The organism is Saccharicrinis sp. 156 (assembly GCF_050589685.1).
Taxonomy (GTDB): Bacteria; Bacteroidota; Bacteroidia; order Bacteroidales; family Marinilabiliaceae; genus Saccharicrinis.
The window spans coordinates 1-57,671 of sequence record NZ_JBNGOS010000033.1 but is presented as its reverse complement, the minus strand read 5'-3'; the positions used below and the strand labels follow the sequence as shown (position 1 = coordinate 57,671).

50 protein-coding genes and 1 pseudogene (1 of these 51 running past the window's edge) are annotated in these 57,671 nt (G+C 38.4%); 29 read left to right on the top strand and 22 right to left on the bottom strand.

All coding sequences use genetic code 11. The annotated features are described in order from the left end of the window. Both ACRD64_RS18835 and ACRD64_RS18830 read right to left on the bottom strand, forming a co-directional pair. A protein-coding gene (locus ACRD64_RS18835; protein WP_430935014.1) for a hybrid sensor histidine kinase/response regulator crosses the window boundary here: on the bottom strand, positions 1 to 1,035 show its 5' portion. It extends 66 nt beyond the left edge of the window; the window shows 1,035 of its 1,101 coding nt (coding positions 1–1,035); it begins with the start codon at positions 1,033 to 1,035; its stop codon lies beyond the left edge, outside the window. A gap of 154 nt (positions 1,036 to 1,189) precedes the next feature. Continuing rightward, positions 1,190 to 1,504, bottom strand: a complete 315-nt coding sequence (locus ACRD64_RS18830) for a hypothetical protein (RefSeq protein ID WP_430935013.1) — start codon at positions 1,502 to 1,504, stop codon at positions 1,190 to 1,192. Between the two features lie 220 nt (positions 1,505 to 1,724). Here ACRD64_RS18830 and ACRD64_RS18825 point away from each other — a divergent pair, with 220 nt between their 5' ends. From ACRD64_RS18825 to ACRD64_RS18815, 3 genes are all read left to right on the top strand, one after another. Further along, positions 1,725 to 4,685, top strand: a complete 2,961-nt coding sequence (locus tag ACRD64_RS18825; RefSeq protein ID WP_430935012.1) for an ATP-binding cassette domain-containing protein — start codon at positions 1,725 to 1,727, stop codon at positions 4,683 to 4,685. A 232-nt stretch (positions 4,686 to 4,917) separates the two neighbouring features. Beyond that, positions 4,918 to 5,412: a hypothetical protein gene (locus ACRD64_RS18820; protein WP_430935011.1), complete on the top strand. Its 495-nt coding sequence runs from the start codon at positions 4,918 to 4,920 to the stop codon at positions 5,410 to 5,412. A gap of 82 nt (positions 5,413 to 5,494) precedes the next feature. Then, positions 5,495 to 6,739, top strand: a complete 1,245-nt coding sequence (locus ACRD64_RS18815) for a SpoIID/LytB domain-containing protein (protein WP_430935010.1) — start codon at positions 5,495 to 5,497, stop codon at positions 6,737 to 6,739. A gap of 295 nt (positions 6,740 to 7,034) precedes the next feature. Here the strand turns inward: ACRD64_RS18815 and ACRD64_RS18810 are convergent, their stop codons facing one another. Beyond that, positions 7,035 to 8,285 carry an aminotransferase class I/II-fold pyridoxal phosphate-dependent enzyme gene (locus tag ACRD64_RS18810; protein WP_430935009.1) on the bottom strand — a complete coding sequence of 417 codons (1,251 nt, stop codon included), beginning with the start codon at positions 8,283 to 8,285 and terminating at the stop codon, positions 7,035 to 7,037. Between the two features lie 342 nt (positions 8,286 to 8,627). Here ACRD64_RS18810 and ACRD64_RS18805 point away from each other — a divergent pair, with 342 nt between their 5' ends. The 8 genes from ACRD64_RS18805 (at position 8,628) to cysN (ending at position 17,128) form a co-directional block, all read left to right on the top strand. Beyond that, positions 8,628 to 9,440 (top strand): outer membrane protein assembly factor BamD, encoded by an 813-nt coding sequence (locus ACRD64_RS18805; RefSeq protein WP_430935008.1) that lies wholly within the window; start codon positions 8,628 to 8,630, stop codon positions 9,438 to 9,440. A 23-nt stretch (positions 9,441 to 9,463) separates the two neighbouring features. Continuing rightward, complete coding sequence (locus ACRD64_RS18800) at positions 9,464 to 9,787, top strand: DNA-directed RNA polymerase subunit omega (protein WP_430935007.1); 324 nt, start codon at positions 9,464 to 9,466, stop codon at positions 9,785 to 9,787. Between the two features lie 114 nt (positions 9,788 to 9,901). Beyond that, positions 9,902 to 11,113, top strand: a complete 1,212-nt coding sequence (gene coaBC / locus ACRD64_RS18795) for a bifunctional phosphopantothenoylcysteine decarboxylase/phosphopantothenate--cysteine ligase CoaBC (protein WP_430935006.1) — start codon at positions 9,902 to 9,904, stop codon at positions 11,111 to 11,113. Positions 11,114 to 11,129: 16 nt separating this feature from the next. Next, positions 11,130 to 12,032 (top strand): DUF4835 family protein, encoded by a 903-nt coding sequence (locus ACRD64_RS18790; RefSeq protein ID WP_430935005.1) that lies wholly within the window; start codon positions 11,130 to 11,132, stop codon positions 12,030 to 12,032. A gap of 14 nt (positions 12,033 to 12,046) precedes the next feature. Next, on the top strand, positions 12,047 to 13,708 hold the full coding sequence (gene recN, locus ACRD64_RS18785; RefSeq protein ID WP_430935004.1) for a DNA repair protein RecN: 1,662 nt from the start codon (positions 12,047 to 12,049) through the stop codon (positions 13,706 to 13,708). A 206-nt stretch (positions 13,709 to 13,914) separates the two neighbouring features. Further along, positions 13,915 to 14,760 (top strand): enoyl-ACP reductase FabI, encoded by an 846-nt coding sequence (locus ACRD64_RS18780; RefSeq protein ID WP_430935003.1) that lies wholly within the window; start codon positions 13,915 to 13,917, stop codon positions 14,758 to 14,760. A gap of 161 nt (positions 14,761 to 14,921) precedes the next feature. Continuing rightward, on the top strand, positions 14,922 to 15,827 hold the full coding sequence (gene cysD, locus ACRD64_RS18775; RefSeq protein ID WP_430935002.1) for a sulfate adenylyltransferase subunit CysD: 906 nt from the start codon (positions 14,922 to 14,924) through the stop codon (positions 15,825 to 15,827). Positions 15,828 to 15,856: 29 nt separating this feature from the next. Further along, positions 15,857 to 17,128: a sulfate adenylyltransferase subunit CysN gene (gene cysN, locus ACRD64_RS18770; protein WP_430935001.1), complete on the top strand. Its 1,272-nt coding sequence runs from the start codon at positions 15,857 to 15,859 to the stop codon at positions 17,126 to 17,128. 212 nt (positions 17,129 to 17,340) lie between these two features. On the opposite strand, the gene ACRD64_RS18765 is transcribed toward cysN, so the two are convergent. Next, positions 17,341 to 18,867, bottom strand: a complete 1,527-nt coding sequence (locus tag ACRD64_RS18765; RefSeq protein ID WP_430935000.1) for an OmpP1/FadL family transporter — start codon at positions 18,865 to 18,867, stop codon at positions 17,341 to 17,343. Between the two features lie 58 nt (positions 18,868 to 18,925). Beyond that, positions 18,926 to 20,350: a hypothetical protein gene (locus ACRD64_RS18760; protein WP_430934999.1), complete on the bottom strand. Its 1,425-nt coding sequence runs from the start codon at positions 20,348 to 20,350 to the stop codon at positions 18,926 to 18,928. A 594-nt stretch (positions 20,351 to 20,944) separates the two neighbouring features. Between ACRD64_RS18760 and proS the strand changes: the two genes are divergently transcribed. The 5 genes from proS (at position 20,945) to tilS (ending at position 27,468) form a co-directional block, all read left to right on the top strand. After that, positions 20,945 to 22,420, top strand: coding sequence for a proline--tRNA ligase (proS, locus tag ACRD64_RS18755; protein ID WP_430934998.1), 1,476 nt, complete (start codon positions 20,945 to 20,947; stop codon positions 22,418 to 22,420). A gap of 163 nt (positions 22,421 to 22,583) precedes the next feature. Beyond that, positions 22,584 to 23,807: a peptidase T gene (pepT, locus tag ACRD64_RS18750; protein ID WP_430934997.1), complete on the top strand. Its 1,224-nt coding sequence runs from the start codon at positions 22,584 to 22,586 to the stop codon at positions 23,805 to 23,807. 282 nt (positions 23,808 to 24,089) lie between these two features. Then, entirely contained in the window at positions 24,090 to 24,725 is a 636-nt protein-coding gene (locus ACRD64_RS18745; RefSeq protein ID WP_430934996.1) for a peroxiredoxin, read from the top strand. 99 nt (positions 24,726 to 24,824) lie between these two features. Continuing rightward, entirely contained in the window at positions 24,825 to 26,144 is a 1,320-nt protein-coding gene (locus ACRD64_RS18740; protein WP_430934995.1) for an anthranilate synthase component I family protein, read from the top strand. Then, entirely contained in the window at positions 26,137 to 27,468 is a 1,332-nt protein-coding gene (gene tilS / locus ACRD64_RS18735) for a tRNA lysidine(34) synthetase TilS (protein ID WP_430934994.1), read from the top strand. The genes ACRD64_RS18740 and tilS overlap by 8 nt, the downstream gene beginning before the upstream one ends. Here tilS and mnmA read toward each other — a convergent pair. Next, positions 27,446 to 28,540 (bottom strand): tRNA 2-thiouridine(34) synthase MnmA, encoded by a 1,095-nt coding sequence (mnmA, locus tag ACRD64_RS18730; protein WP_430934993.1) that lies wholly within the window; start codon positions 28,538 to 28,540, stop codon positions 27,446 to 27,448. The two genes, tilS and mnmA, sit on opposite strands and share 23 nt — an antisense overlap. A 474-nt stretch (positions 28,541 to 29,014) precedes the next feature. Here mnmA and ACRD64_RS18725 point away from each other — a divergent pair, with 474 nt between their 5' ends. Then, complete coding sequence (locus ACRD64_RS18725) at positions 29,015 to 29,803, top strand: Rossmann-like and DUF2520 domain-containing protein (protein ID WP_430934992.1); 789 nt, start codon at positions 29,015 to 29,017, stop codon at positions 29,801 to 29,803. Between the two features lie 261 nt (positions 29,804 to 30,064). Here ACRD64_RS18725 and ACRD64_RS18720 read toward each other — a convergent pair whose 3' ends face one another. Genes ACRD64_RS18720 through ACRD64_RS18705 form a run of 4 tightly spaced genes read right to left on the bottom strand, consistent with a single transcriptional unit; the run spans position 30,065 to position 34,320 of the window. After that, positions 30,065 to 32,215, bottom strand: coding sequence for a S46 family peptidase (locus tag ACRD64_RS18720; protein ID WP_430934991.1), 2,151 nt, complete (start codon positions 32,213 to 32,215; stop codon positions 30,065 to 30,067). Between the two features lie 36 nt (positions 32,216 to 32,251). Further along, positions 32,252 to 32,836, bottom strand: a complete 585-nt coding sequence (locus tag ACRD64_RS18715) for a Maf family nucleotide pyrophosphatase (RefSeq protein ID WP_430934990.1) — start codon at positions 32,834 to 32,836, stop codon at positions 32,252 to 32,254. Positions 32,837 to 32,849: 13 nt separating this feature from the next. Next, positions 32,850 to 33,794, bottom strand: coding sequence for a geranylgeranylglycerol-phosphate geranylgeranyltransferase (locus ACRD64_RS18710; RefSeq protein WP_430934989.1), 945 nt, complete (start codon positions 33,792 to 33,794; stop codon positions 32,850 to 32,852). Positions 33,795 to 33,804: 10 nt separating this feature from the next. Beyond that, positions 33,805 to 34,320 (bottom strand): KdsC family phosphatase, encoded by a 516-nt coding sequence (locus ACRD64_RS18705; RefSeq protein WP_430934988.1) that lies wholly within the window; start codon positions 34,318 to 34,320, stop codon positions 33,805 to 33,807. Between the two features lie 258 nt (positions 34,321 to 34,578). On the opposite strand from ACRD64_RS18705, the gene ACRD64_RS18700 reads away from it, so the two are divergent. Beyond that, a complete protein-coding gene (locus tag ACRD64_RS18700) occupies positions 34,579 to 35,475 on the top strand; it encodes an alpha/beta hydrolase (protein ID WP_430934987.1) in 897 nt (298 codons plus the stop codon). Between the two features lie 255 nt (positions 35,476 to 35,730). Further along, positions 35,731 to 37,224: an IMP dehydrogenase gene (locus tag ACRD64_RS18695; protein WP_430934986.1), complete on the top strand. Its 1,494-nt coding sequence runs from the start codon at positions 35,731 to 35,733 to the stop codon at positions 37,222 to 37,224. Positions 37,225 to 37,603: 379 nt separating this feature from the next. Here ACRD64_RS18695 and ACRD64_RS18690 read toward each other — a convergent pair whose 3' ends face one another. Further along, positions 37,604 to 38,065, bottom strand: a complete 462-nt coding sequence (locus tag ACRD64_RS18690; RefSeq protein ID WP_430934985.1) for a DUF4293 domain-containing protein — start codon at positions 38,063 to 38,065, stop codon at positions 37,604 to 37,606. Positions 38,066 to 38,416: 351 nt separating this feature from the next. Between ACRD64_RS18690 and ACRD64_RS18685 the strand changes: the two genes are divergently transcribed. From ACRD64_RS18685 to ACRD64_RS18675, 3 genes are all read left to right on the top strand, one after another. Next, positions 38,417 to 39,292 carry a nucleoside phosphorylase gene (locus tag ACRD64_RS18685; protein WP_430934984.1) on the top strand — a complete coding sequence of 292 codons (876 nt, stop codon included), beginning with the start codon at positions 38,417 to 38,419 and terminating at the stop codon, positions 39,290 to 39,292. Positions 39,293 to 39,312: 20 nt separating this feature from the next. Continuing rightward, complete coding sequence (locus ACRD64_RS18680; protein ID WP_430934983.1) at positions 39,313 to 40,179, top strand: transglutaminase-like domain-containing protein; 867 nt, start codon at positions 39,313 to 39,315, stop codon at positions 40,177 to 40,179. A gap of 265 nt (positions 40,180 to 40,444) precedes the next feature. After that, the gene (locus tag ACRD64_RS18675; RefSeq protein ID WP_430934982.1) at positions 40,445 to 41,902 is read left to right on the top strand and encodes an aminoacyl-histidine dipeptidase; all 1,458 of its coding nucleotides are present in this window, start codon (positions 40,445 to 40,447) and stop codon (positions 41,900 to 41,902) included. Between the two features lie 686 nt (positions 41,903 to 42,588). On the opposite strand, the gene ACRD64_RS18670 is transcribed toward ACRD64_RS18675, so the two are convergent. The 4 genes and pseudogenes from ACRD64_RS18670 to ACRD64_RS18655 all read right to left on the bottom strand — a co-directional run bounded on the left by ACRD64_RS18670 (position 42,589) and on the right by ACRD64_RS18655 (position 45,932). Then, positions 42,589 to 44,040 (bottom strand): alpha-L-fucosidase, encoded by a 1,452-nt coding sequence (locus tag ACRD64_RS18670; protein WP_430934981.1) that lies wholly within the window; start codon positions 44,038 to 44,040, stop codon positions 42,589 to 42,591. Positions 44,041 to 44,136: 96 nt separating this feature from the next. Then, entirely contained in the window at positions 44,137 to 44,433 is a 297-nt protein-coding gene (locus tag ACRD64_RS18665) for a hypothetical protein (protein WP_430934980.1), read from the bottom strand. Positions 44,434 to 44,535: 102 nt separating this feature from the next. After that, positions 44,536 to 44,802: pseudogene (locus tag ACRD64_RS18660) on the bottom strand (pyruvate formate lyase family protein); the annotation flags it as partial. 239 nt (positions 44,803 to 45,041) lie between these two features. Continuing rightward, positions 45,042 to 45,932, bottom strand: coding sequence for an AraC family transcriptional regulator (locus tag ACRD64_RS18655; RefSeq protein WP_430934979.1), 891 nt, complete (start codon positions 45,930 to 45,932; stop codon positions 45,042 to 45,044). Positions 45,933 to 46,076: 144 nt separating this feature from the next. Between ACRD64_RS18655 and ACRD64_RS18650 the strand changes: the two genes are divergently transcribed. From ACRD64_RS18650 to ACRD64_RS18635, 4 genes are all read left to right on the top strand, one after another. Beyond that, on the top strand, positions 46,077 to 47,333 hold the full coding sequence (locus ACRD64_RS18650) for a uroporphyrinogen decarboxylase family protein (RefSeq protein WP_430934978.1): 1,257 nt from the start codon (positions 46,077 to 46,079) through the stop codon (positions 47,331 to 47,333). 88 nt (positions 47,334 to 47,421) lie between these two features. Next, positions 47,422 to 47,799, top strand: coding sequence for an L-rhamnose mutarotase (locus ACRD64_RS18645; RefSeq protein WP_430934977.1), 378 nt, complete (start codon positions 47,422 to 47,424; stop codon positions 47,797 to 47,799). A gap of 428 nt (positions 47,800 to 48,227) precedes the next feature. After that, positions 48,228 to 48,353, top strand: a complete 126-nt coding sequence (locus tag ACRD64_RS18640) for a hypothetical protein (protein WP_430934976.1) — start codon at positions 48,228 to 48,230, stop codon at positions 48,351 to 48,353. A gap of 171 nt (positions 48,354 to 48,524) precedes the next feature. Further along, on the top strand, positions 48,525 to 48,710 hold the full coding sequence (locus ACRD64_RS18635) for a hypothetical protein (RefSeq protein WP_430934975.1): 186 nt from the start codon (positions 48,525 to 48,527) through the stop codon (positions 48,708 to 48,710). Positions 48,711 to 49,019: 309 nt separating this feature from the next. Here the strand turns inward: ACRD64_RS18635 and ACRD64_RS18630 are convergent, their stop codons facing one another. The 7 genes from ACRD64_RS18630 to ACRD64_RS18600 form a co-directional block, all read right to left on the bottom strand. Next, the gene (locus tag ACRD64_RS18630) at positions 49,020 to 50,042 is read right to left on the bottom strand and encodes a permease (RefSeq protein WP_430934974.1); all 1,023 of its coding nucleotides are present in this window, start codon (positions 50,040 to 50,042) and stop codon (positions 49,020 to 49,022) included. Then, complete coding sequence (locus ACRD64_RS18625) at positions 50,039 to 50,416, bottom strand: hypothetical protein (protein WP_430934973.1); 378 nt, start codon at positions 50,414 to 50,416, stop codon at positions 50,039 to 50,041. The genes ACRD64_RS18630 and ACRD64_RS18625 overlap by 4 nt, the downstream gene beginning before the upstream one ends. Positions 50,417 to 50,450: 34 nt before the next feature. Further along, positions 50,451 to 51,641 carry a 4Fe-4S binding protein gene (locus ACRD64_RS18620; protein ID WP_430934972.1) on the bottom strand — a complete coding sequence of 397 codons (1,191 nt, stop codon included), beginning with the start codon at positions 51,639 to 51,641 and terminating at the stop codon, positions 50,451 to 50,453. A 12-nt stretch (positions 51,642 to 51,653) separates the two neighbouring features. Then, positions 51,654 to 51,911, bottom strand: a complete 258-nt coding sequence (locus ACRD64_RS18615; RefSeq protein ID WP_430934971.1) for an indolepyruvate ferredoxin oxidoreductase subunit alpha — start codon at positions 51,909 to 51,911, stop codon at positions 51,654 to 51,656. Between the two features lie 9 nt (positions 51,912 to 51,920). Continuing rightward, on the bottom strand, positions 51,921 to 53,159 hold the full coding sequence (locus ACRD64_RS18610) for a hypothetical protein (protein WP_430934970.1): 1,239 nt from the start codon (positions 53,157 to 53,159) through the stop codon (positions 51,921 to 51,923). Positions 53,160 to 53,223: 64 nt separating this feature from the next. Then, a complete protein-coding gene (locus ACRD64_RS18605) occupies positions 53,224 to 54,624 on the bottom strand; it encodes a 4Fe-4S binding protein (RefSeq protein WP_430934969.1) in 1,401 nt (466 codons plus the stop codon). After that, positions 54,621 to 55,004 carry a hypothetical protein gene (locus tag ACRD64_RS18600; RefSeq protein ID WP_430934968.1) on the bottom strand — a complete coding sequence of 128 codons (384 nt, stop codon included), beginning with the start codon at positions 55,002 to 55,004 and terminating at the stop codon, positions 54,621 to 54,623. The genes ACRD64_RS18605 and ACRD64_RS18600 overlap by 4 nt, the downstream gene beginning before the upstream one ends. A 254-nt stretch (positions 55,005 to 55,258) precedes the next feature. Between ACRD64_RS18600 and bla the strand changes: the two genes are divergently transcribed. The 3 genes from bla to ACRD64_RS18585 are packed head-to-tail and all read left to right on the top strand — an operon-like array spanning position 55,259 to position 57,466. Beyond that, a complete protein-coding gene (gene bla, locus ACRD64_RS18595; protein ID WP_430934967.1) occupies positions 55,259 to 56,527 on the top strand; it encodes a subclass B1 metallo-beta-lactamase in 1,269 nt (422 codons plus the stop codon). After that, positions 56,514 to 56,897: a diacylglycerol kinase family protein gene (locus tag ACRD64_RS18590; protein WP_430934966.1), complete on the top strand. Its 384-nt coding sequence runs from the start codon at positions 56,514 to 56,516 to the stop codon at positions 56,895 to 56,897. Before bla ends, ACRD64_RS18590 begins: the two co-directional genes overlap by 14 nt. Continuing rightward, entirely contained in the window at positions 56,897 to 57,466 is a 570-nt protein-coding gene (locus ACRD64_RS18585; RefSeq protein ID WP_430934965.1) for a class I SAM-dependent methyltransferase, read from the top strand. Before ACRD64_RS18590 ends, ACRD64_RS18585 begins: the two co-directional genes overlap by 1 nt. Positions 57,467 to 57,671: the final 205 nt, after the last annotated feature.

The following is a 57,671-nucleotide window of genomic DNA, read 5'->3' as shown; positions in this document are numbered from 1 at the left end:
GTGAAAATCCATCACTATATCCGCATAAGAAAAATATAGAACCGTTTCGTCGGGCATAGTGTTAATGTTGTTGTAATCCCAATTGGGCGGATCAAATGAAATACTTAACTCATTTCTTTTGTCATAGCTGTCCAAATTAATATTGATAAAGGAGTTTTCCTCTGTATGTTTCAGTACCGTCTCCAAAATACCCAGTATGGAGTTTTTAATTAATTCCTTGTTTCCATTTATCATTATAGAATCGTCTACGTCACAATTCAACTCAAGGTTTTTATTTTCTATTAATTCGTCGTTGTGAATCAGCAAATGTTCCAAAATACCGTTTAGATAGAATTCCTGATAACCGAGTTCCTCCTTGTTGTTTATCTGGGTTATCTGACTGGCCAGCTTAGTGATAAAATCAAGGTTGTCGACAGATTCTTCCAATAACCTGACCATTTCGGATAGGCGAGAAGATTCTGCGGAATGTTTTATTAGGTTAACAGCCTTATTCAAAGAATTAAGGGGAGAAGTAATTTCCTTGCCAATAAATGATAGGAATTTATCTTTCGTTTGGGTTATAGATCTTAACTTTTCGTTGGAAGCTTCAAGTTCAAAGGTTCTCTGATGTACCTTTTCCTCCAACTGATTGTTAGCCGCTAAAATTTGTTCCTTGCTTTTTTTAAGCTCAATATGTGTGCTTACCCGGGCCAATAATTCGGCAGTATCGAAAGGTTTGGTAATAAAATCCTGACCCCCTGCCTTAAAACCGAGTACAGTGCTCTCTTTGTCGTTTTTTGCGGATAGGTAAATAATGGGCATGATGTCGTATTTGGGGTCTTTTCGTATGGTCTGACATACCTCAAAACCGTTGATCTCGGGCATCATAATATCCAGAAGCATTAAGTCAAAAGATTCTTCCTTGATCCATTCTATCGCTTCTTTTCCACCCAGTGCCACTTCGACATTATAATTGTTGTCGTTAAGAATATTTCCTAAAACTTGTATGTTTTTGGGATTGTCGTCGACAACTAATACTTTACCTTTTCTGTCCATTTTTTATGGTTACCTTATCAGTTTTAGGCTACCTTTATTCTCCAATTGTTTCATCGCCGTAAGTGGCCACTTTTACCACATAATTTTACGCGTCCGAAGCTTGAGGTTTGCCCTTCTAATTCCCGCTCCAACCGTGGCCTAAATCTGTTGATTCTTAAATCACATGACCCAATCGGTTAAACACCCTAAAGTAAATTAACTTTTTAATTCCCCATCCTCTTACGTGAATTGTGTCGTTTAGGTTATCCCTATTTGGGGTAAAAACGGGTGTTACATCTACCAAACACTTTTTAATAAAGGTTATTTTCGGTTGATATTCAGTACGAAAGCGGTCACGGGAGTCTGTTCCTGAAATTGAATAATTTGTTGTTTCTAACGGGAATAAAGTTGAACCCGGACAGGATGTACAGGAAATATTACCAATACCTACCCGGGAATGTTTTTTAATATCGTCCCTGGCAAGATTCATTTTTACCGATTCGCCGATAATCAGAGTTGTATCAGTCAGGTTCCCCGGAAGTAAAGGAGTTGGCCCCTATAAACAGAAACGGGTTGGATATGGCGGCTTTAAATCAATTGAACCCAACAAAAAAGCGGATGGTACGTATAACCCCAAAGTAGTGCAATAAACGCAAGTGCAAGGCGTTGACAGATAGATAGTAAGGGTATAAAAAAGGAAATGATTGAATATGGAGCAATATTTTAAATATGACACTTTAAAAAGTGCCGTGGAACTGTTTGGGCTTTTTATAAGCTATAAGAAGCAAGCCCACGAAATGGTGAACTATTCATATCTTGACCAGTATATGGGTTCTCGGTTTGCGCAAAGGGTACGTATGGAGATGCTTGATTATTACAAAGACTATGCTGCTACTTTAGGGGAGGGAACCCATGAAGATCAACAGAAAGCGACTTTCAATAAACATCTAAACTATTTGAGCGATGAACTTTCCAAAAACCAAAAAGTTGAGTTCTATATTGTTCTGCTAAATTATACCATCGATACAGAAAAGGTTTCCAACAGAAAGGAATACATAGGCATATTGTATGAACGATTGAAAATAGTTGCCAATATATTTAAACTCGAGGAAAGCAGGATGGAAAGTCTGGCCCACTTTATTGGGGACAACTTGTCCATGGAAAAAGATTCTAAACGGTTAATTGTAATTGGGAATTTTAACCGCGTAAAATTAAGATCCTTTAGAATGTATAACAAAAAGGATATAAAGGGGAAGATAGTTGCTTTGTATGTGCCATCCATTTCTTCTTTTTTAATCCGGTATAGCGGATCCCATGAACTTCACCTCAACAAGCAGATATTATTTCCCGAAAGAGTGTACCAGTTTGCATTGGGGGGGGTGATTGAAGCAAAAGGTATGTCGCCAATTTATTTTGCCGATTTATTCGCTGATTTTCGGAAGGAGGATACAGATCGCCTGGAATTGGTTGCGCAGGGGGTTGAAAAGAACTTTAGGGATACTAATTTAGGGGTTAAAAAACTATCTTTCAAAGTAAAATCGGGGCAATTGATGGCGGTAATGGGACGCAGTGGTACCGGCAAAACAACCCTGTTCAATATTTTAAGTGGTATTGCAAAGCCTAATAGTGGAAACGTATTTCTGAACGGACATAATCTGCACGAGAATATTGACAAACTTAAACGACATTTGGGTTATGTGCCGCAGGAGGATTTGTTGATAGAAGAGTTGACTGTTTTTCAGAACCTAAAATTTGGTGCTCAATTATGTAGGGACGATCTGTCGGAAAACGAAATCGAAGACCTGGTACTAAAAACTTTGTTCGATTTCGGATTGCACAATATCAAGAATCTTAGAGTAGGTAGCCCATTGGACAAAGTAATTAGTGGAGGTCAAAGAAAAAGGTTAAATATTGCCCTGGAACTTATCAGAAGGCCCGATGTGCTTTTTGTTGATGAACCAACATCGGGACTGTCTTCGTCGGATGCCTTACTGGTGATTAAATTACTCAAGCAAATTGCGGGAATGGGGAATATTGTCATTATCAATATTCATCAGCCACCTTCTGACTTGTTTATGCTTTTTGATAAGTTGTTGATTCTCGACGAAAACGGATATGCGGCATTTTACGGCAATCCTTTTTCTGCTTCGTCTTATTTTAAAAAGCACCTTGAGTTTGTTGATTCTATCAACGACGATAGTTTGAAATTTGGGCAATGCAACCCAGAACAGGTGATCAATCTTCTCGAATACAAGAATCTGTCGGATAACGGGGAACCAACCGGGGATAGAGTGTATGAAAGTACGCAATGGCACCGTTTGTTTACCCAAGAGGTACAGGATGATGCCAGTCTGAAATATAATGAATTGGATGTTTCGCTCACAACAATACCCAATAGAATAAAGCAGTTTTGGATTTATCTAAAACGAAATGTTCAAATCAGAAAATCAGACACACAGTACTTGGCCATGATATTTCTGGGCTCGCCGGTATTGGCATGCATAATGGCTTTCTTTCTTAAGTCAACTGATCTGGAAACCCATACATATCGTTTTATCGACAACGAGAATCTGCCGGTGTACCTGTTTATCAGTGTGGTGGTCTCTCTTTTTCTGGGATTAATTTTAAGTTCAGGCGAAATTTACCGGGATCTAAAAGTGATTAAACGGGAGGGTTTTCTCAATTTAAGCCCATCATCCTATTTAAACTCAAAAGTTGTGTATGTGGCTTTGGTAAATGCCGTACAAATATCATTGTATGTTTTGGCAGGTAACTCCATTATGGAAATTAAAGGGTTATATTTGCCCTATTTTGTTGTGCTGTGGTTAACTGCCTTTTCGTCCAGCATGATGGGGCTTTACATATCGGCCAAATTTAAATCCATTTTATCCATTTACATTACAATTCCGTTTTTGTTGATTCCCCAGATTTTATTGGCGGGCGCCATTTTAGATTTTGACAAAGTACATCACTCCCTGGCTTCCAAAAAATATGTTCCTGTTTACGCCAATATAAATATTTCAAGATGGGCATATGAGGCACTGGTTGTTCTTCAATTTACCGAAAATGAATATGACAAAGGACTGACAGACTTATTGGTTAAGCAGAGTAAAATGAGCTATCATGCCAACTTCTTCGTGCCTAAAATAGAAACATTGTTATCTCATTTTAATCAAACCGCAGATGTAAATGAGGAGGTGGAATTGATGTTAAAGGAACTAATGACACAGTTTCCGAAGCTTAAAAAAGAGGTGAGTAAAGTAAAGGTGGATCAGGATAATATAAAGGAGATACAACAGGTTGTTTCAAAGGTGAAAAAATGGTTGAGACTCAACTTGAATCACTTATATGAGAAGGTGGAAGAGCAAAGAAAAACAAAGCCGAACAATATTGTAAAAAAGGATTTCTTTAACCAAAAGCTGTCTGATTTTATATTAAAAAGTAGCGATTACGTAAAATATGTGTATTCCGATGGGGAAATGATCAGGAAATTTCAGCCCGGATATTATGTTTCGGACAATACTTTTGGAAGATCACATTACTATGCGCCAAGAAAAAGGATAGGGAAAATGCTTGTTGCAACATGGGTGTATAATTTAGCAATAATGGTAGTTTTTGCCTTGTTTTTTTATGCTGCCACTTATGTCCATCTTAAAAGAAATAAGTTCTGATGTAAATAGGATTGGATAATAAATAGATGCAGGAAATTTTTAGTGTTTTGATAGATAGGGCCCTCCATGCATTTTGTTTATGATCGTAAATCGTTCAGTTGTATAGATCCGGTCTTCATAAAAATAATCGACTCATAAAAAAGAAACTTTATTCCACGAAGTACGTAAGTTTAATAACTTTAGTAAAAAGGAATCATTACCTACCGAAAACTGGTTGTTTAATATGATATAGATGAAGAATATGATAAATTTTACTTCGAAAGTTATACTTGCCGTTATATTGCTATTTGTTGTTGCAAATAGTACCCGGGCTCAGTCGTGTGCCGATGTCCTTAAGTTATGTTCGCCTGTTGACAAGCTTTACAATAAAAAAGCCATGGCTCGAACTTATAAGGTGAAGCCGACCCAAAAGCTTAAGATCGTCCATGTATTTTATGGGAGTACGGCATATCAAATCAGTGTTTGTAAGCCTGATCGATTGGGGGATTTCCGCCTAAAAGTAATAGACTATGAAAACGGGAATGTTTTTTGGGATAATGGTGAAGATAACTTTACCGATAAAATCAACATCAGTTTTGGTTCAACAAAGCGTGTTTTTTTAGAGATAACAGCTGAGAATCCGGAAAAATTTAACGGGCAGGAGGGCTGTTTAGGTGTGGTAATAAATTATCACCGGGAAGAGAAAAGAGAAGAAATGGCTGCACCTTCAAATCTTCCGGGAATGTAATAAGTTACCCCAGTAACGAAAGCTCACTTTGGAGAGTGGGGTTCGGGGTGTTATGATAATATATTTTTCGATTTGAATAATAATGTTTACTAAACAAAACATAAAAGTCAAGCTGTTTGACGGTTCCAAGATAACTCTGAAGATGAAGGGTGATTATTTCATTGGGGAATCACAAAGACGGATTTCTGGAAAATGGGATATATACATTAGCGATGACAAAATTTTTCTCGAAGACGAGATTGAAATCGTAATGTCTTCGAGTGATGTTTATTTGTCTCCTGTAAATAAAGAGATGGGAGGATGTGTTTTTGAGTTGGATCAGGGAGACAGTAAGTACAGTAAACATTTGTTTAAAGGCATCATTCTCCTTAAACGAGAGGGGGAAGATGTAGTTGTTGTAAACGAGGTAGATGTTGAAAGTTTCGTAGCCAGTATACTGTGCAATAGGTTTCCCAATAACACACAAATAGAGTATCTAAAGGTTCAGGCTGTTGCACTGAGAAATTCCTCTATCATATTAGCCATAAATCAATACTCCGAGAGGAATGGTTCTGTTTTTGAAGAATCTGATTATTGTAAAATATTAAATTTACGACCGCAGCACCTTATAAAAAAGTATACAGGAGTTTCAAAAGTCTGCAATCAACTTGCACATGATGCCGTTAAAGAAACCGAGGGGCTGGCTTTGGTTTCTCATGATTCGTTGAGCTATATTCCGCAAACACTTTGTTGCGGTGGAGTCACCGAACAGGTGACCGGTTTGCTGGATCGTGTTTGTGATTCGGTGCAAAATAACAACATTGATTTAAGCAATAACGATAATATCGAACAATGGGTATTTTCCGGTTCCGACAGTTATTGTAAGCATGAAGATATAGCAGCAATGGACGATCTTGTTGCCGGAAGTGGGATTGATTTGTCTCAAGCCCACAGATGGAAAAGGAACGTTGAAGTCGTCTATTTCAACTCATTGCTCCGAAATAATTTCGATATCAATGTTGGAAACTTTAAAGGGGTTGAAATTACAGAACGAGGTACTTCCGGCGCTGTTAAAAGCATTTCGGTGTTTGGCGATGCCGATGAAGTGGTTTTAAAAGAAGGCGATTTGGATCGTTTGATTGTATTATTGGATTTGCCAAGCAGGTCTTTTGTGGTGGAAGAGAATCTGGAAGAGGAAGAGGCCACCCTCGAAATAAACGGGGCAGGTATGGGAACCGCGGAAGGAATTTGCAATGTTGGGGCAATGGCAATGTCGGTACAAGGCAAGTCTATGAAGGATATTTTAGACCATTATTTGCCCGGGTTTATTTTAGAGAAGCAATATTGACTGTTTTCATCCGAGAGCTGTCATTAGGAATTTGAAAAATTCCTTCATGTCAGCAGGCATCGGCTGTCCCGATAGCTATCGAGATAGAATTTATACCACTTTGGCTATGAAATTAGCACTGGGTATAATGCCGGTAGATTAATTATAGTGTTAAATGCGAAGCATTATTAACGCTAATGTTCGTCGAATTGGCATTTAGATGAAGTCAAATGACAATTTTGCGACAATTTTTTAAATCATAAAAAAGGCAGCCTTAATTCAATAGGGCTGCCTTTTAAGTTTATCGAATACCAATTTACAGAATATTGGCAATTTTATCGCTTTTATAGTTTCCGGCAACTAATTTTTCTTTTACCTCAGCAAAAGCTTTAATGGTATATTCAACATCCTCCAATGTGTGAACAGCGGTTGGTATAATTCTTAACATCAACTGATCCTTTGGAATAACAGGGTAAACCACGATAGAGCAGAAGATGTTGTAGTTTTCTCTCAAATCCATGGTCAGCTGGGTAGCCTCTGGAACCGAACCGTTCAAGAATACTGGAGTTACAGGCGATTGTGTATCACCTAAATCAAACCCTTCCGCTCTTAAACCTTTTTGCAACGCATGAACAACTTTCCAAAGATTATCCTTTAGCTCCGGCTGTGTTCTTAATAGCTCAAGTCTTTTTAAGGCACCAATAACCAATGGCATAGGAAGCGATTTTGCAAATATTTGAGAACGCATGTTATAACGAAGGTAGTTCACTACTTCCTCTTCACCCGCCACAAAAGCACCAATGCTTGCCATTGATTTGGCAAATGTGCTAAAATATACGTCAACACCATCGATTACATCAAAGTGCTCGGCAGTACCTGCTCCTGTTTTTCCCATGGTACCGAAACCGTGGGCATCATCAACCAGTAAACGGAAGTCGAATTTTTCTTTTAAAGCAACAATTTTATCCAACGCTCCAAGGTCTCCCGCCATACCGAAAACACCCTCGGTAATAACCAGGATACCACCACCTGATTCTTTGGCTCTTTTAGTTGCAGTAGTAAGCATTTTTTCGCAACGCTCAATATCATTGTGCGGAAAAACAAAACTTTTTCCTCCTTTGGCTTTATGTAAAAAAATACCATCCATGATACAAGCATGTGATTCGGAATCGTAAACGATTACATCATTTCTCGTACACAAGGTGTCAATAATGGAAACCATTCCCTGGTACCCAAAGTTGAGTAAATATGAATCTTCTTTTCCTACAAATTCAGCTAAGTTGGATTCCAGTTCTTCATGCATGCTGGTATGACCGGACATTGCACGCGCACCCATGGGGTATGCCAAACCGTACTCCGCGGCGGCATCTGCATCAGCTTTTCTAACCTCCGGGTGGTTAGCTAAACCTAAATAGTTATTCAAACTCCAGGTAAGAACTTCCTTGCCCCTAAATTTCATTTTAGGACCTATTTCGCCTTCCAATTTAGGGAATATGAAATAACCGTGAGCGGCTTTTCCATATTGACCAAGTGGTCCCATACTCTTTATCTTGTCAAAAATATCCACGTTGTATATCTTTTTATGAATTAACGGGGCAAAGGTAATATTTTTTAATAATCGTGATAGTTAATGAATACGAAAAAATGAAAATATAAAAATATGTTGTTCGGCTACTAATTTTTTTTTATTTGGCTTTAAAAGATTATCTTTGCACGTTATTATGAATAAGCCTATGGAACAACCATTTAAAAATCTTTGCCCCAGAAAGGATTGTTTTAAGCGGGTTTCATCAAATACTTATGGTTTCTAGTACGTGTTATGAGATGGTATTTGGTATGTTTGTTTTTGGTAGGCCTTTTATTTTTAGATGGTTATAAATTTTTGTACATATAAAACATCAATTCTTTAATGAGAAAAATTCTTGTTGTATTATCCATTCTCCCACTTTTATTTAGTTGTAGCCAGTACCAAAAAGTGTTAAAAAGCACCGATTATGAGCTCAAATATTCCAAAGCGATGGAATATTACGAGAAGGAAGACTTTATGCGGGCCGCAACACTATTAAACGAATTGCAAGGTGTTTACAGAGGTACCGATAAATCGGAAACCATTAGTTACACGTATGCAAGTTGTTTGTACGGACTTGATGATTATATGATGGCAGGCCATTATTATCGTCAGTTTCTTAAAACATTCCCTTCCAGTGAGCAGAACGAGGAATGTCAGTTTATGAGCGGATACTGTTATTACATGCTGTCCCCTAAGCCCAGATTGGATCAAACGGATACCTACAGCGCCATCAACGAATTTCAACTTTTCGTAAACTTATATCCTACCAGTTCAAGGGTGGAAGAAGCTAATCGGTTGATGGATGAGTTGAGAGACAAGTTAGTGTATAAATCATATTTAAGTGCCAAATTGTATTTCGATTTAGGTAACTATATGGGCAATAATTATTTGTCGGCAGTTATTGCGGCACAAAATAGCTTAAAGGATTTTCCGGATACCAAATACCGGGAAGAATTGTCCTACCTGATTTTAGAGGCTAAGTATATTCAAGCGGTAAACAGTGTGATTGAGAAGAAAGAGGACAGGATGAGGGACGCGATAGATGAATATTTCTCGTTTATTAACGAATTTCCTGAAAGTGATTACATGAAAAAGGCCGTTAAAATATATAATGACGCCTCTAAGAGTATTAATTTTGAAGAAACAAATTAGAAATAGATAACTATAAATTCATCATGGATTATAAAAAGACAAATGCTCCGGGCACCACAATTACCTGGGATACTCAAAAGCTTTCTGAGGATACCGTGAATATTTATGAGTCGGTAAATATTATTGCCAAAAGAGCGAATCAGATTAGTGTTGAGATGAAAGAGGAGTTAAATAAAAAACTTCAGGAGTTTGCATCTTATACCGATAATTTGGAAGAGGTATTTGAAAATCGTGAGCAAATAGAGATTTCAAGGTACTACGAAAGATTGCCAAAACCATCTTCTATTGCCACGCAAGAATTTGTGGAAAAAAAAGTGTATTACCGCAACGCGGACAAGGACGTTTAGCGCTTATTCAAAATTCGGCAGGAACCTTTTGTCGAATCGGCAATGACAGATACATTTATAAAAAGATAAAGGAGGTTTTGCATATTTCTTTTATCTTTTTTTATTTTCGGTATTATGATATTAAAGGACAAAAAAATCATTCTGGGGGTTTCGGCTGGTATTGCGGCCTATAAATCGGCTGTGTTGACCAGGCTTTTTGTGAAACAGGGCGCTGAGGTTAAGGTAGTGATGACGGAAAAAGCTAAGGAGTTTATTACTCCGCTGACCATGGCAACCTTATCCAAGAATCCCATTCTAGTCGATTTTTATAACCCTGAAAATGGCGACTGGAATAGTCATGTCGATTTAGGTTTATGGGCCGATGCCATGGTTATTGCCCCGGCAACAGCAAATACGATGGGTAAAATGGCCAACGCAATAGCAGATAATTTGTTGGTTACCACTTATTTGTCTGCCAGATGTCCTGTTTTTGTGGCACCTACCATGGATCTGGACATGTACCTTCATCCGGCCAATCAAAGGAATATGAAAACACTTCAGGGAGATGGTGTTCGTTTGATTGAAGCACAGACCGGAGAGTTAGCCAGCGGCTTAAGCGGTAAGGGCAGAATGGCAGAACCTGAAACGATTGTGGATGAACTGGAATCTTATTTTCAGGAAACATTAGAGCAGGAGAGGGGGGCACTGTCGGGACGAAAATTTCTGGTAAACGCAGGGCCTACGTACGAAAAAATTGACCCCGTTAGATATATCGGTAATTTTTCGAGCGGTAAAATGGGGTATCAGATTGCCGAGGTTCTAGCTGGGAAAGGTGCAGATGTCACTTTGGTTTCCGGCCCCGTATCGGTGAAAACGGAGCACCCAAAAGTGAAGGTGGTATCGGTAACTTCGGCAAAAGAAATGAGCGACGCATGCGTAAAGTACTTTCCCGAATGCGATGGTGCTGTTTTGTCCGCCGCAGTTGCGGATTATACGCCAAATATACAAGCCGACCAAAAGATAAAGAGCAAGGAGAAAGAAATGGTTCTGTCGTTAAAGGCTACCCAGGATATTGCCCGGCAACTGGGCGGAATGAAGAAAAAGGGACAGCTACTGGTTGGATTTGCTTTGGAAACGGAAAACGCCATAGAAAATGCAGGGAAAAAACTTGCCGAAAAAAATCTGGATTTTATTGTGTTAAACTCCCTGGAGAACGAAGGCGCGGGCTTTGGTGTGGATACCAATAAAATAACCCTTATAGACCGGGAAAATAATACAGAAGAGTTTACGTTAAAAAGTAAGCGTGAAGTGGCTGTCGATATTGTGGATAAGATAATGTCATTATAATTAAATCATCAAATCCGTGAAAAACCATATTGTATTATTCCTTTTGTTATTGCTGGCAAGAGTTTCTGTTTCCCAGGAACTACAGTGTTCGGTCTCTGTGGTTTCCCCTAGTGTTCAGGGTACCAATAAGCAGGTTTTTGAAACCATGCAAACTGCCATTATCGAGTTTATGAATGGACAAAAATGGACAGACAATGTTTTCAGTCCCGAGGAAAGGATAAAGTGCAGTATCATGATCAATATTAAGGAAATCAATTCTGTAGATGATTTTTCAGGCACTATTCAGGTGCAGGTGCGTCGTCCGATATACAATTCGGCTTACAGCTCTATGATCCTAAATTATCTCGATCAGGATTTTGATTTTCAGTATGTGGAATTTGAGCCCTTGATTTATAATCCCAATTCATTTAAATCGAATCTGGTAGGTGTTTTGGCATATTATGCCAACGTAATATTGGCTCTTGATTATGATTCATTTGCAAAAATGGGAGGTACAAAATATATGGAGAAAGCCGAGGATATCGTTAATCAGGCTCAAAATTCGGCACAAAAAGGTTGGCGTTCATACGAAAGTACCCGCAACCGTTATTGGTTGGTGGAGAATTATTTGAATGAGCATCACCGACCGTTGCGCGAATGTATGTATCAATATCATCGCCTGGGTTTGGATAAGATGAGCGATAAACCAGAGGACGGACGAAAAGAAGTGCTGTCGGCGATTGAAAGACTTCAGAAAGTGCACAGGAACAAACCGGGTTCTTTTGCCATGCAGGTATTTTTCGATGCTAAGTCGGAAGAATTGATCAACATTTTTTCGGAATCTTTCTCAATGGAGAAGGCCAGGGCAATTGAAGTTTTATCTGAGGTTGATCCTGCCAACGCATCAAATTACAGTAAATCATTATCGGGTAATCAATAATTATTGAATCGATTATGCTAAAATCGTTATTTGTTTCAAATTACGCATTAATAGATCAGGTAGAAATAGATTTCAGCAACGGTTTTTCGGTGATAACAGGAGAAACCGGGGCAGGAAAATCAATTATCTTAGGGGCACTTTCGTTAGTTCTCGGGCAGCGTAGTGATGTTTCCGTTCTAAAAGACAAAGAGAAAAAGAGTGTTGTAGAAGCAGTCTTTAATGTGTCGGGATATGGTTTTGAAAAATTGTTCAAGGAGGAGGATGTGGATTTTGAAGTAGAAACTACCATTAGAAGGGAAGTGTTATCTTCAGGAAAATCCAGGGCCTTTGTGAATGACACACCCGTAAACCTGGGATTTTTAAAAAGTGTCTCGTTGCGCTTAATCGATATACATTCGCAACATCAAAACTTGCTTCTAGGTGAAAGCGGTTTTCAGCTTAACGTAGTTGATACCGTGGCCAAGAATATGGCTCTAAAAGATAAATACCTCAACGATTACAGTACATATCATGTATTGGTAAAAAGAAAAAAAGAGCTGGAATCTCAAAATTCAAAGTTAGCTGAAGAGGCTGATTATATGCGGTTCCAGGTTGACGAGCTGGATCAAATGAAATTAATTGAAGGTGAGCAGGAGGAGTTGGAGCAGGAAAGGGAAATGCTTTCACATGCCGGGGAAATTAAAGGAAACCTTTTTGCGAATGTTGAAATTTTAAATGGTGAAGCCAGCCCGGTGCTGTCTGCCTTAAAAGAGGTAAGCAGGAACATGGATAAAATTGCTTCGTTTATTCCGGAAGGGGAGGAGTGGGTGAAAAGAACTGAATCCGCTTTTATCGACCTGGATGATCTGGTAAAAGAGCTCGAGGACAAGATGGAAGGCATAGATCATGACCCTTCACGTCTCGATTTTGTTTCTTCCAGATTGGATCAGATATATGCTCTTCAGCAGAAACACAGGGTGGATAATTTATCCGCACTCATCGAAATAAGGGATAACTTAGCCGCGAAGCTGCAAAAGATTTCCTCGTTCGACACCGATTTAATGGAGTTGAACAAAGAAATAGAAGCTGCGTTTAAGGTACTGAAACAATCGGGTAGTAGATTGTCAGCATCCCGTAAAAAGGTAATACCTGCTATCGAAAAACAAATTGTAGATCAGCTGGTGGAACTGGGAATGCCCAATGCCAGATTGGTGGTGGATTGCAAGTTGCTTAATGAATTTTCCGAAAACGGATTTGATGATATCAATTTCCTGTTTTCGGCCAACAAAAAGGGAGAACTTTCGGCTATTCCAAAGGTAGCATCAGGAGGTGAAATGTCGAGGGTGATGTTGTGCATAAAAGCATTGTTGTCTGTATCAAAAGGCTTGCCTACTATTATTTTTGATGAGATAGACTCAGGGGTTTCCGGTGAGGTGGCGGATAAAATGGGTCGTATAATGCAGGACATATCTAAAAACATACAAGTGATCAGTATAACCCATTTGCCGCAAATTGCAGTTAAAGGTAAGCATCATTATAAAGTATATAAAAAAGATAGCAAAACGGATACACGTTCGAGTATTGAAAAATTGGACTATGATCTGCGGGTAACGGAAATCGCAAAAATGTTGAGTGGTAGTAATCTTTCCGATGCTGCACTTTCCAATGCAAAAGAACTTTTGGGAGCATCGGCTTAGCTAATCCTGTATTAATATTTTTAATACTGGAAAGACCAATTTCGAATATTGATGTCAACAATTACTTGTCAGTTTTCTCTTTCAAATGATTAGGCATTTTATCGAATATGCAACCTGGATATTGTGAAATTTTAATTAATTGTACTATAAAGTATCGTCGAAAGGCTTAATCATATATATTTGTACGCTCAAAATAGAATATAACAATGGGATATAATTTATTAAAAGGAAAAAGAGGGATTATTTTCGGGGCATTGAATGATATGTCTATTGCATGGAAAGTTGCTGAAATGGCACATGCCGAAGGAGCCACTTTTACGTTGACCAACACTCCGGTCGCATGTAGAATGGGTACGTTAAACGAACTTTCGGAAAAATGTAATGCGGAGGTTATTCCCGCAGATGCTACCAGTGTAGAGGATTTAGAAAACGTTTTTGCTAAATCGATGGAAGTGCTTGGCGGAAAAATCGATTTTGTATTGCACTCTATCGGTATGTCGCTTAATGTTCGCAAAAAAAGAGTATATCACGACCTTAACTATAGTTATCTGAACAAAACTTTGGATATTTCTGCTATTTCGTTTCATAAACTCCTGCAAGTAGGTTTTAAAATGGATGCAATCAGCGAATGGGGTTCAGTTGTTGGATTGTCATATGTTGCAGCTCAGCGTTCTTTTTATGGATATAACGATATGGCCGATGCCAAATCACTGCTTGAGTCGATAGCCCGCAGTTTTGGTTATATCTATGGCCGAGAAAAGAAAGTTAGGGTAAACACTATATCACAGTCGCCTACCATGACAACCGCAGGAAGCGGTGTGAAGGGGTTTGATGGATTGATGGATTTCTCGGAAAGAATGTCGCCACTCGGAAACGCAACCGCTGACGAATGTGCCGGATATTGCCTTACCTTGTTCTCCGACCTTACCAAGAAGGTAACCATGCAGAACCTATTCCACGATGGAGGATTCTCTAATGTAGGAATGAGTTTAAGGGCAATGACGCAGTACAACAAGAGCTTTGATGTAGACGATATCAGTACCCTTGACTAGATAAAAAATGTTGGCATCTAAACTGGTGCTTTTTTTGTCCTACCAGTAATGGTAGGACTTTTTGTTTTTAGGCAACGTAGTATAGTTTTAAAGTATGATTAAAAACATTAACTTTGGCTGCGTTTTTAGTAACCTACTAGGTTAAAATCATTAAAGTAACTATGGATAAATACCAGATTAATCACCTGAGGGAGCTGGAGGCTGAATCTATTTACGTTATTCGTGAAGTGGCGGCACAGTTCGAAAAACCGGTGATGCTCTTTTCCGGAGGGAAAGATTCAATTGTAATGTTTCACTTAGCCCGTAAAGCCTTTTATCCGGCTAAAGTACCGTTTTCGCTATTACATATAGATACCGGACACAATTTTCAGGAAACATTGGATTACCGCGACAATCTAATGGCCAAGACGGGGACTAAATGTATTGTTAGATACGTGCAAGATTCAATTGATCAAGGAAAAGCGGTTGAGGAGAAAGGAGTGAATGCTTCCCGGAACAAGCTGCAGACTGTAACGCTACTTGATGCATTGGAGGAGTTGAAAACGGATGCTGCTATGGGTGGTGGTCGACGTGATGAGGAAAAAGCACGTGCCAAAGAACGTTTCTTTTCGCACAGGGACGAATTTGGTCAATGGGATCCTAAAAATCAGCGTCCCGAGCTTTGGAACATCTTCAACGGTCGCAAAAATATGGGCGAGCATTTTAGGGTATTCCCAATAAGTAACTGGACTGAGATGGATGTTTGGCAGTATATTTACATGGAAAACATCGATTTGCCAAACTTATATTTCACGCATAGGCGCGAGGTCTTCAACCGCGATGGGGTTTGGATGTTTAAGGCTCCGTTTATGCAGCTAAAACCAGGTGAAGAATTGGTTGAGATGGATGTAAGGTGCAGGACCATAGGTGATATTACCTGTACTGGTTTGACGCTTTCAAAAGCGGATAACCTGGAGGACATTATTCAAGAGGTGGCCGCAACCAGAACAACAGAGCGTGGTGGCCGTGCGGATGACAAACGTTCCGAATCGGCCATGGAAGACCGTAAAAAAGAGGGGTACTTTTAAATCAGTGTTTTAGCTAGCATCAAATTATTATGAGCGATAAAAATTCAGGATATTTAGATATGGAACTTTTGCGTTTCACCACTGCGGGCAGTGTTGATGACGGTAAAAGTACTTTAATAGGGCGATTGTTGTACGATAGTAAAGCCATTTTTGAAGATCAGATGGAAGCCATCGAAAAGGCCAGTGAACGAATTGGTAACGAAGAGGTTAATCTGGCTCTTTTAACCGATGGCTTGCGAGCCGAGCGCGAACAAGGTATTACAATCGATGTGGCATACCGTTATTTTGCCACCCCAAAACGTAAATTTATTATTGCCGACACTCCGGGACATATTCAGTATACACGCAATATGGTGACCGGTGCAAGTACCGCGAATGTGGCTATTATTTTAGTAGATGCGCGTCACGGGGTGTTGGAACAAACGTTGCGGCATTCTTATATTGCTTCTCAGTTGCAAATCCCTCACGTTATTTTCTGTGTTAACAAAATGGACTTGGTGGAATATGCCGAGGATACCTTTGAAAGTATTAAAAGTGATATTGATGCTTTCTCTTCAAAGTTAAGCGTTAAGGATATTCGTTATGTACCTATTAGTGCTCTTAATGGGGATAACGTGGTAGACCGTTCCGAGAAAATGGATTGGTATCAGGGTCCTACCTTGTTGCACTTGTTAGAGAATATTCACATCAGTAGCGATATAAACCATACCGACTTCCGTTTTCCGGTGCAGTATGTGGTGCGTCCACAGTCAGCAGAATTTCCTGACTACCGGGGTTATGGTGGTAGAATTGCTAGTGGAGCAGTAAAAGTGGGCGACCCGATTACCGTATTGCCCTCCGGTTTTACCTCAAAAGTGAAAACAATAGATTTCTTTAAGGATTCCTTAAAAGAAGCTTTTGCACCGCAATCGGTAACTATAACATTGGAGGATGAAATTGATATCAGCCGTGGCGATATGTTGGTGAAATCGGATGACCTGCCTATTACAACACAAGATTTAGAGTTGATGATATGTTGGTTTAACGAGCGTAACCTGGTTCCAAGGAGCAAATACGTAATAAAACATACCTCTGCTGATGCACGTTGCATGGTTACTGGTGTTCAACATAAAATGAACATTAATACCCTGGAGAAAAATACCGAAGATTTAACCGTGGGAATGAACGACATTGCTAAGATAAATTTGAGGGTAACTAAACCATTGCATGTGGATTCATATAATACCAACAGAATTACAGGAAGTGTAATTTTGGTAGATGAGGGAACCAACGAAACGGTTGCAGCTGGTATGATTATTTAATAACGATACAACCATATACAAAAACACCCGATGTTCTTTTTGAGCATCGGGTGTTTTTTGTTTAATGGTATATAATAAGGATATTGCACTTGTCTCTATCTTAAATTGAGGTGATTACATTTTTTTTACCGGGAAGCACTGTCCAACAAAGCATAAAAAAATCCCTAATACAATTTGTCCCAGGGATTTTAGATATTATTATTCTTTAATATTTAGAACTTCCAGCCCATCGTTAACGCCACGAAATGGTCATTGGTTTTAGCAACGGTTTCGTAGGGTACACCTAAATCCTGATCATATTCTGCATCCCAGTTGTAGTTAAAAAAACGGTTGTCGAATGACGATAGTTTGTAGGCCAAATCAATAAAATAGTTTTTGTTTCTGAATCCAAGGCCCGCAGAATAACTAGTAATTTCTCTATCCTTTTCCCCTACTTTATATGGAGACTCCTGCCAAGAATAACCGCCTCTTAAACTAACTTGTTTTCCTAACTTGAACTCCGCTCCGGCTCTAAAATTATGAGTACTGGTTAAATCATATTTTAAAGCATCACTCGCATCTCTAATAGCAAGAATATCTTCGTAGTTGGTTGAGTTTGTTTTGAACTTGCCGTTTGCATAATCGATATATTCATAATCGGCGCTCAATATGGCAAATTTTCCTATTACAAAAGATGCACCAGCAACCAGTTTTTCAGGAGTAATCACCTTATATTCAAACACGTTTTCATAGTCATATGCATAAGTAGAATTGCCCCCAACGGCATCAATGTCGTTAAAGAAAACGGCATCTATCCCGGTACCAAATTCTTCTTCTATATTGTACCATGTTGGGGTGTGGTATGCGGCACCAATTCTAAAAAAATTTACAGGTTTTAAAATAAACCCGGCTTTTAAATTAACCCCTACGCCGGAAACATCTAAATAGTTTCTTACCGAAAACCTGTCAAATACATCATAACTGTTTACCTGACCATTGTCCAAACTGTATTCCTCGTAATAGTTAGCTTCTTCTTTGTAACGCATGGTAACAATATTAACGCTACCTCCAACCATTAAAAAATTACTGATGTTAACGCCGCCGGTTAGGTTTATTTCTCCGGAATAACCTTCTTTTTCGAGAATATTGGTTTGGTGAACCATATCTCCAGGATTCATAAACGAAGAATAATAAGAACCGCCATTGCCATCATCAATCTCATCAATAATATAAGCATCAAAGGCAAGGCTGGTTAGTTGACTCCAATAACCGTCTGCATCATTGGCGTTATGTTCGAAGTAGCCGCCCAGTGATTGGCTTGTATTGCGCGCTGCAGCCAGTGATTTATAGTTAAAGTTGTTGTTTCGTGTGTACCCTATGGCAAAGTGAGAACTGACCAGCCCTTTTTTTACGTCTCTCATGGGTTTGTAGGTTCCTACAAAACCAATTTGACTGGGTGCAAACGAGAGTTTTGTTTCATCCGTTTTATTATCCAGGAATGTGCTGGATGTCGAGTTCATGATCACCGAAGGTGTAAAAGTGAATTCCGATGAGCGGTATACTCCTATACCTGCGGGGTTGATGGCAAGGGAACCATAGTCGCCTCCAACTGAAGCAAATGCATTTCCCATGGCCATGGTACGAGCCGTTCCGCTATACTGGGGTTGGGAATACCGTAACATGTCTTCGTAGTTCTGAGCATTTAAGGAGAGGACTATAAATGACAGAAGCAATGCTGTTAAATGTTTTATATTGTTCATCGTTATAGTTGTGAAAAGGTTAAACAATTAAAAATATGCTTGCAATTATATGATATTTTTACCTACTTCGGCTCGATCGGCTACTGCTACCGCTGCTTGATCGACTGCTGCTACCGGAACTGGAAGATCGGCTACTTGAACCGGAGTAGCTGCTGGATGATGATCCTGATGATCGGGATCCGCTGCTGGATGAGGGACTATAGGATCTCGATGACGAACTGCCACTGCTTCTATAACTCGAACTTCTGCTACTGGAACTTCCTGTATTGTAACTTTTGGTACTTCGGTTGGAAGAACTTCTACTTGGAGAGGTGCTGTAGCCGGAGCTTTTAGTACTGCTACCACTTGAATATTTTCTGCTTGAACTATTGTTGCTATAAGTACGGCTGGTTCCACTACTCGATTTGGAACTTGGCGTACTGCTGCTTCGGTTGTAACTACTTCTTGTAGTTGTTGAATATTGTTTGGTGTTGTTGTATATAGGTGTATAAGAGCTTCTTGTTGTCCTACTGCTACTGGTTGCTCTGCTACTGGTAGTCGCGCTTTTGGTGGTAGGGGTGTAAGATGCTCTTGTGCTTCTGCTGGTATTAGATCGTGATTGCATTGCGGCTCTTGAGGATCCTGAGCTTAACTTGCCTTGTGTCGCACTGCTTGAAGTAGACGTAGATTGTCCCGCCGCTTGTCTGCTGCTAGAATAAACTGGTCTATTTTTGTAAGTGCCTCCATGGCCACCATAATAACCTCCATGGTGGTGATGGTTATAGTAAGGATTATAATATCCGCCAAATCCCCAGGCGAAATCCCATCCAAAATAAGGGTATCCCCAAGAAGAATAGTATGGCGAGTTGAAACCGTACCAACTGTCGTAGAAACCGTAACCGCCATAGTATCCAAATCTGTTGTAACTTCTTCCAAATCGCCAATCGTAATAATAACGGCTGTGCCATTTCGGTACAACAAATGCATAATCACCATCTATGTATACGTTATAGTCAAAACCACTGTTAAATATGACATCTTGGTATAAAGGCGACCAGTATGGAATGCCTCTGAAAGGCCCATGGAAACGCGCTAGTCTTTCCGCATAATCCCTGTCCATTTCCGAACCTTCAAATTCGTTCACCCAATATCCGGTGTTTTCGTCATAGTACAACAAAGAATCCACTTCTTGAATCGTGTCATTGGTCAATAAGCTGGTATATTCTTGTTGAATTTGCGAAAAATCTCTCAGATCTTCCTGCTGTTCAGCTCTCTCGGATCTGTTATATTCGCTTTTTAAGTTTGAAATTCGTTTGTTATCTTCTTTTTTTATCATTTTATCCGGTTTGGGTAAAGCCGAATATTTTTGGGCAACAGCAACAGGTTTGTCTGAAGGTGTGTAGTAAATATCATCTTCGTAAATGTCGGAAGTGTATGACCTTTGAGTTGTACATCCACTTAAAACAAAGGTGACAACGGATATAAAAAATATAAACTTTTTCATGGCGTACGCTTTTAGTTATGATCGGGATATTGACCTGAAACGATAAAAAACGCTACCAAAATAACAATTCTAAATCATAAAAGGTCTAAATACCCTAATAAAGGTTACAACTGGTTTGATAACAACAATAAACGTACCATACTTTTGTTATTTTGCAATTATTATTTACAAAAATTAACAATAATAAAAGTTAATTCTTTACTGGAATGTAGTGCTGTTTTTATAATATCCTAACCAGGAAAGCTATAGACAAACAGGTTTATAGCTTGCCCAAGTTAGTGGGTGAAATAATTGATAAATATTATTAATTAATAGATAATCAGGTATATATGTATTAAGACTAAAGAATTTAAAATTCTGTTTACCTACCTTCCTTCCAGTATTCCGCTATTTTTTGGCAGAATACAGGAAGGAAGGAAGGAGTTAATGCATTACTTTTTCTTAGACTACGCTTAAATATGTGCCTGATTTTTTGTTATTTTGCGCACTCTAAAAAACAGATAAAGATGTTATCAAATAGTAATATTATTCGTCGACATAATCGATTTAAAATAACTTACTATTAGTGGCTAAGATATAAATTGATTCAAACATATGGCAAAAGGATTAACAAAGAGGAGTGTTGACTACTCACAATGGTATAACGAGTTAGTAATGAAGGCCGATTTGGCAGAAAACTCGGCAGTACGCGGATGTATGGTAATTAAACCTTATGGTTACGCTATCTGGGAAAAGATGCAGCAACAACTGGATAAAATGTTCAAAGAAACAGGACATGAAAACGCTTATTTCCCCTTGTTTATCCCGAAGTCATTTTTTAGTAAAGAAGCAGATCATGTTGAGGGTTTCGCAAAAGAATGTGCAGTCGTTACGCATTACCGACTTAAGAATGATCCTGATGGAAACGGGGTTGTGGTTGATCCGGATGCTAAACTCGAGGAAGAGTTGATTGTTCGTCCTACTTCGGAAACTATTATCTGGAATACGTATAAAAACTGGATTCAATCCTATCGCGATCTTCCCATTAAATGTAACCAATGGGCCAATGTGGTCCGTTGGGAAATGAGAACGCGTTTGTTTTTGCGTACAGCCGAATTTTTGTGGCAAGAAGGGCATACGGCCCATGCAACCCAGCAAGAAGCTATGGAAGAAACTGAAACAATGATTCAGGTATATGCCGATTTTGCTGAAAAGTTTATGGGCGTGCCGGTCGTGCAAGGATGTAAAACTGCGAACGAAAGGTTTGCCGGAGCGTTGGAAACCTATACAATAGAGGCCTTAATGCAAGATGGTAAAGCATTGCAGTCGGGAACGTCGCACTTTTTAGGACAGAACTTTGCAAAAGCGTTCGATGTGAAATTTGCGAATAAGGAAGGAAAAGAGGATTATGTTTGGGCTACTTCGTGGGGAGTTTCAACTCGTTTGATGGGCGCGTTAATTATGGCGCACTCCGATGATTTTGGTTTGGTATTACCTCCAAAATTGGCGCCAATTCAGGTGGCCATTGTTCCTATTTATAAGAGTCAGGAAGATCTCGATAAAATTTCGGCTGTAGTTGATGATGTAGTTGTTAAATTAAAGCAACGAGGAATTTCCGTAAAGTTCGATGACAGCGATAACCGCAAGCCAGGTTGGAAGTTTGCCCAGTATGAATTGAAAGGTGTACCGGTCCGTTTGGCTGTTGGCCCCCGCGACATTGAGAACAATACGGTTGAAGTGGCCCGTCGCGATACTTTGACTAAAGAAGTGGTTTCTATTGATGGTGTGGATGGATATGTTGCAGCGCTGTTAGATACTATCCAGGAAAACATCTTTAAAAAAGCGTTGGACTTTAGGGAGGAAATGACCTCAGAGGTAGGTACATATGAGGAGTTTAAAAAGGTCTTAAACGAAAAAGGTGGGTTTGTTGTAGCGCATTGGGACGGTACCTCTGAAACAGAGCAAAAAATAAAGGACGAAACCAAAGCAACCATTCGTTGTATTCCTTTAAACGGAGATAAAACACCGGGAAAATGTATGGTTACTGGTAAACCTTCGGCACAAAAGGTTTTATTTGCGAAATCTTATTAAGATTTAGTAGCGGAATTTCTTTATGATATTTGTCAGGGGAGGCTTTTTATTAGCTTCCCCTTTTTGTATTTATTTTATTAACACCTACTTTTATCAGTTAGCATTGCATTTTTAACTTCGGTAGAAAGAATATTTGTTTTAGTTTTAAAATTATATAAATAATATGACAAACATAAAAGACAGGTTTTTAAAATACGTGAGTATTGATACCCAATCGGATACGGATACAGGACTGACCCCGTCTACCCCGGGACAGATGAAATTTTCGCTACAATTGGTAGAAGAGCTTAAAGAAATTGGTTTGCAGGAGGTTGAGTTGGATGATAACGGGTACGTGATGGCAACAGTTCCCGCTAATGTTGAAGAGGAAGTGCCTGTAATGGGTTTTATTGCTCATGTAGATACCAGTCCCGATTTTACAGGGAAACATGTGAACCCTCAAATAATAGAAAATTACGATGGCAACGATATTGTTCTCAACAAAGAGGACCATATCATTATGGAAACATCTGATTTTCCCGAACTAAAGAAATATGTTGGGCAGACACTAATAACCACAGATGGAACAACGTTACTTGGTGCGGATGACAAAGCTGGAGTGGCCGAAATAGTGACTGCGGCTGAACACCTGATCAATCACCCTGAAATTAAACATGGAAAAATAAGGATTGGATTTACGCCGGATGAAGAAATAGGGGCAGGAGCCGATCATTTTAATGTGGAAAAATTCGGGGCTGAATATGCCTATACCATGGATGGCGGTGAAATAGGGGAGTTGGAATATGAAAACTTTAATGCCGCAATAGCTAAAATAACAGTAGCCGGCAGAAACGTGCATCCTGGGTATGCAAAAAACAAAATGCGAAATTCGATACGTATCGCCAATCAAATTATTTCCATGCTGCCAAGGGTCGAGACTCCCGAACATACATCCGGATATGAGGGTTTTTATCATTTGATGTCATTTAAAGGTGAGGTGGAGAAAAGTGAACTCACTTATCTTATTAGAGATTTTAAGCGCGAAAGGTTCGAAGACCGTAAAAAGGAAATGGCACACCTGGCCAGTAAAGTAAACAGCGAATATGGCAGTGGTACCGTCTCCATAGAAATAAAGGATCAGTATTATAACATGTGCGAAAAAGTGAAGCCGGTAATACATATTGTTGACCAAGCTAAAAAAGCCATGGAAGAAGTGGGGGTGACGCCAAATATAAAGCCAATTCGCGGCGGAACCGATGGGGCTCGTTTGTCTTTTATGGGTTTGCCAACGCCTAATATTTTTGCCGGAGGGCATAATTTTCATGGAAGGTTCGAGTTTGTCCCACTTCAAAGTATGGAAAAGGCAGTTGAAGTAATCATAAAAATAGTTGAGCTATCCGCGAAATAAAATCGTACGCGGATTAATTTTAATCCTTCAATTCTGACAATGGAAAAGAGGTGTCCGCAGAATCAACAGATTTCTGAACAATATAAATATTGGTAAGCCACTTCATCTTCCAATCTGTAGACCTAAAAAATATAAATGAGTCTATTGATATCAAATAAAGTAGACTGAGTGTATTGACAAGGTGAAAAAAATTTTCTAATTTATGAGAACAATATTTATATCCTTTTGTTTGAGGTGTGTAATCAATAATATTTCAGAATTAAATAAACAAATAAGAAAATTATGGCAGTACTAGTAGGAAAAAAAGCACCGGCTTTTAAAGCGGAAGCAGTTGTTAACGGTGGTGAAATAGTGGAGAATTACTCTCTGGATCAATTCGTAGGTAAAAAGAGTGTTATATTATTCTTTTATCCGGCAGATTTTACATTTGTTTGTCCAACCGAGATTATTGCTTTTCAGGACAAGATTTCTGAGTTTGAAAAAAGAAACGTTGCGGTAGTTGGCGTATCTGTTGACTCTGCTTTTTCTCACTGGAAATGGTTGCAAACAGATAAAAAAGAAGGCGGTATCAAAGGAGTGAAATTCCCGTTGGTTGCAGATAATGCGATGACTATTTCCGAAAACTATGATGTGTTGGCTGGGGAGTATGATTATAACGAAGAAGGACAAATGGTATTTGAAGGCACACCAATGGCCTACAGAGGACTGTTTTTAATTGACAAAGAAGGTATTGTGCGTCATCAAGTGGTAAATGATATGCCGCTGGGACGTAGCGTTGAAGAAACATTAAGAATGATTGACGCGTTGCAATTCTTCGAGGAGAACGGTGAGGTTTGTCCTGCAGATTGGCATGCTGGTGATGAAGGATTAATCGCTTCGCAGGAAGGTATTTCTGATTATTTAGGAAAACGAGATTAAAGCTGGTTAAAAATATGATTAAAAGCATCTACATTAATTTGTGGGTGCTTTTTTGATATGAATAGGTTCGATTATACCATTTTGAATTAAATTTGCGCCATGCGTAGGTATTTTTCTTTTCACGTTGAAGATTCAACCGATTTCAAACAGAAGATAGTTCTATATTGCAGAAAATTCGAATACGGTGCCGTTTATGATAGTTGTGATTACTATCGGAATCGCGAATCAGAAGTGGATTATCATACAGCGGATTTAATGGTAGGACTTGATCACATAGATAAGGTGATTGGTGGATTTGAAGCAGTTCAAAAATTTCAATCGGAGATTAACGATTGGATGTGTGGTTATTGGGGTTATGATTTAAAGGATGACTTAGAGAAATTGTATTCGGTCAATCACGACGGATTAAATTTCGATAAAGCTGTTTTTTTTCAACCGCGCTATGTGATCCGGTGCATAGGCAATAAATGGACTATCGGTTATTTGGCTGACATAAATAAAGAAGAGGAGGCAAGGGAAATAATCTCGTCCATTTTTTCACAAAACAACGGAGAAAGAATAGTTGACAAGGTGCAGTTTACGGCAAGGGTAAGCAAGAATAAGTATTGTCAGTCAATTAAATCTATTTTGGAACATATACATAAGGGTGATATATATGAGTTGAATTATTGCATGGAATTTTTTGCTGAAAATACGGAAATAAACCCATTCGCAATATACAATACATTGGTGGAAATTTCCCCAACACCATTTTCCGGTTTATTAAAAACGAAGCACCATTATGTTCTTTGTGCATCTCCGGAAAGATATATTAAAATGGAAAAAAATAAAATTATCAGTCAACCTATTAAAGGAACCGCCAAGCGAGGAGCCGATTCTATTGAAGACGATAATTTAAAAAAGGATTTGGCATCATGTATAAAAGAACGATCGGAGAATATAATGATTGTTGATTTGGTGCGTAATGATTTATCCCGGGTGGCAGAAAAAGGTTCGGTAAAAGTAGAGGAACTTTGCGGTATTTACCCTTTCCGACAGGTATTTCAGATGATTTCTACCGTAACCGCAAAGTTGGACAAAGATAAAACAGGAATGGATGCTATCAGGTCTTCATTTCCGGCAGGTTCAATGACCGGGGCACCTAAGGTTAGGGCGATGAAACTTATCGAGAAATATGAAGAAACCAAAAGAGGCGTATATTCAGGTGCGATAGGGTATTTTACGCCAGAAGGTGATTTCGATTTTAATGTGGTGATTCGTAGTTTGCTTTATAACTCAACAAATAAATATCTGTCGTTTATGGTGGGAGGTGCCATAACCGAAAAAAGTATACCCGAAAAGGAATATGAAGAGTGCCTGTTAAAAGCAAAGGCTATTTTACAGTTGTTTAATCAGGATAAAATAATACCCTATGAATAATCGTTTTTTAAATTACTTAAAAGATAAATGCAAATACAAATCCGGGCAAAGGGTATTGGTGGCGTTGAGTGGAGGTGCTGATTCTGTTGTTTTGTTACATCAATTAGTTTCGTTGAAGGTAGGTGTTTGTGCGGCACATTGTAATTTTAATTTAAGAGGCGATGAATCGGATGGGGATGAGCATTTTGTTGTGGATTTATGTGCGTCGCTTGGTGTAAAACTATTTCAAAAGTCTTTTGACACAAAAGGGCATGCGACGGAAAATGGAATTTCCATTGAAATGGCAGCTAGGGATTTGAGATATGCCTGGTTCGAAAAACTAAAAGAAGCAGAACAGTTCGACTGGATTGCAACAGGTCATCATAAAGACGATAGTATAGAAACCTTCTTTTTAAATCTTGCCAGGGGAACTGGCATTAAAGGTTTGTCTGGTATTAGACCTGTTCACGGCCATGTTATTCGCCCGTTATTGCAGTTCTCGCGAAGTGAAATAGTGCAATATTGTTCAGTGCATAATCTAAGTTACAGAACGGATTCATCCAACCTGGAGTCTGTTTATCTGCGAAATAAGGTAAGGCATCAAATCCTTCCTCGGTTGATGGAATTAAATCCATCTTTTATGGATACCATGGAGACTAACATGAAGCATCTGGATCAGGTAAGTAGGTTTGTTAAGGGTTCTGTGGAGGAAATTAAAAAGGAGTTGGTGGTGGAACAGGATGGTCAGATGCTAATATCGTTGCAGCATATCCATCGCTTTGTGGATAAGAATTTGGTTCTATTTGAAATTCTGCATCCTTATGGGTTTAACGGGGCTATTGTAAATGAGTTGGTGGAAAGTATCGAGAACAATGTTTCTGGAAAGCAGTTTTATTCAAAAGAATATCGACTGATAAAAGATCGATTTAATGTGATTCTTCTGCCTAAGGAAGAAAATGATCACAATGAACGTTTTTATATTGAAATCGACCAAAACGAGATCGATCTTCCCATAAAACTCAAGTTAGATAAGGGTATTGAGGCCAATGGATATAAAATTGACAAAAGCAGTCAGGTGGCTCAGTTTGATGAAGAATTGCTCAATTACCCCTTAGCGATACGCAAATGGCAACAAGGCGACCAGTTCCGTCCACTGGGCATGAAAAACTTCAAAAAGCTGAGCGACTTTTTCATCGATGAAAAGTTTTCTTTAAAAGACAAAGAAGATACCTGGTTGTTGATTTCGGGAGATGATATTATTTGGGTGATTGGTCACAGAACAGACGACAGGTATAAAATTACGAAAAGAACCAATAGCCTTACTAAGATTCAATATGGGCATTGAATTGGATATCATCCACAATGCCTCCGCCAACAACAATATTATCTTGATAAATAACGATGGATTGCCCGGGCGTTAATGCCCATACGGGTTCATTAAAATGGATGTGAAGTTGGTTGTCGATGAGCTCCACTGTTCCTGGGGTAGGGGGAACACAATCTAAGCCACGGATTCGCACATCGACTTTTTGCGTACGGTTTAAAAAATAAGGATTATTTGTTAAGTAGTCGCTGATGATTAGGTGGTCTGAAAAAAGCGAGTTTTTAGGAGCAGTGATTAACTTGTTATTTTCAGCATCAATTTGAGCTACGCATTCACCATGGTTCTTGAGCAGGTTTAGTCCTCTTTTTTGGCCAATCGTATAATAAGGAAATCCTTCATGGGTTCCTATTTTATCTCCATCGCTGTTTAGCACTTCACCATTATCGAGGTTTTCTCTTAGATCGGGTTTTATTTCATCAATAAACGACCTGTAATTCTGACCATGTAAAAAGCAAACCCCCATGCTTTCTTTTTTGTTGGCCATGGACTTAAAACCAAGCTCTTTGGCTTTTTCCTTTATTAGTTTTTTATGCAAGGACCCCAATGGGAATATGCATTTCGATAGTGTTTGTTGGGGCAAGTTCCATAGGAAGTATGATTGGTCTTTAGCGGGGTCTAAACCTTTTAGAATATGAAAGTATCCATCCTTTTTTACTACATTAACATAATGTCCGGTGGAAATTTTATCACATTTGAGCCGTTCAGATTCTTCCAATAACAATTTCCATTTAATGGTTTCGTTACATCGGATGCAAGGGTTTGGCGTTCTGCCCCGCAGGTACTCGTCGACAAAATAATCGATCACCTCTTTTTTAAACGCGTCATAAACATCTATCAAATGGTGTTCGATGTGAAGCCCGGCTGCCAGTGCTTTTACTTCTAAAATAAACTGACGGGAACCTGGTGATGCCAGTGGAGATACTGTGTTAAATGTAATTCCGACTACCTCGTACCCCTGCTCCTGTAAATACCATGCCGACATGGAACTGTCTACACCCCCACTCATTCCCAGCAAAACCCTTTCTTTCTTCATGGATAGTTAGAATATACAAAAAACAAACTTCTTATGTATTTATTATCGGGCTGTAAATTAACAACCACAAACAAGCTGCAAAAATAATAATAGTTTTAGTACCGTAATGCTAATATCTTTGCATTTTTTGTCGAATATAGTGTTAAGGAGGGTAAGGAAAAAATCGCCCAGTAATTATACGGATTAACTTGGATATATTCATTGTTGTTAACCACACATGTCACTTATTTTACTACTTTTATTCTCGATAAACCCAATTATGCATCTAAAATATAAATGCATAATTTAATGAAAGAAAATCAGCTAGTTAAGCTAAATAATCAAACACCAATATGATGATTTTGTATGTCAGGGTTTATTCCTGACAAAATCTTGTATTGCAAGAATTTCTTCACTTCTTAGAAGTGAAGATGCATTAAAAAATGCATCTTTAGGGTTCAATGGATCTTCATCTTAATAATAAAGTAGTTTAATATGCTTCGAAATATCATATTGATCGGTTCAGGAAACTTAGCCACTCAGTTAGGTAATCGTTTGGTAAAGAAAGGACTTAATATCCGACAGGTTTTTAGTAGAACCCTTGCAAATGCGGAAGAATTGGCAGAGCAACTGAATGCTTATGCCACGGATGACTTTGAGGAAATTCAGGTAGATGCCGACTTATACATAGTTGCGGTTACAGATGCAGCTTTATTAGCTACCATTGAACAAATGCCAAAAGTCAAAGGTATTGTGGTTCATACTGCTGGTTCTTTGGGAGTGGATTTACTTATTCGATTTAATAAATATGGTATTTTATATCCATTTCAGACTTTTAGCAAAGAAAGGGAAGTCGATTTTGAGGAGGTTCCCATTTTAATTGAAGCAAATAAAGATGAAGTTAGCAAAGAACTGGAACATTTTGCCAGAAAAATATCGGGAACCGTGATCGCTTGTGATTCAAACCAGCGTCAGCAAATACATTTAGCTGCAGTTTTCGCCTGCAACTTTTCGAACCATATGTATGCCATAGCAGATCGTATTCTGAAAAAGAACAATGTCAGCTTTGATGTAATGAAACCGTTAATTAAAGAAACAGCATTTAAAACGGAATTTTTGTCACCCGTAAAAGCACAAACCGGACCGGCTATAAGAGGCGACAGAAACGTAATTGACAAACATCTGGCTATGCTCGATAATGATGATGAGCTGGCAGTTTTGTATAGTAAACTATCGCGCAGAATTGCAGCGTTTAATTTAAAGGGAGACAAAAAAGTAGATTAGAGGAATAAAAAAAGCCAGGTTCATGAACGATCCTGGCTTTTTTTAAGTTTCAATTAATTTTAATCCGGATTATGTATTGGAGGTTCGTGATTAGTATTGCAAGTACCATAAAACAAGGCAGTACTGAAACGAGGCATCACTTGTCCCGATTACTTTCGGGAGCATCGTTCTGGTGAGTTGAAGTGATGCAACGAAGTGCCTTGTTTTAAAGTAATTTCAATGTGTAATAGAATTTCTAATGCATATTGCGGGTTTAAACAGCTATTTTATCAAAGTCATCTCATCCAATAGATATCTTGCTCCTGCAAATTTGTCTATCAAAAATAAAACGTATCTGATATCCAACGAAATATTGCGGCATTGTTCGGGATTGAACATTAAATCGCTCATCACGCCTTCCCAGGCACGATCGAAGTTTACGCCAATTAGTTCGCCGTTGGCATTTACTACCGGGCTACCCGAGTTACCTCCTGTAGTATGGTTAGTGGCGATAAAACAAACGGGTACTGTACCGTTACGTGTGTACTGTCCAAAGTCCTTTTTTTCGTAAAGTTTTTTTAACTTTTCCGGAACGCGGTAATCGTAAATGTCCGGATTATCTTTTTCAATAATACCCTCTAGCGTAGTATGGTTGTTAAATACGACACCGTCTTTTGGTTTGTAGCCTTTCACTTTCCCATAAGATACCCTTAATGTAAAATTGGCGTCAGGATAGAAAACAGAGTCTGATTGAAAAGCCATTTGAGCCGCCATATATTTTTGATCGAGGTCTTTTATTTCGGAAGTCAACTGACTGTAGGATTCAGAATTTTTTTGCCTATAAGCGTTATAAAAACTGCTAAATAGTTTATAAGCAGGATCTTTTTCGAGTTTTTTCAGGTCTTTGGCCGTAAAGTTTTTAGCAAACGACATTGTGGATTCTTTGTTAACAAACAGAGTTTTGGCAAATAACTGATTTACAAACTTCGAAATATTGCCTTTGTACTTTTTGTCAATCCAACTGTAAATTTCGGGATGAAACTTAGCGTCTACACTTTCCCTGAACATGGATAAAATGGCAACCGTTATTTCTTTGTCAATAGGTTTATAATAATCTTTAAAAAATGCAGTAAGCTTCTTGTTTAAGTCCGATTTAATCAATTTTATTTGCTCCTGATCCAGTGAATCTTTTTGATAGGCTGTTTTTAACCGATTAAAAAGGCTCGACGTTTGAACTGCCTCCATTCCGTTTCGGAATATGGCTTCCAAGAAGTAATTGTTTGCCAGGCGATAATCACCATAAGTTGTATAAATCGATTGGTATTCTTTTAACAAACCGGAATATTGTTCGGCATTTTTATCTGCCCAGAATTGAAAATCAGCTTCGAATTTTTCCTTCTTGTCAATGGCATTTAGTTTTTCCAAACCTTTGATTTCACCAATCCACCTTTTCCATGAGTTGGAAATTCGGGCCGCCTTTGTAGCATATTGGATTCGGACAGCTGGATCTTTTTCCTGATATTTTTTAATAATATCAAGTTTCTTTGTACGTAGGTCTATCAATTCAGGATTTACTTTTTCGGTAATCATCTTAAGGTGATAAGAAGGGACGTACTGTTCCGTTGAACCTGGATAGCCAAACACCATGGTGAAATCACCTTCTTCGACTCCCTTTAACGAGATAGGAAAGTGCTTGAGCGGTTTATACGGTACATTTTCTTTTGAATAATCGGCGGGTCTGTTGTTCTTATCTGCATATATCCTAAACAGAGAAAAATCGCCGGTATGGCGAGGCCACATCCAGTTATCGGTATCTCCGCCGAACTTTCCGATGGCGGAAGGTGGGGCGCCCACCAGGCGAACGTCGTTGTACACTTCGTTTACCGAGAGGAAATATTGGTTGCCTTGGAAGAATGGCTTAATGTTTGCTTTGTAATGCGTACCCTCGGTGGCCTCTTTAATGATCGTCGTAATGTTTTTTTGGATGGTATCGGTTTTGCCTTCCATACCCTCTGTTACACCACTTAAAACCCGATCGGTAACATCTTCGATTCTTTTAAGAAAGGTAACGGATAAATTATCGTTGATGAGCTCATGTGCGCGATCTTTGGCCCAGAATCCTTCAGTGAGATAATCGTGCTCTACGCTACTGTGTTTTTGAATGGCATCAAAACCGCAATGGTGGTTGGTGATGATGAGTCCTTGATCAGAGATAAGCTCTCCCGTACATCCGCCACCAAATATTACCACGGCATCCTTCATGCAAGCTTGGTTTACACTATATATGTCTTCTGCAGTAAGCTTAAAGCCCATTTGCCGCATTTCTTCAATATTATATTTTTCAAGCAGGATAGGAATCCACATACCTTCCCTGGCTTGTGACGAAAGGCAAAAAACAACTGATACAATCAGTAAAGTAAGAATTTTCCTCATGTGTTTAATTTTATAGCTATCTGTATTTTTATTGAGTTAAAATTTCATTAGTTCAGTATATAATTTTTGTATGGGTAATCCTACCACATTAAAGTACGAACCTTCTATTTTTTCAATGCCAATCATTCCAATCCATTCCTGAATGCCATAAGCACCGGCTTTATCAAATGGTTTGTACTCATCTACGTAAAACGCTATTTCTTCATCATTCAGTGCTTTAAAAAATACTTTTGAAGAAACAGCAAAAGATTGCATTTTGTGGGCACTCAACAAGGTCACGCCTGTTATTACTTCATGTGTATTGGCCGAAAGTTTTCTGAGCATCTCAATAGCATCGGTCCTATCCTTTGGTTTACCCAGAGTCTCTTGCCCTAAACAAACGATGGTATCCGATGTAATCACCAATTTATTGGTATGCTGAATTTCTTGTTTGAACGGTGCGGCTTTTAGTTCGGAAAGATAGGTGGCAATTTCTTCTTTGTTTAGGCCATCCGGGTATACTTCTTCAATACTTTTACTTTCAACGGAAAAATCAACCCCTATTTCCCGCAACAGTTGCGAACGCCGGGGAGATTTAGACGCCAATATGATTTGATAATTTTTTAGATGTTGCTGAAGCATACGCTATATTGCATTAAAACAGTTGCCCTGCTACCAGGATATATAAAATTCCAAACAACATAATCAGTTTGTAAAATGTGTTTAAACGATGGTATGCCTTTGGTGTTTTACTTTTATATAAAAAATAAATGGATAAAATAAGGGGGGCTGTTATTAAAACAGCAATATACCAAAGCGTAATTATAGAGCTGTTTAAAATATCGAAGGTAAAATACAAACCCCATATGGACAATAATGTACTGCAGGTAAGTATAACCACAAAAATTTTCGAGAATTTCATTCCTATTTCAATGGGCAAGGTTCTGCACCCACCTTGTTCGTCCCCAAAAACATCTTCCATGTCTTTTACGATCTCGCGGATAAGGGTGGTCACAAACGCAAAAAAAGCAAAACCTAACGTCCAGAACCATGCGGTTGAACAAGCTTCGGTATTTACAATCGCATTGCCGTGAACACGCACCAACATGGCAAATTCCAACGAAACTACAACAATGGTAACCAAGGCGGTTAAACCCGCTACAATCAAGTTACCAATAAATCCTTGTTTTTTAAATGTAGTGGAATAATACCAAAGAAAGACGGGTATTAACAAAAACATAAGCGCCCAGGTTTCCTTGCGCGCGATATAGGAAATAAACAGGCCAATAAATACCCCAATAAACGATAGGATAACATGAAAAAACATGGCTTGCCGTCTTTGCAGGCCATTGTCGATTATCATTTTATCAGGACGATTTAAACGGTCGATTTTAATGTCGAAATAATCGTTAATCACATAACCCGATGCGGCCAAACAAACCGATGCCAATACCAACAACCCAAATCGAAAATCGGACAGAACAGGTTCATAACCAAAATGGTTTAAAATTGGTATGATTAACCCATACCTGATCAAGCATTGCAATAACACTATTATCAGTAGATTGGGAAGGCGAACTAAACGCAATAATGATATCATAGTATTTTTTTTACCAAGAATGATCCAATCCCCACTTTCCGTGTGCCCTTAATACCTGTTCAATAACATCGCGTGCACATCCCTCTCCTCCGTTTTTATGGCTGATATATTTGCATAGTGACTTTACTTCTTCAACCGCATCGGCCGGACAAACAGGGACACCAACCGCATCCATTACAGGGTAGTCCGGTAAATCGTCGCCCATGTACATCACATCCTCCGGTTTTAGGTTTCTTTTGTTTAACCAATTCTCAAAATGAGGAACTTTTACCGAGGCACGCATGTAAATATCTTCAATACCCAATAACTCGTATCGTTTTCTCACAGCTTCGGTATTACCTCCTGTAATTATTGCGACTGGATATTCCAGTTTAACGGCCAATTGCAGGGCATAACCATCTTTAATATTGATTGTTCGCATAGGAACACCTTCAGAATCCATAGGTATAATCTGAGCAGACAAAACACCGTCTACATCAAAGGCAAAAGCCTTTACCTTCATTAAGTCCTCTTTAAAATTGCTCATGTAACATGTAGTTTGCTGCGAATTTACAAAATACAAACTTATTGTTTTGAGTTAAAAGTAGAAAGTTCAAAGTTTTTTACTTGCTGTTTTTTTGTTGGTGTTGGTTCAAAGTTCTATTATGCAGTATGTTGATGATGATTTAATGGCTGGCCGTAGCGTTGAGCCAGTGCCCTGTTCCGGAATTATTTTCTATAAAATGATAAATCTTATGCCCGGTTAAACTTTTACTAAAAGAATCCGTCTAAGCATAAAAAAGTTATGCGTTACCTACTATTTATATTGATATGGTGGAATATGAGTTGTACCACTAAAGGTGAAGGTGATGATGTAGAACCTGTAATAATTAAGTTCGATACCTATCAATACAAGAATATTGACGGTGTTTCTAAAAATCTATTAAGTTTGGATGTTTATTATACAAGCGATATATCCAACAAAAAACCTATAGTTGTCTATGTGCACGGAGGTGGTTGGAGTATTGGCGATAAAGCTTCCCAGTTAGACAATAAAATAGATTTGTTTCGCTCCTTAAACTATGTTTTTGTAAGTATAAACTACAGGTTGAGCCCTTTTCCTTTTGAAATTGATAATACAAGCAGGATAAAATATCCCGATCACAATATTGATGTTGCTGATGCATTGCTGTGGATTTACACCCATATTGGTTCGTTGGGAGGTGATAAAAACAAAATTGCACTGTTAGGGCATAGTGCAGGAGCGCATTTGGTGGCTCTTACAGGTACTAACCCAATGTTTTTAAATGACGTAGGGTTATCCTTATTTGATATTAAAGGTGTAGCTTGTATAGATACCGAAAGCTACGATGTAGACGAACAGGTAAAAAATGGTACCAATCAGGAAATGTATATCAATGCATTTGGATTTGGTGAAACCATAAATAAAGAAGCATCACCTTTGTTCAATATTGCTAACGGCAATACATACCCTGGATTTTTTATAGCCAAAAGAGGTGCTGCCGGACGAATAGCATATGCCGATGAATTCATTGATACGTTAAAATCAAAAGGTGTATCTGTGTCAGAGGTGGACGGAAGTATTTACGACCATGCCGGAATAAATAATGCGATTGGCGACTATGGTGAAACATTGGTTACAGATCCACTAATACAATTCTTTGCGAAGTGCTTTGAATAAGACTTTAATCATACAATTTTTGATGGTGACTATTTTAATGAGGAAGAAATACAGAATTGGGTCTAGGATACGTTGCCTGGTTGGTCTAATTATGCTGTGGCACAATTGAATTACGTTCGGAAAGTTTAAAAAATAACTTATAATTTGTATTAAAGGGAGAAGGTCAAATTTCTTCATTAAATTGTGAATTTTTGTCATTACGCGGTTAATAGAAAAAAAATGTATATTTTTGCGCAATTTTTCATTCGAACTACTATGGCAAATATCATCAACGAAGTATCAAGAACCTTTAATGAGTACCTCATTATTCCGGGTTTAACCACAAAGGAACACACGCCCGATAAAATTAATTTGAGGACACCATTGGTAAAGTTTAAAAAAGGTGAGGAACCGGCAATTTCATTAAATATTCCATTTGTATCATCTATCATGCAGTCTGTATCAGATGATGGAATGGCAAAAGCTTTGGCCAAGGAAGGTGGATTATCATTTATTTTTGGTTCGCAGGGTATTGAGGAACAATGCAAAATGGTTAAACGGGTTAAGGAACATAAGGCAGGGTTTGTGGAGAGCAGGGCTAACCTGACACCAGAACACACTCTAAAAGATGTTATCGCTTTAAAGGAAAGAACCGGGTTTTCAACCATTGGTGTTACCGAGGACGGATCTGCCACAGGTGCTTTCAAAGGACTTGTTACAGGCAGGGATTATAGACCGAGCAGAGACGATCACAGTAGAAAGGTGAAAGAATTTATGACACCATTAAAAGATTTAATTTATGGAGAAGGTGGTATCTCGTTAAAAGAAGCGAATGATGTGATCTGGGAGCATAAGTTAAATACCTTGCCCATCCTGGATGAGGATAAAAATTTGCAATATTTTGTTTTTCGCAAAGATTACGATAGCCATAAGGAACATCCTAATGAGTTGCTGGATAAGCACAAGCGACTTTTGGTGGGTGCAGGTATTAACACCCGTGATTATCAGGAAAGGGTTCCCGCTTTGGTAGAGGCTGGGGTTGATGTGGTTTGTATTGATTCGTCAGATGGGTTTTCAGAATGGCAAAAGGAAACTATTCAGTATATAAAAGGTAATTTTGGGGAGGTTTTAGTGGGAGCTGGAAATGTGGTGGATACAGATGGATTTATGTATTTGGCCGAAGCAGGTGCCGATTTTATTAAGGTTGGTGTTGGCGGAGGCTCTATCTGTATTACGCGTGAGCAAAAAGGAATTGGTAGAGGGCAGGCCACGGCTTTGATTGAAGTAGCAGCAGCAAGAGATATGTATTACCAAAAAACAGGGGTGTATATCCCAATTTGTTCAGACGGTGGTATCGTGCAGGACTATCATATGACACTGGCATTGGCCATGGGTGCCGATTTTTTGATGATGGGTAGGTATTTTGCCCGTTTCGACGAAAGCCCAACCCGAAAGTTGTTGATCGGTGGTAATTACGTGAAGGAATACTGGGGCGAAGGTTCTAACAGGGCACGCAACTGGCAGCGTTACGATATGGGAGGTAACAGCAATCTTAAATTTGAAGAAGGGGTGGATAGTTACGTTCCTTATGCGGGTAAACTAAAAGATAATGTAGAAGTGACCGTAGGTAAAATAAAAGCTACCATGTGTAGTAGCGGAGTTGGTTCGTTGAGCGAATTGCAAACGGATACTAAACTTACCTTGGTGTCCTCAACAAGTATTATTGAAGGTGGTGCACATGACGTTATTGTAAAAGAGACCAAAAACTAAAAACTAGTTAGTCACCGAAATAAGGACGTCCCTTCTTTGCAGTCGCATTGAAGGGGCGTTTTGTTTTTAAAAGGTAGATGAGCCAAAGCAAATAAAGTTGAATAAGTTTTTTGGTGCGTAGAAACATGTTCTTCTGATTATAAAATATTCACATAAAAAAAGCCGCATCTCTGCAGCTTAAAATATTTTCCTTAAACCCGGATATGTATTATAGGCAGGTAATGAGCATTTAAAATACCATAAAACAAGGCGTTGCTGAAATAAGGCATAGCACCCCTCTGGAGAGTTGCAGCAACTCAGTGAAACACCGTGTTTTGCAGTAGTTTAATTGCGTAACCGGATTCTAGTACATTATGGGTAGAACGGCTAAAAGACACGTTTACCTGATTCTATCCATTGATCTTACCAAGGCCTCATCTTTGCCAATACCTCTTAATGCCAGAAAATTAAGGATGGCACCAGCAATAGGAAATACCGTGCTGATTCCATAAGTTAAGTGGGTTGCAGAAAGTTGTTTCAACCCAACGGTTCCGAAATAGTAAATCAGAGCGGTTGTACCCAACAACAAACCGATATTTGCCGCACAAAGTCTAATTTGAATCATCCTTTTCTTAAAAAGAAATATTGCCATTAACGATACCATTGGAGTAAGCACCAATAGTATGGTTAAAGCAATGGTGGGGATGCTTTTAGTGTTTTCAGTTGCCGCTGCTGCTTTAATTCCAGTATAGTTTAATATATATTCAGTATCCGCAGCAAACGTTATCTGAGGTGCAAAAAACATGGAAGCACCAAAAGCCAATGCTATCAATAAATAAATAGTCTGGATTCTTTGTATCATAGTCAATAATTTTGGGCAAAAATAGAAAGAAAAAATGAATTTTTGTCGTATTCTTCCTAGATGATAAAAGGTTTTATTAGGCCCAACATCCGGAAGCAATATCTCGGGTACGATGTTGTATGCGTTGTGGATTCGATGCAGTGCATCACTCAATTGGTCTCGTACTGCACCCCAATGAGTGATTTGCCAAAACAGGGTTAACCCTTGTGCCTTAGACAATTTAAAAGTAAGTTTATATCGGTTGTGGCTTTGGGGTACAACATATAAAAAGTTTTTAAAAGTTTTTTTATGATAAAAGATTACATGTTTTACAAAAAAAATATACCTTGCTTTAAATTATCACAATATAGCATGGCACGAAGAATAGAAGAATCAGAATTAATAATAAACAAGGATGGAAGTATTTTCCATCTTCAGCTAAAACCCGGCGAACTGGCCGACAATATTATTTTGGTCGGAGACCCGGGCAGGGTAGAAACTGTTGTATCCTTTTTCGATACGGTTGAACTTGAGCGCAGGAACCGCGAGTTTGTATCTGTTACAGGTACCTATAAAAGGAAGCGATTTTCGGTTGTGGCAACAGGAATTGGTACCGATAATATCGATATTGTGGTTAATGAATTGGATGCCCTGGTCAATGTAGACTTTAAAACGCGAACGGTCAAACAGGTTTTGAAATCCCTTAATTTGGTGCGAATAGGTACTTCTGGTTCTTTGCAAAAAGACCTGCCGGTGGACAGCTGTTTGTTAAGCAAAAAGGCAATAGGATTCGATGGTTTGCTAAATTTTTATGCTGGAAGAGATGAGGTAGTGGATTTGGATTTTGAGCAACAGTTTAAAGAAGGTTTGAATTGGAATCCACTGCTTGCATCCCCTTATGTAGTAGATGCTTCATCGGAATTGTTGGACGAACTCTCGGTAAATGGATTTCATCAGGGTGTTACTATCTCGGCTCCCGGTTTTTATGGTCCACAAGGAAGAATAATACGTTTAGGTATTCAAGATGTGGATATTAACGAAAAAATCAGTAATTTTAGACATGACCAGCACAGAATAACTAATTACGAAATGGAGTGTTCGGCAATTTATGGATTGTCGAAGTTGTTAGGGCACAATGCAGCCACAGTTTGTGCCATTATCGCAAATCGAAAAGCAGGGGAATACAGTAACGATTATAAGCCAGTTATGAAGGATTTGATAGAGAAGGTACTGGATAGTTTGGTTTAACAACATTAAAAGTGGGAGCCATGGATAAGACAAAAGTACACGCATTAATATCTTTATTGGATGATCCTAACGAGGTGGTATTTAGTACGGTAGAGGAGCAGTTGCTTCAAGAAGAGATTGAAGTAGTCGATGAGTTGGAAAAAGCCTGGGAAATATCTCATGACGACGTTTTTCAAAAAAGGGTTGAAAACATTATTCATACACTTCAGTTGAATGACGTAAAAAGTCTTATGGCCAAGTGGGTGAATGAGGGCGGAAAAGATTTGTTTTATGGGGCGTTTTTGGTTGCCAAATATCAATATCCCGAACTGAACTACGACGAATTAAACGAAAAGGTAAACAAATTGCGTAAAGATGTTTGGCTGGAACTGAACGATCACCTTACCTCACTGGAAAAAGTTAGGATTATTAATCATGTCATGTTTGATATCCATAAGTATGTAAGGAATAGTGCCAACTTTTTTGCTCCGCAAAACTCATATATCAATGAGGTGGTTGATACTAAAAAAGGTAATCCGATATCCTTGTCTATCATATACTCGGTAGTGGCACAACGATTAGGTTTACCGATATACGGTGTTAACCTACCGAAGAATTTTATCCTTTGTTTTTTGGATGAAAATATTCATCCTTTTACGTCTGCCGGGCATAAGGATAATGTGATGTTTTACATTAACCCTGTAAATAAAGGGGCGATCTTGGGAAGAAAAGAAATAGAATACTTCATTAAACAACAAAAATTAAACAATATATCGTCTTACTTTAATCCTTGCGCTAACTTGGATATTATTAAAAGAGTGCTGTTCAATTTATCGTATGCATACGAAAACCAAGGTAATGAACATAAAAAGGAGGAGATTATGCTTCTATTGGAATTGTTCAAATAATCAGGGAACAAGTCTCATATTCTCTTGATAGCGGATCGGATGTAATTTAACGGATTAAGGTCAGTTTTTTTTCTCGGATATACCAAAGACTTCCTGGTGTAAGTATAGCTGAGAATGCTCATCTCATATGCTAATTTTACGTTTTATTTTTATAGCTTCAAAAAAATAACCGATGAAACGAGCCAGTGGTGCTGCTTCGCTTTGAAGGGTGTGGTTAACTTGTTGATTTTCATCAAGTGTGTTTAAAAGTTAAAATAATAATGAAATGAATATTTTAGAATCGTTAGAACCGGCTGTAGTATGGAAATATTTCGAAAAGATATGTCAAATCCCCAGGCCATCGAAAAAAGAAGAGAAGATATTAGCGTACCTGGTATCTTTTGCCGAGGAACACAGGTTGGAATATAAACAGGACGAAATAGGGAATATACTGATTCTCAAACCTGCCACCAAGGGATGCGAGGACTTGGAATCCGTGGTATTGCAATCGCATGTGGATATGGTATGCGAAAAGCATTCCCACGTAAAACACAACTTCGATAAAGACCCGATAGTCCCGAAAATTGACGGTGAATGGGTTAAAGCTACCGATACCACATTGGGTGCCGACGATGGAATCGGTATGGCTGCCCAGTTGGCTTTGCTGGCAAGTAATGACATCAAACACGGCGATCTGGAGTGTTTGTTTACCGTTGATGAGGAAACGGGGCTGACCGGAGCATTTAGCTTAAAAAAAGGCTTCTTCAAAAGTAAAATACTCCTGAACCTGGATTCTGAGGATGATGGTGAATTATTTATTGGGTGCGCAGGGGGTGTTGACACGGTGGCCACTTTTGAAATCCAAATGGAAGAAACACCGCTTAATTGCTTTGCTTTTAAGATGGATGTTTCTGGTTTAAAAGGAGGGCATTCTGGCGATGATATACATAAAGGTCTTGGGAATGCCAACAAAATACTGAATCGTTTTTTATGGAACGCTTCCCGGGAATACGGATTAAGGTTGAACAAGTTTAGTGGCGGAAACCTGAGGAATGCCATCGCACGTGAAGCTTCCGCTTTAGCTTTGGTTCCCACATCTCAAAAAGAACCCATTAGAGTAGCATTCAATATTTTTTACGATGAATTGTGTTCTGAGCTTGAAGTCACGGAGCCTGATTTAAGGATGCACCTGGAATCGTGTGATATCCCGGATAGTGTATTTGAAAAAGGCTTTCAGGAAAGCTTGTTAAACTCAGTTTATGCTTGCCCGCACGGGGTAATAGAGATGAGCCGAAAAATAGAAGGAATGGTGGAGACTTCGACTAACCTGGCTGCAATTAAGCAGGAAGACGATAAAATGATTATCACCACCAGCCAGCGAAGCTCTGTAGAATCGGCCAAAGAAGATATTGCCGCCATGGTGCGCAGTGTGTTTGAATTGGCGGGTGCAGAAGTTAAGCATGGAGAAGGATACCCGGGATGGGCACCCAATACCGATTCGGAAATTTTGAACATCACCAGGGAATCATATGAGCGACTGTTTGGAGAAGCTCCCGTGGTTAGAGCGATACATGCTGGCTTGGAGTGCGGTCTTTTCCTGGAAAAATATCCAAAGTTAGATATGATCTCGTTCGGACCAACCATCCGTGGCGCCCATTCGCCCGATGAAAGGATTAACATTGAAACGGTAAATAAATTCTGGCTTCACCTGCTCGATGTGTTGGTTAATATTCCGGAAAAATAATTAGTCGTAATAGAAGCTGTCCCATGGCAGCTTCTATTACCTATTGGTTAATGAGTTTAAGGTTAAACTTACTTTCCCGAAATATTCGAAACAGGTTCATTTAACGATGTTATTAATTGCCAAAACATATTCAGGACAACCAGTTGCGCAGTATTAAGGAAATAGCTGTCGTTAATTCCATAATCAAAAAAGTATTACTCTCCACAAATCCCGATATCAACAAGTTAATACCAGGATAATCATCTTGAATTTGCCGAAAAACTTCGTAATCTTTATGTGAGTGCTTTTTATTCGAATGAAGCCATATTTTGATCATTTTAAGATTTTTGCCGGCACACAGGTCATTGAAAAGGCAAAGCTCTCCATCAGAACCAGGAAAATTAACTGAAATATATAAGGCAATTTGATGCAAGTTTTCAAGGCTGTCTGTTACACCAGGAATCAATGGTGTCCGTATCTCTATTTTTAGTTTAGGGAATTGACTTTTTTATAGTTTTCACCCTAGAGGTATGTAATGAGTGTTTAAGGAATTGTAAAACAAAGAGTTGATAAAATTAGACATGGCAACGCTCTGGTGAGTTGAAGCATGTTAGTGATACGTCTAGTTTTATTATAATAGATAACAATGCGCAAAACCGGACCGATATGGGTGTTTATATTATGTATATTGTATATTAGCGTTTTGTTCATTCATTGATTTGGATAACGGGCGCTTTTGAATGGGCACCAATAACGACTTCATTTATAATAGGATTTGCACCTTCGTGTTCTAATATTTCCAGCTTAAGGAAACGGGTGTTTTTTGATTCGAATTGGATGCTTTTCATATCGCCATCGGCTAACCATTTTTCTTCCTTAATGAGCTTAAATTTATTTCCATCTTTACTAACCCATAGTTTGCAATGTTTAATATTACCATCTGTTAAGCTGGTCTCCGGAGCAGGTTTACATCGATGTTTGGGAGTTATCTGCATTAATTCGATTCCGTTATAAACACTTCCTAAATCAAAAGTTACTGATTGTGGATTAGAACCATGAGGAATCCAGTCGTAATAGTTTTTGCCTGCGATTTTTGATGCATCAAAAGTGTGGTTTGCTTCACCGCTGGTTGCTGAGGCTGAAACGGGGCGTATCTCGAATAATACAGGAGGGTGTTGTTTTGGTAATTTAGGTCGGTTAAAATCGGGTTTCCATAAGGTGCCTATTTCCGACAAGAAGTCTATGTATATGGTATCCAATAAACCATCTCTGTTAGGCATACAGTTTAGCAAAAAATTACAGTATCTGCTTTCCAAAGTTTCCAGTTTATGCGTAATGTTTGGAGCTGATTCTCCCATCTTTAAACCATTGGGTGTTTTGGGACTCCAAAACCATCCGTTGCCCTTTACACTGCAATGTCCCAATGCGGAGGCCATTGTGTTCGTTTGTTTCGGAAAAGCACCAAAAGGGCCTTCAAAATAAGGAATATCAACATGAAATGTTGATTGCATATGGGTGTGGTCGGTAATCAGACATTCGGGTTGCAACGAGCGAACCAGTTCCCTTATTTCTTTATATGGAACCTCATTGTGCCCAAAGCGCCAAAACCATCCGTCAAATACTAAATATTTTATTTCTCCATAATTGGTGAGCAGTTCTGTTAACTGGCCTTTTATAAATTCTAATTCCTTTTCGTTAACCTTACCTTTATCAATCTGATTGCTCGAATCCCAAATAGAATAATATAATCCGGGTTCTAAACCTTTAGCCCTAAACGCATCCACATATTGTTTCACAATATCCTTTTTGTAAGGTGTTGATGCCACATCGTAATCGGTATATTTACTATCCCACAAGCAAAAACCCTCGTGGTGCTTTGTGGTGAGCAAGCCAAATTTCATTCCGGCCTCGGCAGCCAACTCTGCCCATTGGTTACAGTCCAATTTTTGCGGGTTGAACCTACTAATGTCGTAGTTAGCTTCGCCCCACTCAGCTCCATACGACATGATGTTGTAACAAATAAACATTCCAAAGCGCATGTCAACAAAATCTTCAAGTCGTTTTTGATGAATACTGGTGTTATCCTTTTTTATATCTGTACGACCGCAATTCATTAAAGCTAATGGTATTAGCAAGGCTGTCAATAGTCTATAGTTCATGCTTAAATAATATAATAATTAAAAATTATTTTATCGAAAGATTTCATTCAAGCGTCATATGCTTCTAGTCTATAATCTAATAACCTCTAATATATTTTAATAATATTCCTTTTCAATAAATTCTTTCTGGAATTTTTTATCCATGGTAACAAAGAGGCTCGAATATCGGGTAACCTTAACATTAATGTCATGATAAGCTGGATTCCGGCTATCCTCCACGGAATCTTCCAACAATTTTAAATCTGTTAAATTAAAATTGATCTGAACCCCGCCTTTCACAAAGAAATTTCTTGAGAAAGCATCCATCAATAGCGCCGAATTGCTACCTGCTTTAAAAAAGTTTGGTGTTAGCTCAATTTGGAACGAACCACCCTGGCATTTACTAAAGTCCACAATTTACAAAAAGATTTTACAGTTACACCAATAATGGAACAAAGACGGTCGGAACAATGAACCCTTGATATTTTGTTTGTTTTCCAATATTTCTCTAACATTTTATGAAGCACGGAAGGTCATGTTGTCACTTTCGTCTTTATCATTTCCAAACTTCGAAAAGTTAAAGAAATACTGGCGCATTACTTCTTCTCCTTCCCAAACTTTTTCCATGGCCATTTGCATCTCAGCCAAGGAGTATTTTTTGTCTTCAAAAACAAGTTTTTTAATGGCAATAAGAGAACCAGACACATTGGGAGTACCAAGAACATTAACGGAAATAAAGTTGTATCTGACGAAACCATATCTGTACAGTCCTTGCTTTTTTTTACAGCCGCGCGTACATAGGGGGGTGCCATTTCAGGCCGAACCTTTGCTTGCTATTTGCAGGAGGTATTTTGAAAATCGATAAAAGCATTGGCTGTTTTATCCACTTTGGCCGTATACATATTCCATTAGGGATGAAAGTCAGATATCTTCTGTTGTTAAGAAAATACCTTTGAGCCCCAAGGCGTGATTGGTTTAATGAATTATAAATACAGGATATCCATACCTGGGGATTATTAGTATTAGTCTCCTACCTCATCATTTCTATATTGCGTTGGCGATTTTCCTATGTGCTTGGTAAACAGGCGTGAAAAATAGTAAGGATCATCATATCCTAGTTCGTAGGCAATATCTTTAATTTTTAAATGAGTGCTTGATAAATAACGGCAAGCGCGTTGCATCTTTTGTTGCAAAAAATATTCAATAGGGGAGCAACGCATCTTTTTCATAAATACTTTGTAAAGATTAGATTCAGAACACTGACATACTTCTGATAATGCTTTTAAAGTCAATCGTTTTGTTAAATTGTTTTTCATATAAGTAACAGCCGTATTTACATGATCTTTTATTGAAACCTCCTGCGAGATTCGATAACAATCGATATGTTTTAAGGTAGTTAGAAAGTATTTAAGCGATACATTGGCAAACACTACACTTTCAAAATTGCTGAATTGTTCCATGTTCTGAAGCATTTCTTCAAACACGATCAACCTGTCTTCCAAACGAGAATATTTACTCTCTGGAATAGTTATTGGTTTTGAACAAGTTGGTGAATAGTTGATCGCATTTTTTCCGGTGTAGTGAATCCAATAATTGTCCCATGGATTAGAATCGTTAGCGCCATAGGAACATTTGGTTTTAGGAGGAATGATAAAATATTGATTTTGTTGTAAAATATATTTTTGATCATCCAATATAATCCATCCTTCACCACTTCTGCAATAAATGAGTATGTATTGACTACACCCGAATGGTCTGTTTCTGTAATGTCCCTTGGCATTTGGAAAATGCCCGATATGGGTAATATATAAATCATTAATCCTACTTTCCGCTTGAATACTTTTTTTCGTTTTACCAGGGGTGTATGTCAATCGTTGTCCGGCAAAACCATCTTTGATTTGGTTTGAGTTCATAAAAATACAAAATAGTCCATCAAAATTAAATTTTTTACCATTGAATGACAAGCCGTAGGCTATAACTTTGCGAGATAATTAATTTTAATATAGAGTGTAAGATATCATAATATCGAGTCTTATAAACTAACAAGCTAATGTATCATGACACCCAGAGAAAGAGTATTAAGCGCTATTAACCATAAACAACCGGATAAAGTGCCCTTTGACATAGGGAGTAATCCCAGTTCGGGTATATCGGCCATTGCTTATTCAAACTTGTTGCATTATTTAAATAAACCGGATTTGCACACCCGGATTTATGATGTGGTTCAGCAATTGGCGCAACCCGACGATGAAATTATTGATTTGTTGGGTATAGATATCATCGATGTAGGAAGAACCTTTAATGCTTCGGATTCAGATTGGTATCCGATTACCATGGCCAACGGTGCCATCGGATATTACCCCAAATGGTTTAAACCAGCGTTAATGCCAACTGGTGAATATGTGGCTAAAGATGCACAAGGTGAAGTTATTGCCAAAATGCCGCAAGGTGCCACTTTCTTCGACCAAACGATTTATCCCTGGCAAGATGGTTTCCCTTCAGATTATTCAGGACTAAAACCGGCTATGGATAAGGTTTTGTGGAGTGCATTTGCACACAGCCCATGGGATCATGCCAGCGATCCCGGATTTTGGGATACTTTGAGAAAAAATGCGTTACATCTTCGAGCAACAACAGATAAAGCTTTAATGATAGTTGTGGGATGCAACTTGTTTGAATGGGGATCTTTTTTGCGACGTATGGATAACTTTTTGATGGACCCTTATTTGTACCCTGCCGAAGTACATGGGCTGCTGGATGCTTTGTTGGAAAGTCATATGAAAACATTGGAGAAAGTGGTTGCGGCAGTGGGGGATGTGGTAGATATTATTCGTTTTGGGGATGATCTAGGTATGACCAGCGGGCCATTTATGCCCAAGGAATTATATCAGGAGTTCTATAAACCACGCCATAAACAATTAAACGATTATGTGAAGAAACATAGTGAAATGAAAACATTCCTTCATTCATGCGGATCGATTTACCAGTTAATTCCTGATTTGGCAGAAGCCGGTTTTGACATTTTAAATCCTGTGCAGACCAATTGCACAGATATGCAGCCGGAAAGGTTAAAAAAGGAGTTTGGTAGGGACGTTACCTTTTGGGGTGGAGGTGCTGATACCACAACAGTTTTAAATAAAGCAACCCCGGATGAGGTTCGTAAGCATTCGTTGGAACGTCTGGAAATATTTTCGAAGGATGGTGGTTTTGTTTTTAACGCCGTGCATAATATTATTCCTGATGTACCCCCCGAAAATGTTATCGCCATGGTAAATGCAGTGCGCGAATTTAATGGAGATACTTTTATATTATAATTTAAACGTTTGTAATGCTATCTTGGTTATTTTTGGGATGGTGTTGGGATATGCCAATTAGTTTGATAAAACAATTCAATTTTAAAATATGAGAGAAACGGAACACATTGTTATAAATAGTACGAAGAGCAGAAAAAGAATTTGCCTGACCTGCGATTTGAAAGATAACCCGGAATTAATCGAAAAATATAAGTATTACCATAAACCCGAGAATAATTGGCCCGAAATAAACCAGGGCATTTATGATGCGGGCATCGAATTGATGGATATTTATCTCGTGGATAACCGTATGTTTATGATTTGCGAGATTGACGCTACTACCGACTTTGATGAATGCTGGAAAAAGATGGGAACCTATCCCAGACAAAGTGAGTGGGGGGAGCTGATGTCTAACTTTCAACAAGCCATTCCAGGACATAAACTGGAATGGGTAAAAATGGAAAGGGTGTATTTTTTAAAGGGGTAAGCAGGTTATCATATATATCATAATATATTAACAGTCAATTGCTATATCAATCTGCATTCAACATTTTATGGCATGTGCAGCATGGAGTTTTTATCATGCAAGAAAAAAAAAGAAGCTTAAAGTCTTATGTGATATTTGAATAAAACCCTCGTGTCATGAACAAATGATTACAATTTAATCTCGCCCCGTTTGTTGCGCTTCAAATCTGTCCTTCAACAATTGCCCATCATACTCCCGAACAATTGGTCCGGGAATATTTCAAAGCATTTTCTAATTCGGATTATGCATTTTTAAACCCGGATTATGTATTGGAGGTTCGTCATGAGCATTGCAAGTACAATAAAACAAGGTATTACTGAAACGAGGCATAGCATCGTTCTGGTGAGTTGAAGTGATGCAACGAAGTGTCTTGTTTTAAAGTAATTTCAATGTGTAATAGAATTTCTAATGCATATTGCGGGTTAAACGAATACATTACGGATGATGTTGTGATGAGGGAAGGCGATTTAAAAATTGGCAGTAACCGTCAGCAATTTTATACCGTTTTACAATGAGATTCCGTATTTATTTTCAAGTATGAGGTAAGTAGCCTAAAAAAGGTTGGGGAAACAAGATAGACGGTGGTTGCCAAGAGTGGTAAAATAGTTAAATATTTGCGTGATAAACCGATGGTTTCGAATGTACAAATAAAGCTACTTGATGCTACAGAATAAGCAAGGTTTGATATGACTAAATGGAGCGGCCGACTTAAAAACATAACCAACTGGGTGAGCATACATCATCCTGAATTAAACGGTTTTACCAGGGATATAACGCCACACGGTTCAAAAAACTATAAGAAAGCCATTCAGCTGTATTCCAATAGAAAGCAGAAAAGAGAAGAGAACATATTTATCGATAAGGATCTGTAATTGGTTCATTTCAAAGATTCGTTTTTTGTGCATATTTAGCGGGCATTCAACAGAAAAGTACAGTCGTTTTCCTTTATACGGGTTAATTAATTCCAAAAAAACGGTCGCGCTATCATGGTGAATGCTCCTTTTACGTATAAGAAAATGGAGCGCCAGTATACTTTCCTGAAAATAAAATGGGGATTAAGGTGATCCAATTGGTTCCGGGCATTTTCATGATGATGGTATGGGAGGTATGCGATTTATGCAGGCCCATATGCCTGTATAACTCCGGCAGGTATAATTCTTATCGTTGTTGTGTTTAAGTTTTTAGTAAGACAATCCCAAAATACCGGAAATGCCCATAGCTATAAGTACTATTGCTATAACTATTGAGAGCAGCAATACAGCGGTTATTTTCTTTCCAAAGAATTTTATCAGCATTACGATGGAAGAAATACAAACGGCCGAAGAGGTCAATGAAAAGGTCATAGCTGATGCCAAGGATAAATCGGTAAAATCCAGGAGAGGTTTTAGAAACAATACATCAGCTCCGTTGCATACGTAAATAGGAATACCAACTAGCATCATAAGAGAAGTGGCTTGGGTTTGGTTGCTGAAGCTTAGTGTTTCCAGATATCGTTGTGGCTGAATGTATTCAAAAACAAGCGTTAATCCTCCGGCCAATAAAATATAAGGGATTAGTTTTTTTAGATATTCCATTGTCTTTAAAAAAGGGCTATTGCCGGAGGTTGAACAACCGGTATTGCAGTTGTCATATACTCCTTTAATATCCATTTTAAATATTCGGGCTACCATTTCTACCATAACACCAACGGAAATTGCCAATACCAAAGAAGCCACAATCCTAAAAACAGCATACCTAACGCCCAATACTGAAACGGACATAAATACGATATATGGGTTTAGTAAAGGAGCTGCAATAATAAAGGTCACCAGGGTTTTTAAACTCACCCTTTGTTTCATAGATTCCACAACAGGAATCACCCCGCAGGAACAAATAGGAAGAAAGGAAGCATAAAGAAAAGCCAGAAATTGATTTTTGGGAAAAAAGCGTTTTACCTTTTTGGTATGCTGTTCGATTAACACACCACCGAAAATGCCCAGAATGACCACCATAAACAGCTCCATGAAATGCTCGTAGATAAAGAAAGCCCAACGGGGTAAAAATTGGTATAAAATACACTTTTCTTTGTGCCCGTACTGTATGCCGGAGATGTTCATGTAAATAGTGTCGGCCACCATTAATACAATTGTAGACAATACTATTATTTTGGATGTCGTCTCCTTATCAAAGCCCCGGTTTAGTTTATTGCTTACAACCGAATTCATTCTGCAATACTTATTTTTTCCTGAATAAAAAACTCTCCCTTATCTGCTTTTCTAAATGCAGTTATCTTTCCCATGCCTTTTTTATTAGGCCTCACCTTTAAGGTCATTTCTTTTGCCCAATTACGATTATCCATTGCGTTCCATTGACTTTGTTCGATAATATCTAATCCTGATAAATAGATTTTAGTTTTTTGCATGCCATCGCTACAAATTTCAGGGGGAATATTAACCTGAATTTTGATTCGTAACGTGTCGCCAATAGCATAATTACTTTTTTTAACTCCCCAAAAATTAATTGTTGCTTGTGCGTTTTGGGCAGTAGCTATGTTTAAGCACACCGATAATAAACAACCAATAACAAATAATTTTATCATATGATTATAAAAGAATTAAGCGCAATTAGCCAGATTATGAATTAAGAATCGCATTCTCGGGACATGCCTCCTGACATTTTCCGCATTTTGAACAATTACCCTGAATAATATCAGCCGTGTTCAATTCCCTGATTATCGCATCGTCGTTACACACGGGATAACAATCACCGCAATTGGTACACAGGCTTTCATCGATGTATGGTGTTTCGTCGGGTACTTCTTTGTCCACAGCGTCGAAAGTACATACATCAAAGCAGTCGCCGCAACTTACGCATGAGTCCTGATCGATATACGGTGTTTCCGGAGTAGCTGCCTGTTCCACAGAGATGGCATCGTCGTTACAAACAGGCAAGCAAAGTCCGCAACTGTTACATTTCGAAACATCAATATTAGAGGCGGAACTTCCCGATTCACCACTTTTAGTAATGGCATTCTCATCGCAAACCGCATAACATTCACCACATTGTGTACACTTATCCTGGGTTATACTGACCTTGGCATTGGTGATGGCGCTATGGTCGCATTTGTCAAGGCATTTTCCACATTTGGTGCACTTTGAAGTATCGATGTACGCCTTTCCGTTAACGCTTGAAATGGCTCCGTAAGAACAAGCACTGGAACATTTATTGGTACACCCATGGCAGCGACTGGTATTAACAGAATAGCTTTCCACAGTATAACTGATGGCGTTGCCTTCGTTGACACACTTGTCGATGCAATCGCCACAGCCTACACAATTGCCATTGACGGAGTACGAAACATTTGAAACACTCAAGGTGATGGCGTCTTGCTCACAAACACTAACACAATTACCACAATCGGTACAATTCTCGTCTATAATACTATATTGTTTAACCGCAACCATGGTAGCATCATAAGTGCAGGCTGAACTGCACATGCTACATTCGTTACATTTTTCTTCGTTGATATTAAATGTAACCGGAGCTACCTGAATAGCGTTATCTGAACAAACATCAGAACACAATTTACATTGGATACAATTATCTTCATCAATAGAATAGGCCGATGGTTCGGCTATAGAAATGGCATCGTAATAACATACACCAACACATATCGAACAACCTGTACACCTTTCCATATCTACCTTATATTCATTGTACATGCTGTTACTACACGATTTTAACAAAGGAGGTATGGCTATGAGGCTGGTCGCTTTTCCCAGGGTTAATAAGAAATTTCTCCGATTAAATTTATTCGATTCCATGGTCTTTAATAATTAGGATGAGATAGCGCCCTCTTTACAATGACTCACACATTTACCGCAGCCAACACAATCTGAGCTGGAAATACTTGCTTTACCACCATAAAGAGTAATGGCATCATTGGGGCACGAAGAGACGCAATCACCGCATCCGGTGCACTTGCTTTGGTCGATACTATAGGGATCGTCTTTGTGGCATGAAATACCCATTGCAAACACACTGACGGAACATGCTGATATTAATATCTTATTCAAAAATTCTCTTCTATTCATAATACACCATTAAAAGTTTAATCTTAATTCTAACCTTCCCAATAAAGCAGAATCATCAACAGGTATTAAATCGCTCTTTACATAACCGAAAATTGCATTGGCTTGCAGGCGTTTAAAGAATGTTTTTCCCGCTTGAATATCGAATTCTTGCATGGATGTGGTTGGATTAGAGAAAGCGTATTGACATTTAAAATGTGTTTTAATCTTAGGGATGGTATGTTTTGCTGACAACAAGAAAAGTGGCATTTCAGTGGCATCTAGTCTTAATACTTCCCCGGCCAAAATATTACTGAATCGGTTTAAGACAATAGCTTCATCGTCAATTTCAGTAAAGCCATAATGTGAGGCCATTAAAGAGGTTTTATGTCCGTTGTTCCACAGTAGATTTTTATCCAATGTTAAAACGGATATAAGTCCATTGTTGCCTTCGGCAGACTGGAACAGAACTTCCGGTTTAAAATTTATTTCACCAGGTAGTTTTATGTTAGCATACAAGCCACTAGTAAAGAATGAAGTGTTCACCTCACTTCCAAATTCCGAGTAAATAGCCAAGCCAACTTCATCGACTGATATTAAACTGGGTGTCTCAAATTCGTCCATTGAACCAAATTCATCATTAGGAGATTGGCTGCTCTTTTTACCCGGGTTAAAACCCAGGGTAAAACCTAACATATTGGTTTCACCTATACCGGAGCCTATATTATTAATTGATCTTCCCGGAATAATATCGTAGAGATAGCAGGTGCTGCAAAAAGTGCCGTTCCTGGAAAAATCATCAGAAACACTTCCTGCGGTAATATTTATTTTCCAATTGTCGCTGTTGCGCTGATAACTGAGCCCCAATATCCTTTCGTTGAGCAAATACTGATCGCCGAGCTTGCTGGATTGCAGGCCAACTGTCAGTTTCCCATAATCGCAACGGTAACTATAAAACAATTCGCGCAGTCCCCAGCGGAAATTATCAAATTCAAAATTGGTATCAAAATCGTATTGATTCCAGTATTTAAAACCACCTTCAAAATACAGGGTAGAGTTCCCACCTGTATAATCCAGACCCAGAAACCCCATAGTATTGGATATTGTACTATTGCTGAGGTATCCTGTTGAACCCACCAATTCTCCTGCCCACATCAAGTTTGATTCTCCTATCGGTTTTAGAGAAGCACCCATTTTACTTCGGCATTCCCATTGGGCAAATAGGCTGTTGCTTGTAATTATTAATAGTGATATGATTAAATATATTCTCATTTGTTTTAAAAATAGATTAGAGACTAAGAGATATTAGATAAGAGACCATTGTAGCTTAACTAATTTACATCATGCTCTTTTGAGTTGAAATTTTCAGTGCGTTTTTATGGCAGCTGCTGAAACAATCGCCACATGCTATGCAATCCTGAATATTTATTTGACTTGTTTTGTTTTCGTAAATAATAGCCCTTGATTTACACGATTTACTGCATCGGATACAATCTACACAATCCTCGTTCTTGACTATTCTTTTTGCTTTGGGCAATAATGCCACCAAACCTAAAGCCAATCCAACCGGACAAAAGGCACGACAAAACGGACGGTAAACAAGCACCGATGATACCAAAAGTAAGGCCAGTAAAACATATCCAGTTACAGTAGCTGAGAATAAATTGAAAGCAACTTTAAATGGATCATAATGGATAAAAACATTACTGTGGGTAATAGCCAGTTGTAACAACAGAACTACAAATACGGTTATTTGAATACCCTTGATTATTTTTTGGTGCTTGGCACTTTTCAAGAACTCTATTTTTGTAGCTGAGAACAGGAATTCCTGCAATCCCCCTAAATGACAGAGCCATCCGCACCATATCTTCCCTAGAAAATAGGTGATTGGGATAAGTCCCAAAAACCATAACATGGATACCCAGGAAACATCGTTTCCTAATATTATCAATATCACATTATGAAAAGATGAAATCATACAAGGACATCCTCCTCGCATAAACCCAAGCCACACTAACATGGCTAGCAAAAACAGCGGACGAAGTTTACGAAAGGTGGGATTGTTAATAAAAAAGCCGATTACAATCAACAAGGCCAGCAAAATCCCCAATTCTGTTAAGTGGGTTTTGTTTTTACCTATCCAATCTTCGTTCGAACTAACATTAGCCTCTGCCAACTCACCAAAGTCTTCGGAAAATTCGTTCATATCATTGGCTGAGAACTCATCACCTACAGAAGAAAGCTCATCCGTATTATTAAATTCTTCAGAAGTACTTACCGGAGTAAACACATCGGCAGAATCTTTAAATTCTTCTTCGTCACCAAATTCAGTGGGTTTTTCAGCTGAAATAAACTCGTCACCTGCTTCGCGAAATTCATCTACGGAAGATGATTCAGCCAGAACAATGCACGATTCAGGATTGCTTGCTGAGGGTTTCACAAAAGAGGATCCAATAAGAAACACAATAGCAATACCTCCTACAGCTAAAATGTATTTTTTTTTGTATTGCTTAAAGAAATAATACGAAGCCAGCGCTAATATTAATCCCAGGGTAAATATGCCTGAAGTACCGGATTTTGGACCTTTGGACTCTGATGCATACGGACATTGAGCACAGTCTTGCTTTTCGGTATTGCACGACGTTTGTACCCTATTTTGCTTTATTTCACTTATTGGAGCAGATGAAACACCCAAGCAAAGCAGACTAAAAATGAATATGCAGAAGACTATTTTCACAGTGTCTCTATTTCAATGTTTCCGTAGCCCCCTTCTTTGTCGCAGGTGCGAACAGCAAAAATCTGACTTTTACCTTTTTTACCTTTTTTCAACGCAGTAAGCTGAACCTTTAACTTTCTGGTGTATTTCATGCCGGAAATCTGCTTCCAATCCGTAGCACCCAAAATCTTAACTCCCTGATATTTGAATTTGGTTTCTTTTAGCGCCACGGGACATGTTCTGTGTGTAAAAACCACTTCTACTTCAACAATTAATACATCCCCAATAGCATATGCTTGCTTTTTATCATCCTGTATCTTAAAATTAATTTCACAAGCGTTTACAGTCATTAAACCAGAAAATAACAGTACAAACGGTAATACAATTCGTAATTTCTTCATAATAAAACTTTGTATAAAAGTATTCCCATACCTATTCTTATCCAACAATATTCTATGAACCCAGACTTTTTTCCTACGAATACTAAAGATTCTCCTTCATACTCAATTTGAGGGATGAGGGTAATGTATTTACCATTAAATATTAATATGTGGTATATCATTACAAAAGCTAGAAGAAGAGTCTGTTGTAAAGTGAAAATATTTTTGAACTAGCTTAAAATTTTATACGATATTTGTATAAAACCCCTTCCATCATGAAGAGATATCTACAATTTAATTTGGCCCTGTTAGTTACACTGCAGCTTTGTACTTCGATATTAGCGCAACAAACTCCCGAACAAATAGTCAGGGAATATTTTGAAGCTTTTTCTAATTCCAATTATGCATCTTTAAACGAATACATTACGGATGATTTCGTGATGAGGGAAGGCGATTTTGAAATATGCAGCAATCGACACCAGTTTTATACTGTTTTTCAATGGGATTCTGTATTTGTGCCTAAGTATGAAGTAAGAAGTATAAAAACGGATGGAGAAATAATTAAAGCCGTAATTGCTAAAAGTGATAAACGAGTTGATTTTCTGCATGATGAACCGATGGTTTCGAATGTACAGATAAAGCTTACAGATGATAAAATAAAGCTACTTGATGTTACAGGTTATGCAAAGTTTGATGCGGCAAAATGGCGAGGGCGACTTAATAACGTAAATAGTTGGGTGGGCAAACATCAACCTGATTTAAACGGCTTTGCCAGAGATATCACACCACACGGTTCAAAAAACTACATGAAAGCCATTCAGCTGTATTCGAATAGAAAGCTGGAAAAAGAAGAGAAAATATTTATCGATAAGGATCTGCAATTGGTTCATTTAAAAGATTCGGTTTTTGTGCATATCACAAAGTATCGCTTTAATGGTGGTAAACCATTTCCTTCCAATGGTTTAATAGTTGCTAAACAGGGTAAAGCCATTATGGTAGATACTCCTGTTACAATGGAACAAACGGAAAGACTATTTAATTACCTGAAAGATAAAATGAATATAAATGTGACTCAATTGATTCCCGGACATTTTCATATTGACTGCATGGGAGGGATCAAATATATGCATAGTCAAGGAGTTAACTCATTGGCCAATAAGCTAACAGTGGATAAATGTTTGTCGTCTGGATTAACTGTGCCAAAAGAATCATTTGAAAACTCGAGAGAATTAAATTTTAACGGACTTCCTGTAGAGTGTCGTTTTTTTGGAGGTGGACATTCATTTGATAATATTACTGTTTGGTTGCCCGATTCGAAAATATTATTTGGCGGATGTATGGTGAAGAATATTAAAGCACAAGGAATGGGAAATTTAAGCGATGCCGTGGTCAAAGATTGGGATTCAACGGTTGAGAAGGTTCAAAAAGCTTATCCCGATGCAGAAATTGTTATTCCGGGACATGGTAATTACGGTGGACAAGAGTTGTTGAGTCATACGTATGAGCTTGTGAAAAACTATAAACTAAAGTATGGCATCAAGTAAATTCTCCATCTCCAAACGGCTAAAAAGCTTTGTTTACGCTTTTAATGGTTTAAGGATATTATTGACAGAGGAACATAATTCGCGTATTCATTTACTGGCGGCAATCGCGGCGGTTATTTTGGGATGTGTTCTGCAAATAAACTACACAGAATGGTTGTCCGTTCTGTTTTGTATAGGCATGGTTATATCGTTGGAGTTGGTAAATTCGGCTATTGAAAATCTGGCCGACTGTGTTAGTCCCGAAAAGAATGAACGCATCAAAACAGTAAAGGACATGGCAGCGGGAGCCGTTTTGTGGGGAGCGATCATTGCTTTCGTAATCGGCACAATCATCTTCCTTCCTAAAATTTTAAATCTAATAACGCAATAATGGAAAGCGACTTTTACAAAAATAAGCATACCGTTGATAAGTACATACGGATGGCCAAAGATCATGACGGGACAGAAATTATTCAAATATTAAAACCTTATTTAAAACCAAAAGCTACGGTTTTAGAAATAGGTTCGGGACCGGGATCGGATTTTGAAATATTGCGCAAGGATCACAGTGTTGTGGGGTCAGACTATTCTCAGGAATTTGTTACGCGACTCAAGATGTTGTTTCCCGAAGATACATTTCTGGAACTGGATGCCATCACGTTAAAAACAAACATGGTGTTCGATGTTATTTATTCCAACAAGGTATTGCACCATTTAACGGACGAAGAATTAAAACATTCAATAGTAAGCCAAAGTGAAATTTTAAATGGGCACGGTATTATTTGTCACTCCTTTTGGAAAGGAAATGGAACTGAAAACTTTAACGGGATGTTTGTAAATAATCACACCGAAGATAGATTACGGCATTTCTTTGAACCCTATTTTAAAATTTTGCTGCTTAAAAGGTATAAAGAATTTGAAGAAGGTGATTCTTTGCTTTTGATTGCCCAAAAGAAGTGAACTCAACGATTGTCGCAAGTATGTCAGGGAAAATGCTTTTAAACAGACTTTAAGTTGTGTAGCAACCTTTTTGAACATATATTTTTAAAAATAATTTCTCTAACAACTTTGTAGACCATAAATTTTCGTTAAACCCGGATTATGCATTAGAACTTCGTCGTGAACATTGAAAGTGCAATAAAACAAGGCTTTACTGAAACGAGGC

What these genes read in the sequence shown, in the direction of transcription:
- ACRD64_RS18830 (WP_430935013.1), bottom strand. Translation starts at nt 1,504, where the DNA reads ATGAATCTTGCCAGGGACGATATTAAAAAACATTCCCGGGTAGGTATT.
- ACRD64_RS18825 (WP_430935012.1), top strand. Translation starts at nt 1,725, where the DNA reads ATGGAGCAATATTTTAAATATGACACTTTAAAAAGTGCCGTGGAACTG.
- ACRD64_RS18820 (WP_430935011.1), top strand. Translation starts at nt 4,918, where the DNA reads ATGAAGAATATGATAAATTTTACTTCGAAAGTTATACTTGCCGTTATA.
- ACRD64_RS18815 (WP_430935010.1), top strand. Translation starts at nt 5,495, where the DNA reads ATGTTTACTAAACAAAACATAAAAGTCAAGCTGTTTGACGGTTCCAAG.
- ACRD64_RS18805 (WP_430935008.1), top strand. Translation starts at nt 8,628, where the DNA reads ATGAGAAAAATTCTTGTTGTATTATCCATTCTCCCACTTTTATTTAGT.
- ACRD64_RS18800 (WP_430935007.1), top strand. Translation starts at nt 9,464, where the DNA reads ATGGATTATAAAAAGACAAATGCTCCGGGCACCACAATTACCTGGGAT.
- coaBC (WP_430935006.1), top strand. Translation starts at nt 9,902, where the DNA reads ATGATATTAAAGGACAAAAAAATCATTCTGGGGGTTTCGGCTGGTATT.
- recN (WP_430935004.1), top strand. Translation starts at nt 12,047, where the DNA reads ATGCTAAAATCGTTATTTGTTTCAAATTACGCATTAATAGATCAGGTA.
- ACRD64_RS18780 (WP_430935003.1), top strand. Translation starts at nt 13,915, where the DNA reads ATGGGATATAATTTATTAAAAGGAAAAAGAGGGATTATTTTCGGGGCA.
- cysD (WP_430935002.1), top strand. Translation starts at nt 14,922, where the DNA reads ATGGATAAATACCAGATTAATCACCTGAGGGAGCTGGAGGCTGAATCT.
- cysN (WP_430935001.1), top strand. Translation starts at nt 15,857, where the DNA reads ATGAGCGATAAAAATTCAGGATATTTAGATATGGAACTTTTGCGTTTC.
- ACRD64_RS18765 (WP_430935000.1), bottom strand. Translation starts at nt 18,867, where the DNA reads ATGAACAATATAAAACATTTAACAGCATTGCTTCTGTCATTTATAGTC.
- ACRD64_RS18760 (WP_430934999.1), bottom strand. Translation starts at nt 20,350, where the DNA reads ATGAAAAAGTTTATATTTTTTATATCCGTTGTCACCTTTGTTTTAAGT.
- proS (WP_430934998.1), top strand. Translation starts at nt 20,945, where the DNA reads ATGGCAAAAGGATTAACAAAGAGGAGTGTTGACTACTCACAATGGTAT.
- pepT (WP_430934997.1), top strand. Translation starts at nt 22,584, where the DNA reads ATGACAAACATAAAAGACAGGTTTTTAAAATACGTGAGTATTGATACC.
- ACRD64_RS18745 (WP_430934996.1), top strand. Translation starts at nt 24,090, where the DNA reads ATGGCAGTACTAGTAGGAAAAAAAGCACCGGCTTTTAAAGCGGAAGCA.
- ACRD64_RS18740 (WP_430934995.1), top strand. Translation starts at nt 24,825, where the DNA reads ATGCGTAGGTATTTTTCTTTTCACGTTGAAGATTCAACCGATTTCAAA.
- tilS (WP_430934994.1), top strand. Translation starts at nt 26,137, where the DNA reads ATGAATAATCGTTTTTTAAATTACTTAAAAGATAAATGCAAATACAAA.
- mnmA (WP_430934993.1), bottom strand. Translation starts at nt 28,540, where the DNA reads ATGAAGAAAGAAAGGGTTTTGCTGGGAATGAGTGGGGGTGTAGACAGT.
- ACRD64_RS18725 (WP_430934992.1), top strand. Translation starts at nt 29,015, where the DNA reads ATGCTTCGAAATATCATATTGATCGGTTCAGGAAACTTAGCCACTCAG.
- ACRD64_RS18720 (WP_430934991.1), bottom strand. Translation starts at nt 32,215, where the DNA reads ATGAGGAAAATTCTTACTTTACTGATTGTATCAGTTGTTTTTTGCCTT.
- ACRD64_RS18715 (WP_430934990.1), bottom strand. Translation starts at nt 32,836, where the DNA reads ATGCTTCAGCAACATCTAAAAAATTATCAAATCATATTGGCGTCTAAA.
- ACRD64_RS18710 (WP_430934989.1), bottom strand. Translation starts at nt 33,794, where the DNA reads ATGATATCATTATTGCGTTTAGTTCGCCTTCCCAATCTACTGATAATA.
- ACRD64_RS18705 (WP_430934988.1), bottom strand. Translation starts at nt 34,320, where the DNA reads ATGAGCAATTTTAAAGAGGACTTAATGAAGGTAAAGGCTTTTGCCTTT.
- ACRD64_RS18700 (WP_430934987.1), top strand. Translation starts at nt 34,579, where the DNA reads ATGCGTTACCTACTATTTATATTGATATGGTGGAATATGAGTTGTACC.
- ACRD64_RS18695 (WP_430934986.1), top strand. Translation starts at nt 35,731, where the DNA reads ATGGCAAATATCATCAACGAAGTATCAAGAACCTTTAATGAGTACCTC.
- ACRD64_RS18690 (WP_430934985.1), bottom strand. Translation starts at nt 38,065, where the DNA reads ATGATACAAAGAATCCAGACTATTTATTTATTGATAGCATTGGCTTTT.
- ACRD64_RS18685 (WP_430934984.1), top strand. Translation starts at nt 38,417, where the DNA reads ATGGCACGAAGAATAGAAGAATCAGAATTAATAATAAACAAGGATGGA.
- ACRD64_RS18680 (WP_430934983.1), top strand. Translation starts at nt 39,313, where the DNA reads ATGGATAAGACAAAAGTACACGCATTAATATCTTTATTGGATGATCCT.
- ACRD64_RS18675 (WP_430934982.1), top strand. Translation starts at nt 40,445, where the DNA reads ATGAATATTTTAGAATCGTTAGAACCGGCTGTAGTATGGAAATATTTC.
- ACRD64_RS18670 (WP_430934981.1), bottom strand. Translation starts at nt 44,040, where the DNA reads ATGAACTATAGACTATTGACAGCCTTGCTAATACCATTAGCTTTAATG.
- ACRD64_RS18655 (WP_430934979.1), bottom strand. Translation starts at nt 45,932, where the DNA reads ATGAACTCAAACCAAATCAAAGATGGTTTTGCCGGACAACGATTGACA.
- ACRD64_RS18650 (WP_430934978.1), top strand. Translation starts at nt 46,077, where the DNA reads ATGACACCCAGAGAAAGAGTATTAAGCGCTATTAACCATAAACAACCG.
- ACRD64_RS18645 (WP_430934977.1), top strand. Translation starts at nt 47,422, where the DNA reads ATGAGAGAAACGGAACACATTGTTATAAATAGTACGAAGAGCAGAAAA.
- ACRD64_RS18640 (WP_430934976.1), top strand. Translation starts at nt 48,228, where the DNA reads ATGTGTAATAGAATTTCTAATGCATATTGCGGGTTAAACGAATACATT.
- ACRD64_RS18635 (WP_430934975.1), top strand. Translation starts at nt 48,525, where the DNA reads ATGACTAAATGGAGCGGCCGACTTAAAAACATAACCAACTGGGTGAGC.
- ACRD64_RS18630 (WP_430934974.1), bottom strand. Translation starts at nt 50,042, where the DNA reads ATGAATTCGGTTGTAAGCAATAAACTAAACCGGGGCTTTGATAAGGAG.
- ACRD64_RS18625 (WP_430934973.1), bottom strand. Translation starts at nt 50,416, where the DNA reads ATGATAAAATTATTTGTTATTGGTTGTTTATTATCGGTGTGCTTAAAC.
- ACRD64_RS18620 (WP_430934972.1), bottom strand. Translation starts at nt 51,641, where the DNA reads ATGGAATCGAATAAATTTAATCGGAGAAATTTCTTATTAACCCTGGGA.
- ACRD64_RS18615 (WP_430934971.1), bottom strand. Translation starts at nt 51,911, where the DNA reads ATGAATAGAAGAGAATTTTTGAATAAGATATTAATATCAGCATGTTCC.
- ACRD64_RS18610 (WP_430934970.1), bottom strand. Translation starts at nt 53,159, where the DNA reads ATGAGAATATATTTAATCATATCACTATTAATAATTACAAGCAACAGC.
- ACRD64_RS18600 (WP_430934968.1), bottom strand. Translation starts at nt 55,004, where the DNA reads ATGAAGAAATTACGAATTGTATTACCGTTTGTACTGTTATTTTCTGGT.
- bla (WP_430934967.1), top strand. Translation starts at nt 55,259, where the DNA reads ATGAAGAGATATCTACAATTTAATTTGGCCCTGTTAGTTACACTGCAG.
- ACRD64_RS18590 (WP_430934966.1), top strand. Translation starts at nt 56,514, where the DNA reads ATGGCATCAAGTAAATTCTCCATCTCCAAACGGCTAAAAAGCTTTGTT.
- ACRD64_RS18585 (WP_430934965.1), top strand. Translation starts at nt 56,897, where the DNA reads ATGGAAAGCGACTTTTACAAAAATAAGCATACCGTTGATAAGTACATA.